Annotated in this window: 45 protein-coding genes (1 of these 45 running past the window's edge); 10 read left to right on the forward strand and 35 right to left on the reverse strand. The window is 63.4% G+C overall.

Annotation, left to right across the window (positions count from 1 at the left end):
- The 8 genes from ACXJKO_RS04675 to ACXJKO_RS04710 all read right to left on the reverse strand — a co-directional run.
- A partial coding sequence (locus ACXJKO_RS04675) for a hydantoinase/carbamoylase family amidase (RefSeq protein ID WP_457089919.1) occupies nucleotides 1–881 on the reverse strand: 881 nt, incomplete at its 3' end.
- A gap of 346 nt (nucleotides 882–1,227) precedes the next feature.
- Nucleotides 1,228–2,271: an NAD(P)/FAD-dependent oxidoreductase gene (locus ACXJKO_RS04680; protein ID WP_457089920.1), complete on the reverse strand. Its 1,044-nt coding sequence runs from the start codon at nucleotides 2,269–2,271 to the stop codon at nucleotides 1,228–1,230.
- 69 nt (nucleotides 2,272–2,340) lie between these two features.
- Nucleotides 2,341–2,655, reverse strand: a complete 315-nt coding sequence (locus ACXJKO_RS04685) for a 2Fe-2S iron-sulfur cluster-binding protein (RefSeq protein WP_457089921.1) — start codon at nucleotides 2,653–2,655, stop codon at nucleotides 2,341–2,343.
- Between the two features lie 130 nt (nucleotides 2,656–2,785).
- Entirely contained in the window at nucleotides 2,786–3,499 is a 714-nt protein-coding gene (locus ACXJKO_RS04690; RefSeq protein WP_457089922.1) for an ABC transporter ATP-binding protein, read from the reverse strand.
- Nucleotides 3,496–4,272: an ABC transporter ATP-binding protein gene (locus ACXJKO_RS04695; protein ID WP_457089923.1), complete on the reverse strand. Its 777-nt coding sequence runs from the start codon at nucleotides 4,270–4,272 to the stop codon at nucleotides 3,496–3,498. The genes ACXJKO_RS04690 and ACXJKO_RS04695 overlap by 4 nt, the downstream gene beginning before the upstream one ends.
- Complete coding sequence (locus tag ACXJKO_RS04700; protein ID WP_457089924.1) at nucleotides 4,269–6,116, reverse strand: ABC transporter permease; 1,848 nt, start codon at nucleotides 6,114–6,116, stop codon at nucleotides 4,269–4,271. The genes ACXJKO_RS04695 and ACXJKO_RS04700 overlap by 4 nt, the downstream gene beginning before the upstream one ends.
- 3 nt (nucleotides 6,117–6,119) lie before the next feature.
- Nucleotides 6,120–6,548 (reverse strand): endonuclease domain-containing protein, encoded by a 429-nt coding sequence (locus ACXJKO_RS04705; RefSeq protein ID WP_457089925.1) that lies wholly within the window; start codon nucleotides 6,546–6,548, stop codon nucleotides 6,120–6,122.
- A gap of 84 nt (nucleotides 6,549–6,632) precedes the next feature.
- Complete coding sequence (locus ACXJKO_RS04710) at nucleotides 6,633–7,835, reverse strand: ABC transporter substrate-binding protein (RefSeq protein ID WP_457089926.1); 1,203 nt, start codon at nucleotides 7,833–7,835, stop codon at nucleotides 6,633–6,635.
- A 160-nt stretch (nucleotides 7,836–7,995) separates the two neighbouring features.
- Here ACXJKO_RS04710 and ACXJKO_RS04715 point away from each other — a divergent pair, with 160 nt between their 5' ends.
- The 3 genes from ACXJKO_RS04715 to ACXJKO_RS04725 are packed head-to-tail and all read left to right on the forward strand — an operon-like array spanning nucleotide 7,996 to nucleotide 11,138.
- On the forward strand, nucleotides 7,996–9,192 hold the full coding sequence (locus ACXJKO_RS04715) for an amidase (protein WP_457089927.1): 1,197 nt from the start codon (nucleotides 7,996–7,998) through the stop codon (nucleotides 9,190–9,192).
- A gap of 51 nt (nucleotides 9,193–9,243) precedes the next feature.
- Nucleotides 9,244–10,125, forward strand: a complete 882-nt coding sequence (locus ACXJKO_RS04720; protein WP_457089928.1) for an SMP-30/gluconolactonase/LRE family protein — start codon at nucleotides 9,244–9,246, stop codon at nucleotides 10,123–10,125.
- Nucleotides 10,126–10,127: 2 nt separating this feature from the next.
- On the forward strand, nucleotides 10,128–11,138 hold the full coding sequence (locus ACXJKO_RS04725; RefSeq protein WP_457089929.1) for an aldose epimerase family protein: 1,011 nt from the start codon (nucleotides 10,128–10,130) through the stop codon (nucleotides 11,136–11,138).
- A gap of 311 nt (nucleotides 11,139–11,449) precedes the next feature.
- On the opposite strand, the gene ACXJKO_RS04730 is transcribed toward ACXJKO_RS04725, so the two are convergent.
- Entirely contained in the window at nucleotides 11,450–13,510 is a 2,061-nt protein-coding gene (locus tag ACXJKO_RS04730; protein ID WP_457089930.1) for a M3 family metallopeptidase, read from the reverse strand.
- A gap of 73 nt (nucleotides 13,511–13,583) precedes the next feature.
- A complete protein-coding gene (locus ACXJKO_RS04735; protein ID WP_457089931.1) occupies nucleotides 13,584–14,336 on the reverse strand; it encodes a dienelactone hydrolase family protein in 753 nt (250 codons plus the stop codon).
- A 192-nt stretch (nucleotides 14,337–14,528) separates the two neighbouring features.
- Between ACXJKO_RS04735 and ACXJKO_RS04740 the strand changes: the two genes are divergently transcribed.
- On the forward strand, nucleotides 14,529–16,547 hold the full coding sequence (locus ACXJKO_RS04740; protein WP_457089932.1) for an AI-2E family transporter: 2,019 nt from the start codon (nucleotides 14,529–14,531) through the stop codon (nucleotides 16,545–16,547).
- Nucleotides 16,548–16,833: 286 nt separating this feature from the next.
- Here the strand turns inward: ACXJKO_RS04740 and ACXJKO_RS04745 are convergent, their stop codons facing one another.
- From ACXJKO_RS04745 to bcsN, 18 genes are all read right to left on the reverse strand, one after another.
- Entirely contained in the window at nucleotides 16,834–17,661 is an 828-nt protein-coding gene (locus ACXJKO_RS04745; protein ID WP_457089933.1) for an ABC transporter ATP-binding protein, read from the reverse strand.
- A complete protein-coding gene (locus tag ACXJKO_RS04750; protein WP_457089934.1) occupies nucleotides 17,658–18,515 on the reverse strand; it encodes an ABC transporter ATP-binding protein in 858 nt (285 codons plus the stop codon). Before ACXJKO_RS04750 ends, ACXJKO_RS04745 begins: the two co-directional genes overlap by 4 nt.
- A 2-nt stretch (nucleotides 18,516–18,517) precedes the next feature.
- A complete protein-coding gene (locus tag ACXJKO_RS04755; protein WP_457089935.1) occupies nucleotides 18,518–19,432 on the reverse strand; it encodes an ABC transporter permease subunit in 915 nt (304 codons plus the stop codon).
- Nucleotides 19,429–20,439: an ABC transporter permease subunit gene (locus tag ACXJKO_RS04760; protein WP_457089936.1), complete on the reverse strand. Its 1,011-nt coding sequence runs from the start codon at nucleotides 20,437–20,439 to the stop codon at nucleotides 19,429–19,431. Before ACXJKO_RS04760 ends, ACXJKO_RS04755 begins: the two co-directional genes overlap by 4 nt.
- Before the next feature lie 64 nt (nucleotides 20,440–20,503).
- Nucleotides 20,504–22,105, reverse strand: coding sequence for an ABC transporter substrate-binding protein (locus tag ACXJKO_RS04765; protein ID WP_457089937.1), 1,602 nt, complete (start codon nucleotides 22,103–22,105; stop codon nucleotides 20,504–20,506).
- A 243-nt stretch (nucleotides 22,106–22,348) separates the two neighbouring features.
- Entirely contained in the window at nucleotides 22,349–24,268 is a 1,920-nt protein-coding gene (locus ACXJKO_RS04770) for a response regulator (protein WP_457089938.1), read from the reverse strand.
- A complete protein-coding gene (locus tag ACXJKO_RS04775) occupies nucleotides 24,268–25,986 on the reverse strand; it encodes a response regulator (protein WP_457089939.1) in 1,719 nt (572 codons plus the stop codon). The genes ACXJKO_RS04770 and ACXJKO_RS04775 overlap by 1 nt, the downstream gene beginning before the upstream one ends.
- A complete protein-coding gene (gene cheB / locus ACXJKO_RS04780; protein WP_457089940.1) occupies nucleotides 25,983–27,056 on the reverse strand; it encodes a chemotaxis-specific protein-glutamate methyltransferase CheB in 1,074 nt (357 codons plus the stop codon). The genes ACXJKO_RS04775 and cheB overlap by 4 nt, the downstream gene beginning before the upstream one ends.
- A complete protein-coding gene (locus tag ACXJKO_RS04785; protein WP_457089941.1) occupies nucleotides 27,053–29,257 on the reverse strand; it encodes a hybrid sensor histidine kinase/response regulator in 2,205 nt (734 codons plus the stop codon). Before ACXJKO_RS04785 ends, cheB begins: the two co-directional genes overlap by 4 nt.
- Nucleotides 29,258–29,289: 32 nt before the next feature.
- Nucleotides 29,290–30,966 (reverse strand): methyl-accepting chemotaxis protein, encoded by a 1,677-nt coding sequence (locus ACXJKO_RS04790; RefSeq protein ID WP_457089942.1) that lies wholly within the window; start codon nucleotides 30,964–30,966, stop codon nucleotides 29,290–29,292.
- A 1-nt stretch (nucleotide 30,967) separates the two neighbouring features.
- Complete coding sequence (locus tag ACXJKO_RS04795; RefSeq protein ID WP_457089943.1) at nucleotides 30,968–31,561, reverse strand: chemotaxis protein CheW; 594 nt, start codon at nucleotides 31,559–31,561, stop codon at nucleotides 30,968–30,970.
- Nucleotides 31,558–32,997 (reverse strand): CheR family methyltransferase, encoded by a 1,440-nt coding sequence (locus ACXJKO_RS04800; RefSeq protein WP_457089944.1) that lies wholly within the window; start codon nucleotides 32,995–32,997, stop codon nucleotides 31,558–31,560. The genes ACXJKO_RS04795 and ACXJKO_RS04800 overlap by 4 nt, the downstream gene beginning before the upstream one ends.
- Nucleotides 32,997–33,503: a chemotaxis protein CheW gene (locus tag ACXJKO_RS04805; RefSeq protein WP_457089945.1), complete on the reverse strand. Its 507-nt coding sequence runs from the start codon at nucleotides 33,501–33,503 to the stop codon at nucleotides 32,997–32,999. Before ACXJKO_RS04805 ends, ACXJKO_RS04800 begins: the two co-directional genes overlap by 1 nt.
- A gap of 94 nt (nucleotides 33,504–33,597) precedes the next feature.
- Nucleotides 33,598–35,718, reverse strand: coding sequence for a tetratricopeptide repeat protein (locus ACXJKO_RS04810; protein WP_457089946.1), 2,121 nt, complete (start codon nucleotides 35,716–35,718; stop codon nucleotides 33,598–33,600).
- Nucleotides 35,709–36,803: a glycosyl hydrolase family 8 gene (locus ACXJKO_RS04815; RefSeq protein ID WP_457089947.1), complete on the reverse strand. Its 1,095-nt coding sequence runs from the start codon at nucleotides 36,801–36,803 to the stop codon at nucleotides 35,709–35,711. Before ACXJKO_RS04815 ends, ACXJKO_RS04810 begins: the two co-directional genes overlap by 10 nt.
- Nucleotides 36,800–39,457, reverse strand: coding sequence for a cellulose biosynthesis cyclic di-GMP-binding regulatory protein BcsB (locus ACXJKO_RS04820; RefSeq protein WP_457089948.1), 2,658 nt, complete (start codon nucleotides 39,455–39,457; stop codon nucleotides 36,800–36,802). The genes ACXJKO_RS04815 and ACXJKO_RS04820 overlap by 4 nt, the downstream gene beginning before the upstream one ends.
- Nucleotides 39,458–39,466: 9 nt before the next feature.
- Nucleotides 39,467–41,662 carry a UDP-forming cellulose synthase catalytic subunit gene (gene bcsA, locus ACXJKO_RS04825; protein ID WP_457089949.1) on the reverse strand — a complete coding sequence of 732 codons (2,196 nt, stop codon included), beginning with the start codon at nucleotides 41,660–41,662 and terminating at the stop codon, nucleotides 39,467–39,469.
- A gap of 174 nt (nucleotides 41,663–41,836) precedes the next feature.
- The gene (bcsN, locus tag ACXJKO_RS04830) at nucleotides 41,837–42,775 is read right to left on the reverse strand and encodes a cellulose biosynthesis protein BcsN (protein ID WP_457089950.1); all 939 of its coding nucleotides are present in this window, start codon (nucleotides 42,773–42,775) and stop codon (nucleotides 41,837–41,839) included.
- 356 nt (nucleotides 42,776–43,131) lie between these two features.
- On the opposite strand from bcsN, the gene ACXJKO_RS04835 reads away from it, so the two are divergent.
- Nucleotides 43,132–44,319 carry a multidrug effflux MFS transporter gene (locus ACXJKO_RS04835; RefSeq protein WP_457089951.1) on the forward strand — a complete coding sequence of 396 codons (1,188 nt, stop codon included), beginning with the start codon at nucleotides 43,132–43,134 and terminating at the stop codon, nucleotides 44,317–44,319.
- Here ACXJKO_RS04835 and ACXJKO_RS04840 read toward each other — a convergent pair.
- Nucleotides 44,310–45,206 (reverse strand): LysR family transcriptional regulator, encoded by an 897-nt coding sequence (locus ACXJKO_RS04840; RefSeq protein ID WP_457089952.1) that lies wholly within the window; start codon nucleotides 45,204–45,206, stop codon nucleotides 44,310–44,312. The genes ACXJKO_RS04835 and ACXJKO_RS04840 overlap by 10 nt on opposite strands.
- Nucleotides 45,207–45,346: 140 nt before the next feature.
- Here ACXJKO_RS04840 and ACXJKO_RS04845 point away from each other — a divergent pair, with 140 nt between their 5' ends.
- The 3 genes from ACXJKO_RS04845 to ACXJKO_RS04855 are packed head-to-tail and all read left to right on the forward strand — an operon-like array spanning nucleotide 45,347 to nucleotide 48,545.
- Nucleotides 45,347–46,546, forward strand: a complete 1,200-nt coding sequence (locus tag ACXJKO_RS04845; RefSeq protein WP_457089953.1) for an acyl-CoA dehydrogenase — start codon at nucleotides 45,347–45,349, stop codon at nucleotides 46,544–46,546.
- A gap of 15 nt (nucleotides 46,547–46,561) precedes the next feature.
- A complete protein-coding gene (gene dapB / locus ACXJKO_RS04850) occupies nucleotides 46,562–47,368 on the forward strand; it encodes a 4-hydroxy-tetrahydrodipicolinate reductase (protein ID WP_457089954.1) in 807 nt (268 codons plus the stop codon).
- A 4-nt stretch (nucleotides 47,369–47,372) separates the two neighbouring features.
- Entirely contained in the window at nucleotides 47,373–48,545 is a 1,173-nt protein-coding gene (locus ACXJKO_RS04855) for a CaiB/BaiF CoA transferase family protein (RefSeq protein WP_457089955.1), read from the forward strand.
- 7 nt (nucleotides 48,546–48,552) lie between these two features.
- On the opposite strand, the gene ACXJKO_RS04860 is transcribed toward ACXJKO_RS04855, so the two are convergent.
- Complete coding sequence (locus ACXJKO_RS04860; RefSeq protein ID WP_457089956.1) at nucleotides 48,553–49,122, reverse strand: TetR/AcrR family transcriptional regulator; 570 nt, start codon at nucleotides 49,120–49,122, stop codon at nucleotides 48,553–48,555.
- Between the two features lie 144 nt (nucleotides 49,123–49,266).
- Between ACXJKO_RS04860 and ACXJKO_RS04865 the strand changes: the two genes are divergently transcribed.
- Together ACXJKO_RS04865 and ACXJKO_RS04870 are read left to right on the forward strand one after the other, a co-directional pair.
- A complete protein-coding gene (locus ACXJKO_RS04865) occupies nucleotides 49,267–50,400 on the forward strand; it encodes an efflux RND transporter periplasmic adaptor subunit (RefSeq protein WP_457089957.1) in 1,134 nt (377 codons plus the stop codon).
- Between the two features lie 11 nt (nucleotides 50,401–50,411).
- Entirely contained in the window at nucleotides 50,412–53,495 is a 3,084-nt protein-coding gene (locus tag ACXJKO_RS04870) for an efflux RND transporter permease subunit (protein ID WP_457089958.1), read from the forward strand.
- Between the two features lie 97 nt (nucleotides 53,496–53,592).
- Here ACXJKO_RS04870 and ACXJKO_RS04875 read toward each other — a convergent pair whose 3' ends face one another.
- The 5 genes from ACXJKO_RS04875 to ACXJKO_RS04895 form a co-directional block, all read right to left on the reverse strand.
- Nucleotides 53,593–54,045, reverse strand: coding sequence for a Fur family transcriptional regulator (locus ACXJKO_RS04875; RefSeq protein ID WP_457089959.1), 453 nt, complete (start codon nucleotides 54,043–54,045; stop codon nucleotides 53,593–53,595).
- Between the two features lie 200 nt (nucleotides 54,046–54,245).
- Nucleotides 54,246–54,656 (reverse strand): Fur family transcriptional regulator, encoded by a 411-nt coding sequence (locus ACXJKO_RS04880; protein WP_457089960.1) that lies wholly within the window; start codon nucleotides 54,654–54,656, stop codon nucleotides 54,246–54,248.
- Nucleotides 54,657–54,742: 86 nt separating this feature from the next.
- Nucleotides 54,743–55,918: a Gfo/Idh/MocA family protein gene (locus ACXJKO_RS04885; protein WP_457089961.1), complete on the reverse strand. Its 1,176-nt coding sequence runs from the start codon at nucleotides 55,916–55,918 to the stop codon at nucleotides 54,743–54,745.
- An 11-nt stretch (nucleotides 55,919–55,929) separates the two neighbouring features.
- A complete protein-coding gene (locus ACXJKO_RS04890) occupies nucleotides 55,930–56,988 on the reverse strand; it encodes a sugar phosphate isomerase/epimerase family protein (RefSeq protein ID WP_457089962.1) in 1,059 nt (352 codons plus the stop codon).
- A gap of 132 nt (nucleotides 56,989–57,120) precedes the next feature.
- On the reverse strand, nucleotides 57,121–57,671 hold the 3' portion of the coding sequence (locus ACXJKO_RS04895; protein WP_457089963.1) for an ABC transporter substrate-binding protein. Its footprint extends 400 nt past the window's final position; the window shows 551 of its 951 coding nt (coding positions 401–951); the start codon falls outside the window, past its right edge — the gene reads right to left on this strand; its stop codon occupies nucleotides 57,121–57,123.

The following is a 57,671-nucleotide window of genomic DNA, read 5'->3' on the forward strand; positions in this document are numbered from 1 at the left end:
TCGGGCGAGCGTGCATCGAGGGTGAAATCCACGCGGGCCGGAATCACGTTGATCGCGCCGGGCTGCACCTGCGCGACGCCGACGGTGGCGACCGTGTCCATGCGCGTCGAGCCCGCGCGCTCCACGATGCCGATCATTTCGGCAACGGCGGCGAGCGCATCGCGGCGCATGGTCATGGGCACGGTTCCCGCATGGCCCGCCTCGCCGATTACGGTGGCGCGGGCACGGGTGATGCCGTTGATGGCGGAGACGATGCCGACGGGCAGATCGCCCGCTTCGAGCTGCGGCCCCTGCTCGATGTGAACTTCGAGATAGCCGCGATAAAGTTTGGGATCGCGCGTGAGCGCCGCGATGCCCCGATGGTCGCCGCCGAATTGGGCGAGGGCTTCGCGCAGCGAAACGCCTTCCGCATCCCGGCCGTCGAGCCAGGCTTCGTCGAAGCGGCCGGCGAGCGCATAGGATGTGGAGAGATTGGTCGGAAAGCGAACGTTCTCCTCATCCCCGAAGGCTACGATTTCGATGGGGCAGGAGGGCACGATGTTCTGCTCGCGCAGAGCCTCAGTAATGGCGATGCCGAGCACCACGCCCAGATTGCCGTCATAGCGCCCCGCATCCACCACCGAGTCGATATGGGAGCCGATGAGGAGCGCCGGCGCTGAGGGATTGCTGCCCTCGATGCGCCCTACCACCGAGCCGAGAGCATCGATATGCGCCTTAAGCCCAGCCTGCCGCATGAGGTCGAGCGTGGCTTCGGCGGCCTTGCGGTGGGCCTTCGAGAGATAGAGGCGCGTGAGGCGCCCGGGCTCGTCGGTATGCCGGGCGAGATCCTCGATCATCGCCATGACCCGGCGGCCGAGGGTGAGGGCGGAAGCGTTCGTCATAGGTTTCACAGTTTCAGGAACCGGAGTGTTCTGCAAGAGGGAGGTAGCATGCTCCGGAGCTCTTTGAACCTGCGCCGCTCTTGTGTCATCCCCGGCAAGCGTCAGCGAGGGAAGGGGATCCATAGCGTAGCGTGCGTGGGTGGATTCCCTTCCCCTCCGCTGCGCTTCGGCCGGGAATGATACCCCGTGGTGACAATCTCCTATGTCATCACCGGCCTTGTGCCGGTGATCCCGATTGTGTGAAGCGCCGCGCTTTTCGGATCGGGATGGCCGGGACAAGCCCGGCCATGACGAAGTGAGGGACTCTCGCGCTCACAGGATCAGCCGAAGCGCTTTGAAGAATCGCTTACGCCGCGACGCCCAGCTTCTTTTGCAGGCTTGAGGAGGAGGTGGTGTATTGGAACAGCAGCTTCTTTTCCGGATACACGTAGCGGTGCACCTTCTGGGCCGCCAGCGCGCCCTCGTGGAAGCCGGAGAGGATGAGCTTCAGCTTGCCCGGATAGGTGTTGATGTCGCCGATGGCGAAGATGCCGGGCACGTTGGTCTCGAACTTCTCGGTATCGACCGGGATCAGGTTCTCGTGCAGGTTCAAGCCCCAATCGGCGATGGGGCCGAGCTTCATGGTGAGCCCGAAGAAGGGCAGCATCACGTCGCAATCCACCGTGAGTTCGGAGCCGTCGTCCTTGCGGATCGTGGCGCCATGCAGCACGTGGTTCTCGCCCTTCAGGTGGCTCACCTGGCCGAGATGCAGGTCCATGTCGCCCGAGGCGACGAGGGAGCGCATCTTCTCTACCGTATGGGGCGCGGCGCGGAAGGCATCGCGGCGATGGAGCAGGGTCAGGCGCTTGGCGATGGGCTGCAGGTTCACGGTCCAGTCGAGGGCCGAATCGCCGCCGCCGACGATCAGTACCTTCTTGTCGCGGAACATCTCCATCTTGCGAACTGCATAGAAGACGCTCGTGCCCTCATAGGCCTCGATGTTCTCGATCGGCGGCTTCTTGGGCAGGAACGAGCCGCCGCCGGCGGCGATGATCACGGCCTTGCAGGTGAAGGTGGTGTCGTTTTCCGACGTCTTGACGCGGAAGAGGGGCGCCTCGGGCGTACCCAGCGTCTCGATGCTTTCCACCATCTCGTTGAAGTGGAAGGTCGGGTGGAAGGGCTCGATCTGGGCCATGAGGTTGTCGACGAGGCCTTGGCCCGTCACCATCGGGAAGCCCGGAATGTCGTAGATCGGCTTTTCCGGATAAAGCTCGGCGCACTGGCCGCCCACCATCGGCAGAATGTCGATGAGGTGACATTTGATGTCGAGGAGCCCCAGTTCGAACACGGCGAACAGACCCACAGGCCCGGCACCGATGATGACGACATCCGTTTCGATATGGTCGGTCATGAACAGGCTCCTTCGAGAGACCGCTTTCGAAAAGCACGGTCTCGATAACTTGGCAATGCGACAGGCTGGTTAGTTACCCGTCGGCGCGAGGGTGACTTCCAGGCCGTCGAGTTCCGGGGACCAGAGGATCTGGCAGGAGAGGCGCGAATTGGACCGCGTCATCACGGTGTCGAGCTGGTCCTCCTCCTCCCCGGTGGGAGGATAGAGCTTGCCCAGCCAGGACTCGTCCACGAAGACGTGGCAGGTGGCGCACTCGCAGGCTCCGCCGCACAGCCCCTCGATGGGCAGGCCCCAATCCCGGATAATCTCCATGACCCGCCATCCCTCGATGGCCTCGAGGGTGTGGCGCTGGCCGTCCCGGTCGGTCACATGGATAACGCCCATGAAAGGCTGATTCCTTCGCGTGGTTTACGGGGTGCAGCGCGGGAGGCGCGCCGGATGGGGTGCATATCGACTTTTCAGCCCGTTCCGTCAATGGATTAGGGCTACGTTTGTTGCCCCTGGGACCGTTTGCCTAAACCCCCAGGGTCTCCGCCCTCAGGCGCTCATCGGCCATCAGCTCGACCATGGAGCCCATGAAGCGCATTTCGCCGCGCTCGATCACAATGGCCCGGTCGCTGATGCCCGCGGCAAAAGCCCAGTTCTGCTCGGAGAGGAGCACCGCCACGCCCTCCGCCTTCATGGCCCGGATGGCTTCCGCCATCATCTGCACGATCACCGGGGCGATGCCCTCGGAGGGCTCATCCAGCAGGATGGCGTCCGGGTTGCCCATGAGAGTGCGGGCGATGGTGAGCATCTGCTGCTCCCCGCCGGACATCTGGTTGCCCCGCCGCCCGCGCATCTCGGCGAGGTTGGGGAAGAGCCGGAAGACCCGCTCGGGCGTCCAGGGGGACCGCCTCCCGCTGCCGGCCTTGCGGCCCGCCTCCAGGTTCTCGTCCACGGTCAGGTCCGTGAAGATGCGCCGGTCCTCGGGCACATAGCCGAGGCCGAGGCGGGCGATCCGGTAGGTGGACAGGCGGGAGAGGGTATGGCCCTTGAAGGTGGCCTTCTCGGCGGTTGCGGGGATCAGGCTCATGATGGCCTTGAGCGTCGTGGTCTTGCCCGCGCCGTTGCGGCCGACGAGGGCCAGCACCTCGCCCGCATAAAGCTGGAACGACAGGCCGAACAGCACCTGCGCCCGGCCGTAGGATGCGTTCATGTTCCAGATTTCGAGAAGCGGYGCGCTCATGCGGGGCTCACTCCTTTAGGCCGTTCGAGAGCATGTTCGTCGCCGAGATAAGCGCGCCGGACTTCCGCATTCTGGCGGATCTCGTCGGGGGCGCCGGTGGCGATGATCTGGCCGCGCACGAGCACGATCACCCGTTCTGCATGGCCAAACACCACATCCATGTCATGCTCGGTGAACAGAACGCCGATGCCCTTCGCATCGGCGATGGACCCCGTGAGCTCCATCAGCTCCGCGCGCTCGCGCGCCGCCATGCCGGCCGTAGGCTCGTCCATGAGCAGGAGCTTCGGCTGTCCCGCGAGCGCGATAGCAAGCTCCACCCGCTTCACGTCGCCATAAGCGAGAACAGAGCAGGGATGATCCGCAGCCTTCTCCATTCCAACCTGCTTCAGCAGGTTCATGGCTTCATCGCGATGGCGGTAGCGCGTGGGCGACCACAACGCACCGGTTTCGCGGCTGTGGCTGAGAAGCGCCATCTGCACGTTCTCGGCCACCGTCATGGAGAGGAAGGTTTGCGCCACCTGGAAGGTGCGGCCGACGCCGAGGCGAAAGCGCTTCTGCGGCGCGGTGTTGGTGATGTCCTGTCCATCGAGCAGAACCGCGCCGCGATCCGGGCGAAGCTGCCCGCCCACCATGTTGAACACGGTCGATTTGCCTGCGCCGTTCGGGCCGATGATGGCTAAAAGCTCGCCACGATCGAGCGAGAAGCTCACATCGCGCGCCGCCGCCACGCTGCCGAATGATTTAGCGAGGTGCTGCACGGAGAGAAGCATCATGCGCGCTCCTCGCGCCAGTATTGAAGGGTGCCGACGAGCCCGCGCGGGAAGAGGAGAACGATGGCGATGATGGTGGCGCCCAGCACCAGCCGCCACAGGGATGTGAGCGGCATGATCTGGTCGCGCAGCACATGCAGAACGCCTGCACCGACAAGCGGGCCGGTGACGGTTTGGATGCCGCCGAGAAGCAGCATGGTCAGCGCATCGACGGATGTCGGAATGCCGAGCAGACTCGGATCGACGGAGCCGCGCGAGAACGCATAGAGACCGCCCGCAAGCCCCGCCGCCGCGCCGGAAATGGCGAAGGCGATCCACCGATGCTGGCGGATTTTCAGGCCGATGGCCTCCGCGCGCGCTTCCGAGTCGCGCGCGGCGCGCAAGGCATAGCCGAACGGCGCATCGATGACGCGCACCAGCAGGAGAACCGTGAGCGATGTGAGGGCGAGCGTGAAGAGATAATAGGTTGCGGGGCTGGACGCCCAAGATGATGGCCATACGCCGACGATGCCGTTGTCACCGCCGGTCACCTCGACCCATTGGAACGCGACCGCGAAGATGATCTGCGCTGCGGCAAGCGTCATCATCGCGAGATAGATGCCGGACAGGCGCACCACGAAGGCGCCGATGATCGCCGCGCCGATGGCAGCGAGAGCCAAGCCCATGGGAAGCGCGCCTTCCATCGGAAGGTTCGCCCATTTCACGGCAAGCGCCGCGCCATAGGCACCGAGGCCGAAGAAGGCCGCGTGGCCGAAGCTCACGATGCCGCCGACGCCGATGAGAAGCTGCAGGCTGAACGCGAAGAGCGCGAAAATGAGGATCTCGGTTCCGACCTTCAGCACATAGTCATCGCCGATCAGCGGAAGGGCTGCGAAAACCATGATGGCGATGAAGGTGAACAGGGCGGTCAGCGGCGAGTGCTTGCGGCTTGCGATGCCTACCGCATGCGTGCCGCCGATCACTTCCGGCCTGCCGAAGAAACCGTTCGGCCTTAACGCCAGCACCACGGCCATGAGCAGGAAGACGACGACGAGCGTGCTTTTCGGAAAGATGAGGATGCCGAAGGCCTGCAATTGCCCGATGATGAGAGCCGCGAGAAACGCCCCGGGCACGCTTCCCATGCCGCCGACGACGGTGACCACGAAGGCTTCCGCGATGATGGAGAGATCCATGCCCGCATGGGCCGACACGCGCGGGATCTGCAGCGCGCCGCCAAGGCCTGCGAGAAACGCGCCGAGGAAGAGCGTGCCGGTGAACAGCAGGCGCTGATTGACGCCGAGCGCCGCGATCATGTCGCGATCCTGCGTCGCCGCACGTACCAGCACGCCGAAGCGCGTCTTGCGCAAGAGGAGCCACACGAGACCGAGCACCACAGGGCCGGCGGCGATCAGCACGAGTTCATAGGATGGAAAGCGCCGCCCGAGAATTTCGACAGGCGCGCGCAGGCCCGGCGCGCGCGGGCCCAGGATGTCTTCGGGTCCGAAAGCGAGGATCACGAGATCCTGCACCACGAGCACGACGCCGAAGGTGGCGAGCAGCTGGAAGAGTTCGGGTGCGCCATAGATCCGGCGCAGCAGCAGCACTTCGATCAGAACGCCGATGATGCCGACGATGAGCGCTGCCGCGAGAATGCCGGCCCAGAAGGTGAGGGGGCCGAAGGAATATTCGAGCAGGCGCGGCACCAATGTGGCGGCGGTGTAGGCGCCGATCATGTAGAGCGAGCCGTGCGCGAAGTTCACGATGCGCGTGACGCCGAACACGAGCGTGAGGCCACAGGCGGTGATGAAAAGGGAAGAGGCGCTGGAGAGCCCGTTGAGGGCCTGAATGACAATGAAGGAGGGGTCCATTTTTCACCCTCCCCTTGAGGGGGAGGGTCGGCCGTCAGGCCGGGGTGGGGTGGGAAGCGCAGAAGCTTCCGAGTTGGGCGAGCCATACAGGCCCGCGTAAATGGTGTCGAGAACGCCGGACATGTTCTCGCTCAGTTCGGCATTCCAGAATCGCATGACGCGATAGCCTTCGTTCTCAAGCCACCGGGTCCGGCGTTCGTCTTTCGCAGCTACATCATCCTGAGAATGATGGCCGCCATCGAGTTCGATGATGAGGCGGGCCTTCAGGCAGGCGAAGTCCGCAACATACGGACCGATCGGCACCTGCCGCCGGAAGTGGCTGCCATAAACGGGAATGGCCTTCAGGGCACGCCAGAGACGCTGCTCAGGCTCGGTGGCGTTCGAGCGAAGCTGTTTGGCATTTTCACGTCTAAAGCGGCTGATTTTCGACATGACTGGTTTTCTGTTGTGGTGCCACCCCACCCCGGCCTAGCGGCCGACCCYCCCCCTCAAGGGGAGGGTAAAGGCGCCCGCCCATCAATCCTTCCGCACCGCCTTCACCTCAGCCTCAGTCGGCATAAAGGAGGTACCGTCCTGGTAGGTCCACTCGCTCATGCCGCCATTCGCGCCCTTGAGCACGAGCTTGCCGACCCAGGCGCCCATGGTGGATTGGTTGTCGATACCGCGCATGGTGACGGGGCCGGCGACCGTATCGAATTTCGCATCTTCCAGCGCCTTGATCATCGCGTCAGTATCGGTCGAGCCGGCGCGCTCGATGGTGTCGCGGATCATGTTGACGACCATGTAGCCGAGCAGCGAGCCGAGACGCGGCGTCTCGTTGAACTTCGCGCGATAGGCGTCGATGAAGGCCTTGTGCTTGGGTTCAGTGATCTCGTCCCAAGGGTATCCCGTGACGGTCCATCCTTCAGGCACTTCGTCCTTCAGAGGCAGCAGCCATTCGGGCTCGCCGGTGAGCAGCGAGAGAACCGTCGCATCCTCGAACAGTCCGCGGGTGTTGCCCTCGCGGACGAATTGCGTGAGGTCGGGGCCGAAGAGCACGTTGAAGATGCCGTCGGGCTTGGCCTGCTCGAGCGCGGAGACGGTGGCGCCCGCCTCGATCTTGCCCAGCGCCGGATACTGCTCCGCGACGATCTCGGCATCGGGAATCTGTTCTTTGAGCAGGCGCTTGAAGGCTCCCGCCGCCGACTGGCCGAATTCATAGTTCGGCGCCACGATGGCCCAGCGCTTGGCGCCGGATGCCTTGGCCTGCTTCATGAGCATGCCGACCTGCATGGAATTGCTGGGCCGGACGCGGAAGGTATAGCGGTTGCCCTGCGCCATGGTGATGGCATCGGTCAGAGGCTCGGCGGCGATGTAGACGATCTTTTTCTGATTGGCGTAGTCCGCCATGGCCACGCCGACATTCGACAGAAACGAGCCGAAGAGCAGAACCGCGCCTTCGCGGCTGACCAGCTCGTCCGCCACGCGGGTGGCATCGCTCGTCGTGCCGCCGTCGTCGCGGGAGACGATCTCGAGCTTGCGGCCGAGAACCCCGCCCTTGGCGTTGATCTCGTCGAGCGCCATCTGCCAGCCGTTGCGGTAGGGCACGGTGAAGGCCGCCTGCCTGGCATAGGAATTGAGCTCGCCGATCTTGATCGGGGGCTGCTGGGCGACAGCGGGGCTGCCGAGGGCCAGCGCCAATCCAAGAGCAAGCCAGCGTGTCATCGATGCCTTCGCCATGACGCTTATCCTATTGATGTGCATGGATTTGCCCTGGATGTAGGGCCAATCGGCCTTGGAAGAAAGTCCAAATTGCCAAGGTTCGAAATTTCCTGCCTTGCTTGAGACCAAGGGGCAATGACCCATTTGATCTGATCGTTCCCTCGTTTCGCGTGGTCCCATGCTCCTCGACAATGATCCCGCCCGGGCCTTCATGCCCTATCCCGCCGTTTCCGTACCTAACGCGGAGCAGGGGCCCCTCGCGGGGCTGACATTTGCCGCAAAAGACCTGTTCGACGTGGCGGGCTACCCGACCGGATGCGGCTCGCCGCAGATGCTCGCGATGTCGGGGATCAAGACCCGCACGGCGCCCATCGTCCAGAAGCTGCTCGAATCGGGCGCCCGGCTGGTCGGCAAGACGATCACGGATGAACTCGCCTTCTCCATGAGCGGCAAGAACGCCCATTTCGGCACCCCGGTGAATGGCGGCGCGCCGAACCGCATTCCCGGCGGCTCCTCGGCAGGCTCGGCTGCAGCCGTCTCCAATGGATTGTGCGATTTCGCGCTCGGCACGGATACGGGCGGCTCGGTGCGTGCGCCGGCGAGCCATTGCGGGCTCTTCGGCATCAGGCCGACCCATGGCCGGGTGAGCCTGGAACTCTGCCACGATCTCGCGCCCTCCTTCGACACCTGCGGCTACTTCACCCGGGATGGCGCAACCTTCGTCCGGGTGGGCGAGGTGATGCTGGGAGAGGACACGAACCCGCTCTCCGAGAACCCGAAGCTGCTTCTGGCCAAGGATGCCTTCAGCCTTATCGCATTAGAGGTGCGGGATGCCCTCGCGCCGGCCCTCAAGCGGGTCGAGGCCGTGCTCGGCGCGCCGGAGGGGACAGAGGTGGCGGTCGAGGGTTTTATCGCCCTCTACTGGGCCATGCGCTATATCCAGAGCCGGGAGGCCTGGATGGTCGATGGGCCGATGATCGAGCGCTATCAACCCCCACTCGGCCCCGGCGTCGCGGACCGGTTCGAGTTCTCGCGGGCGGTCACGGATGCGCAAGTGGCTGAAGCCCAGGTGATCCGCAGCGCCTTCCGGGCGCGCTTCAACGCGCTGCTGGCGCGCGATACGGTGCTCGTCCTGCCGACCATGCCTGATGTCGCGCCGCTGCTCTCGGAGAGCGACGATGCCCTCAACGATTACCGCAACAAGGCGCTGAACCTGCTCTGCCTTTCCGTGCTGTCGGGCCTGCCGCAGGTTTCGATCCCGCTCGCCTCGCGCCTGAGCGCGCCGCTCGGCCTGTCCCTGATGGGGCCTGCGGGATCGGACAGGAGCCTCGTCTCCCTTAGCCAACGCATCGCCGATACCACTTCTGCCGATTGAACCCATCCTGCCCGATATCGTTAGCGGCGGGACCAGCCATAGGGGCACATGATGACCAATCCGACCGTTCACCCGCAGATGCCTCACGTGGCGGTGGCGAGCGCCTGCGTGCTCGGCGAAGGCCCGGTCTGGGACGACCGCTCGAATACGCTTTTCTGGGTGGACATCAAGAGCCCCGGCATCTGGCGCTATCATCCCGAGACGAACGAGCATTCGCGGGTCGATGCGCCCGAGCGCGTCGGCTTCATCGCGCTCACTCCCGATCCCGATGTAGTCATCGCGGGCTTCAAGTCGGGCCTTGCACGGTTCAACCTGAAGACGGCAGAGGCGGAGCCCATCGTCGCGCCGGAAAAGGATCTGCCGGGCAATCGCATCAATGACGGCTATGTGGGGCCTGACGGCGCGATCTATTTCGGCACCATGCACGATGACGAGACCGATGAATCGGGCTCGTTCTGGCGCTGGGACGGCAAGGAACTGAGCCAGTTCCATTCCGGCTTCATCGTCACCAACGGGCCCGCCTTCAGCCACGACGGCCAGACGCTCTATGCCACCGACACGGTGAATGGGGTCATCTATGCGTTCGATGCCGGAGAAGGAAAGGTCGGCGAGCCGCGCCGCTTCGCCCGCTTCGAGGAAGGCTGGGGCCATCCCGACGGCATGGCGGTGGATGCGGAAGGTTATGTGTGGGTCTGCCATTGGGGCGCATCCCGCATCACGCGATTCGCGCCGGACGGATCGGTGGAGCGCATCGTGCCCGTGCCCACCGCTCAGGTGACGAAATGCGCCTTCGGTGGACCGGACCTCGCCACGCTCTACATCACCACTGCATCCATCGGCCACGATCCGCATGTGGACCCCATGGCGGGGCATCTGTTCAGGCTGGATACGGGCGGCATTCGGGGGCTGAAGACCAACATCTTCGAGGGTTGAGCATGGCGATAGAGCGTTTCGGCACCGCGAACGGTGAGGATGTCCTTGAGATCACCCTCACCGGTCCCGATGGGATGCAGATGAAGGTGCTGACCTGGGGCGCGGTGATCCGCGACCTGATCGTGCCTTTCTCGGGCGGTCGGCAGCGGGTGGTGCTGGGCCTCAACTCCATCGAGGATTACATCGCCCACTCGCCCTATTTCGGAGCCATCGTGGGCCGGCATGCCAACCGCATCGGCGGCGCGCGGTTCACGATCAGGAACAAGACATATCGGCTTGATGCCAATGAGGGAGAAAACCAGCTCCACGGCGGCTCCATGGGCTTCGGCACGAGGCACTGGAGCATCGTCGCGCACAGCGAGGACCGGGTGACCTTGAGTCTCGTCTCCGAGGATGGCGACATGGGCTATCCGGGGCGAGTGGTTGCCACCTGCACCTATTATCTGCTGCCCAACGCCACTGTCGGCATCGAGCTGACGGCAACCACCGACCAGCAGACGCCGGTGAACCTCACGTCACACAGTTATTTCAATCTGGACGGCAGCCCGAACATCCTGTCTCACCAGCTCACGATCGCGGGTGATTACATCACGCCGACGCGGCATGACCTTATTCCCACGGGCGAGATCCTGCGGGTGGCGGATTCGGCTTATGACTTCACTGCTGCGCGATCCGTTGGTGCGGAGCTCATCAACGACGATACTCTTTACGATACCAACTACGTGCTGCGTGGCCCTTACGGAGTAATCCGTCATGCGGCCACGCTTTTGTCGCCCGCAAACGGTCTGAACATGGAGCTGTGGACCACAGAGCCCGGCGTTCAATTCTATGCGGGACATATGATCAATATCCCGGTTCCAGGCCTGGACGGTGCGCATTATGGCCGTCACGCAGGCCTTTGCTTGGAGCCGCAGCGTTTTCCCGACAGCCCCAATAATGCCCATTTCCCATCGTCTCTTCTCAAACCGGGGCAGGTTTCCAGGCAGGTCAGCGAACTGAGGTTCTCCGGCTAGCCTGGAACTTTGCCACAACTTGGCCGTTTTTTCTGCAGGCGTTGCGTTCCGAGAAAAACGAATGAGAAGGGAATGCTCTCGATGCCCGTGCTCGATGCGAAAGCCTTGGAGACCGACCCGCAGGGAATGGCTTTCCTCCGAAGCGTCTTGCGTCAAAAGCCCTTAGCCCCACAGATCGCATCCAAGGAGGTATCTCCTCGGAAGGAATTACCGCAGCCTCTGAGGACGCGCCTGCGCCTGGCGCGCAGGGCTAAGGATCTCATTACCCATCAGGTATGATTTGAGTTGCGGCAGGCACGCCTGCCGCCTTATCAGGCTGCTAAACCACGCTTGGTGAGAAGCGCATCCACCGTGGGCAAGCGTCCGCGGAACGACGTATAGGCTTCCGCCGGATCGCGCAGGTTGCCGGCCGAATAGATGAAGCGCTTCAGCCGCTCTGCCATGTCCTTGTTGAAGGCGTCCCCCGTTTCCTCGAACGCGACGAAGGCATCCGCGTCCAGCACCTCCGACCAGAGATAGCTGTAATAGCCTGACGAATAGCCGTCGCCGGAGAACACATGCGCGAAATGCGGCGTGCGATGGCGCATGATGATCTCGCGCGGCATACCGATCTTCTCGAGCGTCTCCTTTTCGAAGGCGGACACGTCGAGATCGCTCACATCCTTGCGGCGGTGAAGTTCGAGATCGACAAAGGCGGAGGCGAGATATTCGACGGTGGCGAAACCCTGGTTGAAGTTGCGCGCCGCCATCAGGCGCTCCAGCAATTCCTCCGGAATCGGCTCGCCCGTCCGGTAATGGGTCGCGTAGCGACGCAGGATGTCGGGTTGCGACAGCCAGTGCTCGTAGAGCTGCGAGGGAAGCTCTACGAAATCCGTCGAGACGGCGGTGCCCGCGAGCAGCGGATAGGTCACGTTGGAAAGGAGGCCGTGCAGGCCGTGGCCGAACTCGTGGAAGAGCGTGCGCGCATCGTCGAAGCTGAGAAGCGAGGGCTCGCCCGCGCCGCCCTTCGCGAAGTTCATCACGTTGACGATGATCGGGCGCACGTCGCCGGTCAGCTTTTCCTGCGAGCGGAAGGCGCTCATCCACGCGCCGCTGCGCTTCGAGCTTCGGGCGAAATAATCCCCAATGAAGGTGCCGATATGTTTGCCGTCCGCATCGAGAACTTCCCAGGCGCGGATATCGGGGTGATAGCGCGGGAAGTCCTTCAGCTCCTTGAAGCTCAAGCCGAACAAACGATGCGCGGTCTCGAAGGATGCCTCGATGATGCGGTCGAGCTGGAAATACGGCTTGATGACAGCCTCATCCAGATTGTGGCGCGCCATGCGCACCTGATCGGCATAGAAGCGCCAGTCCCAGGGCTCGATGACGATGTTGTCGCCCTTCGATTGCGCGAGAGCCTGCAGATCGTCGCGCTCCTCCTGTGCTCGTGCGCGGGCGGGCGTCCACACGTCGTTGAGGAGCTTGAGCACCGCGTCGGGCGTCTTCGCCATCGTGTCGGAGAGCTTGAAGTCGGAGAAGGTCTCATAGCCGAGAAGCTTCGCGCGCTCGACGCGCAGAGCCGCCATTTCGGCGATGATGGCCTTGTTGTCGGTCGCACCACCCGTATCGCCGCGGGACGCCCAGCCCTTGAAGGCCTGCTCGCGCAGGTCGCGCCGCTTCGAGAACTGCAGGAAGGGCTCGATGCTCGAACGCGACAGGGTGATCACGTATTTGCCGCTTAAACCCCGCTCCTCGGCGGCCCGCGCCGCCGCTTCGCGCAGGAAGGACGGCAGGCCTTCGAGATCGGCCTCGCCGTCGAGCACGAGCTGATAGGATTTCTCGTCGGCAAGCACGTTCTGGGCGAATTGCGTGCCCAGGCTCGCGAGCCGTTCGGTGATCGCGGCAAGCCGCTTCTTCTCCTCGCCTTGCAGCTTGGCGCCGGCGCGCACGAAGATGGTGTGATAGCGGTCGAGCACGCGCGCCTGTTCCGGCGTCAGGCCAAGGCTCTCGCGCTTCTCGTAGAGATCAGCGACGCGCTTGTAGAGCGCCTCGTTCATGAAGATGCTGTTGCGGTGCTTGGCGAGAATCGGCGCGAGATCGCGCTCGATGGCCTGGATCGCCTCGTTCGTATGCGAGCCCGAAAGGTTGAAGAATACCCCGCCCACGCGCTTGAGGCTCGCGCCGCTGCGTTCCAGCGCTTCGACGGTGTTGGCGAAGCTCGGTGCCTCCGCGCTCTCGGCAATCGTCTTGATCTCGTCCTGCTGTTCGGCCAGCGCTGAGTCGAAGGCGGGCCGGTAATGCTCCGGCGTGATGCTCTCGAAAGGTGGAAGGCCGAAGGGCGTGCTCCAAGGGCTGAGTAGTGGATTGGCCGAATGTGCGCTTGAAGCCGTCATGAATCGCTCCGCCTTGAATAGTGATGCTGTTTCTCAGTCTTACCCGCCTCGGGCGTCGTTCGGAAGAGGCGGGTCAGCTCTGCGCCAGGTGCCGGTTGAGGAAGGCCAGCGAACGCTGCGTGGCGTCCTCTTCGGCTGTGCCCCGGAAGCCGTGGCCCTGGCCCGGATAGACTTTGATCTCATAGGGCACGTTCTGCTGGCGCAGCAATGCCTCGACCGCATAGGCATTCGCCACCGGCACGATGGGGTCGGCCGAGCCGTGCAGAACCAGGGTCGGCGGCAGGCGCGATGTGGCGGCAATCGCGCCCTGCGGCAGCGGTCCGAAATAATTGACCAGGGTTTTCACGCGCGGGTCCGTGCTGGAGACGGCAAGGCCCAGCGCTGCGCCGAGTGAAATCCCAATGATCCCGATGCGGTTCGGGTCTACGAGCGGTTGCTTTCCGGCGAAGGCGAGGGCGTCCTGCACCGTGTCCATCCATGGCATGAAGTTCTGGAAAAGCGTGGCGAAAGAGGCCCGCTTCTCGCCCGTCCGGTCGAGGTAATGAACGAGATGCACCTGATAGCCGGCGGCAGCCACCGCGCGGGCGCCTTGCCGGTATTGGGTGTTGCGGTTCAGGCCATCGGCTCCATGCAGCATGAGCACCGCCGGGCGCGGGGTCGCACTGCCTGGTTCAAAGGTCTCGACCGTGATGGCTCTGCCGCCGCTGTTGAAGGTGTTGCGCTTGGCGGTCACGGGCATGGGGCTTGGCTTATCCTGTTGGGCGTGGAGACTGCTGGAGGCGGCAAGGGCCGCACCGATGAGAACGCTTCGTCGGGTCAGAGTCATGAGGGTTTTGAGACTGTGAAAGGGAGGTTGGGATACCCATGAGGTGGGGCCCGGATCGATGCCTTGCAGATGGCAAAAAGTCCCAGCGCCGCCCCTCGGTCCCTTTCGCGGTAATGGCCAAGGATCGTTTGCAGGTTCAGCACGTTGTTTGCAGAGCCGCGAGATGTTCTCGCACCACCAGAGATCCACCCGATGCGTCCAGCCCCTGTCCCTGTGCCTCCAGAGAACGAAGTCGAGCCCCCTGGAGTCCCCGGCCTGTCCGGTCTGCTGACCTTGGCTGTCGGCGTCGTCGTCCTGGCAGCACTTTATGTGGGGCAGGATGTCTTCCTGCCCGTCGTCATGGCCATTCTCCTGGCCTTCGTGCTCGCGCCTTTCGTGGATGTGATGCGCCGTTGGCATCTGGGGCGCGTGCCCTCTGTCATCATCGCCGTTCTCGTGGCGCTCGGCATCATCGTCTCCATCGGCGGCCTCATCGGCTTCCAGGTGGCAGGGCTCGCATCGGATCTTCCCCGCTACCAGACCACCATCGAGAGCAAGGTCGGCTCCCTGCGCGAGAGCACCATCGGCAGGCTGTCGCACGCACTGCGCGATTTCGGGCATAGGTTCGACCGCGCGGTTGCCGAGCAGCCGCAGGAGAACGCGCAAGCCTCACCGAATGCCGGCGAGTCGCCCGCTCCCGCAGAGGCGGGGCCGCTGCCGGTCGAAGTTCACCAGCCTGATCCGACCCCGGCCCAGATGGCGCGCGACGTGCTGCTGCCTGTGCTCGAGCCGCTCGCCACCATGGGCATCGTCTTCGTGGTGCTGGTCTTCATTCTCATGCAGCGAGAGGATCTGCGCGACCGCATGATCCGCCTGTTCGGCGCCAGCGACCTGCATCGTACCACAGCCGCCATGGACGACGCCGCCCGCCGCCTGAGCCGCTATTTCCTTACCCAGCTCGCCCTGAACGCGTTGTTCGGTCTTTTGGCCGGTATTGGCCTCTGGGCCATCGGCGTGCCAAGCCCCGCCTTGTGGGGCGTTTTCGCGGCCCTCATGCGCTTCGTGCCCTATATCGGCTCCTTCGTCGCGGCGGTCCCGCCGATCGTGCTGGCGGCTGCCGTCGATCCCGGCTGGTCGATGGCGTTGATGACCCTGGCGTTGTTCCTCATCGGCGAGCCTTTGATGGGCCATGTGGTCGAGCCAATCGTCTATGGACAGAGCACCGGCCTGTCGCCCTTCGCCGTTGTCATTTCGGCGATCTTCTGGACCTGGCTGTGGGGACCCATCGGCCTGCTCATCGCAACGCCGCTCACCCTCTGCCTTGTGGTTCTGGGGCGGCACGTGGAACGCCTTGAATTTCTCGATGTGCTGCTCGGCGACAGGCCCGCCTTGTCGCCGGCGGAAAACCTCTATCAGCGTATGCTGGCCGGCGATCCGGACGAGGCTCTGGAATCGGCGGAGGTTCTGCTGAAGGAGCGTTCCCTGACCTCCTATTACGACGAGGTTGCGCTCAAAGGCTTGCAGCTTGCCGCCAACGATGCAACGCGCGGCGTGCTCACCCATCGCCAGCTCGATCAGGTAAGGGGTGTGATCGCATCGCTCGTGCAGGATCTCGGCGGCCACGACGACATCGAGCCGCCGGTGCAGAAAACCAAGGATGAGCCGGTCGCGTCGCCGCAGAGCGAGAAGCCCGCGATCAAGGAACCTGCCATCGTCGGTGAGATGCCCCACGAGGACAAGATCACTGAGAGCTGGAAAGCGGATGGCGCCGTCATGTGCATCGCGGGCCGCGGACCTCTGGATGAAGCAGCGTCCGAGATGCTGGCGCAGCTTCTTCATAAGCACGGGCTCGGCAGCCGTCTCGTGCCGCACGAGGCCGTCTCACGCTCCACCATCTTCAATCTCGATATGACCGGCGTGCAGATGATCTGCATCAGCTATCTCGAGATCAGCGGCACGCCCGCGCATCTGCGGTATCTGCTGCGCCGCCTGCGCAAGCAGGCGCCGAAAGCGCCCATTCTCGTAGGTCTGTGGCCGGCCGAGGATGCGGTGCTGAAAAGCGAGGCGATGCGCGCCACTCTTGGCGCGGATTACTACGTGTCGTCCATGCGCGACGCAGTAGTGTGCTGCCTGAAGGTCGCCACCGGCGAGGAGCAGATTCCGCAAGCCGTGACGACGGAGAGGGCTGCAAACGAAGCGTCGGCGGGAAAGCGGTTGCCGCTGCCGGCGTAGTCTTTCCTTTTACAAACACACTGTCATCCCGGACGGCGTAGCCGATCCAGGATCGCTATCCGAGCTGAGCGTCTGAACCACCACGCCGTCATTCCCGCGAAGGCGGGAACCCATAACCACCGAAGGGGCAGAATAAAGCTCGCGGGTTTCGTTGCGCTTTTCCTCAAACCGTAGTGGTTCCGGGCTCGGCTCTGACGAGCCGCCCCGGAATGACAAAGGGCTCTATCTGTAAAACGATCCCGGATCGGCTGACGCCGTCCGGGATGACGTTTGTGAGTGAGGCCCGTCAGGCAACTTTCTTCCGCGCAAGCCGCGCTTTGATGCTTTCGGGGTCCGCACGCGGCGTCGCTGCGAACAATGTCTTGGTGTATTCGTGCCTCGGGTCGGAGAACACCTCGTCGCGGGTGCCGTATTCCACCGCTTCGCCGAAATACATCACCATCACCTCATCGGCGATGTAGCGCACCACCGACAGGTCGTGGCTGATGAAGACGTAGGTGAGGTTGAACTCGTCCTGGAGATCGGCCAGCAGGTTCAGCACCTGCGCCTGAACCGAAAGGTCGAGGGCTGAAACCGGCTCGTCGAGAACCAGCAGGCTCGGATTGAGCATCAGGGCGCGGGCGATCGCGATGCGCTGGCGCTGGCCGCCCGAGAACATGTGCGGATAGCGGTTGTAATGCTCTTCGCTGAGGCCGACCTTCTTCAGCATGGCCATGGCGCGAGCTTTGCGCTCGTCCGCCGGAACGCCGCCCTGAATCACCAGCGGAGTAGTGAGCGTGTCGCCGATCTTCTTGCGTGGGTTGAGCGAGCCATAGGGGTTCTGAAAGACGATCTGCACTTCGCGGCGCAGATCCTTCGTGAGATCTCCTTTCGCGATGTCGACCTTCTTCCCCTGGATGAAGAGTTCACCGGAGGTCGCGGGGTCGATCAGCGTGAGAATGCGCGCGAGCGTGGACTTGCCGCAGCCGCTCTCGCCGACGATGGCGAGGGTCTTGCCCTTCTCGACCTCGAAGCTCACGCCCTTGACGGCGTGAACGGTGTTTCCCTTGGTGAAGAGGCTGCCGGGCAGGTGGTAGTCGCGGACGATGTTTCGGGCTTCGAGAACAACACTCATGATACGGCCGCTCCGGAGATTTCGGTTCCGTCCTTGAAATAATCGGCGATGGTGGGCAGGCGGTCACCCGTCGCGTTGTCGGGCAATGCAGACAAAAGTGCCTTCGTGTAGTTGCTGCGCGGGTTCTCGAACAGTGACAGCACGTCCGCCTCTTCCATCTTGCGGCCCTTGTACTGCACGACCACTCGGTCGGCAGTCTCAGCGACCACGCCCATATTGTGGGTAATCATGATCATGCCCATTCCGTGATCGTCCTGAAGCTTCACGAGAAGATCGAGGATCTGCTTCTGGATCGTGACGTCGAGAGCCGTCGTCGGCTCGTCGGCGATCAGCAGCTTCGGATTGCAGGCGATCGCCATGGCGATCATCACGCGCTGGCACTGACCGCCGGACATCTGGTGCGGGAATGAATCCAGGCGCTCGGCCGGATTGGGAATGCCGACCGCGGTCAGGAGCTCGATGGCGCGTGCGCGCCGCTCCTTCCGTCCGAGGCCAAGGTGGAAGCGCAGCACTTCCTCGATCTGGAAGCCGACGGTGTAGCATGGATTGAGGCTTGCCATCGGCTCCTGGAAGATCATCGCGATGTCCTTGCCGACGATCTTGCGGCGCTCGGCATCGGTCAGGCTCAGAAGGTCGCGGCCGTTGAAAGTCATCTTGTCGGCCGTCACCTTCGCGGTCCACGGCAGAAGGCCCATCACGGCAAGCATCGACACGGACTTGCCCGAGCCGGATTCGCCCACGATGGCCAGGACCTCGCGCTCGTGCACTTTAAGCGACACGCCGTCGACCGCCCGGAACAGGCCGGTGGAGGTCTGGAACTCGACGACGAGGTTCTCGATTTCAAGAAGCGCCATGGTCAGGACCTCTTCAGTTTGGGGTCGAGCGCGTCGCGAAGACCATCGCCCAGAAGGTTGAAGGCCAGAACCGTGATGAGGATCGCGAGACCGGGGAAGGTCACGACCCACCACGCACGGAGCACGAACTCGCGGGCATCGGCCAGCATGGTGCCCCATTCAGGCGACGGCGGCTGCGCGCCGAGGCCGAGGAAGCCGAGCGCTGCGGCGTCGAGAATCGCGGTCGAGATGCCGAGCGAAGCCTGCACGATCAGCGGCGCGGTGCAGTTCGGCAGCACTTCCTTGAACATCAGGCGCATGGTGCGGGCGCCGCTCACGCGGGCTGCCATCACGTAGTCCTTGGTGGTCTCGGTGATCACCGCGGCGCGCGCAAGGCGCACATAATGCGGCAGGATGACCAGCGCCACCGCGAGCATCGCGTTCATCAGGCCGGGGCCCAGCACCGCCACGATCACGATGGCGAGCAGCAGGCTCGGCAGCGTGAGGATGATGTCCATCAGTCGCATGATGAAGATCTCGGTGATGCCGCGGAAGAATCCGGCGACAAGGCCAAGCACCGTGCCGACGGCGATGGAGATCGCCACCACGAAGATTCCAATGAGTAGCGACAGGCGCGCGCCGAAGATCAGGCGCGAGAGGATGTCACGGCCGATCGGGTCCGTTCCGAGCGGATAGGCGATCGAGCCGCCCTCCTGCCAGAACGGCGGCTTCAGGGCGATGGCGGTGTTCGTGATGTTCGGGTCGTGCGGTGCGATCACAGGCGCCAGAAGCGCGACCAGCACGACGGTGACGATGATCACGAGACCTGCGACGGCGCCGTGATTGGCGCTGAAATAGCTCCAGAACTCGCGAAGCGGATGGGGCGGGGTGGCCGTTGGAACGGCAACGGCCGGAGTTTCCATGGTTTCAGTGGTCATCGCGTATGCCTGATACGAGGATTGATGAGGCCGTAGGCAAGGTCGACGAGAAGGTTCACGCCCATCACCACGACGCCGAGCAGCAATGCGCCACCTTGCAATACCGGATAATCGCGGCGGAAGATGGCATCGATGAGCCATTTGCCGACGCCCGGCCAGGAGAAGATGGTCTCGGTCAGGATCGCGCCGGTGAACAGAACACCCACCTGCAGGCCGATCACCGTCACGACGGGGATCAGTGCGTTGCGTAGGGCATGAATCGCGACGGTGCGGAAGCGGGACAATCCCTTGGCCTTGGCCGTGCGGATGTAGTCCTCGCCCAGAACCTCCAGCATGGCGGAGCGCGTCATGCGGGCAATCACGGCAAGGGGCACGGTGCCGAGCACGATCGTGGGCAGGATCAGGTGCTCGACCGCAGACCAGAACGCCTCCGGCTCATCGGACAGAAGCGTGTCGATCAGCAGGAAGCCCGTGATCGGCTCGATATAATAGAGAACGTCGATGCGCCCCGAGACCGGCGTGAGGTCGAGCTGCACCGAGAACAGCAGGATGAGGATGAGGCCCCACCAGAAAATCGGCATGGAATAACCGGTGAGCGATATGCCCATCACGCCATGATCGAAGATCGAGTTTCGTCTGACCGCCGCGATGATTCCCGCTGGCAGCCCGAGGATGAGGGCGAACAGGATCGCGCAGGTGGCGAGCTCGATGGTGGCGGGAAACAGGGCGGAGAACTCGTTGAGCACCGGCTCCTGCGTGATCATCGACTTGCCGAGATCGCCCTGAAGAACGCGGGCGAGGTAGATCCCGTACTGGACGATGATCGGCTTGTCGAAGCCATACTCCTTGCGCAGCTGCTCGTGCCGCGCGGGGTCGATGCCGCGCTCGCCCGCAAGGGTTTCAATCGGATCGCCCGGAACGAGGCGGATCAGGAAAAAGGCGAGCAGCGTGATTCCGATGAAGGTCGGGATGATCAGGCTGACGCGTGTCAGGATGAATCTAAGCATGGCCAAAACGGAAAAAGGCGGAGCGGCCATAGAGGCCGCCCCGCCAGGTTAACGGGAAGAAGGCTTACTTGCCCTTGAGGTCCACGCCGTAGAAGGTGTGGCGACCAAACGGCGACAGCTTGAAGTCGACGACTTCCTTACGGACGGGCTTTAGCTGCACGGCGTGAGCCACCGTGAACCACGGAGCCTGCTCCTTGAAGATCACCTGAGCCTGCTGGTAGAGCTTCGTGCGCTCGGCCATATCGGTCACGACCTTTGCCTTCGTCACGAGATCGTCGAACGGCTTGTAGCACCACTTGGCGATGTTCGAGCCCGAAGCGCTCTGCGCCGAGGCGCAGCCCAGAAGGGTGTGCAGGAAGTTGTCCGGATCGCCGTTGTCGCCCGTCCAGCCCAGCTGAGCCATCTGGTGCTCGCCGGCCTGGGCGCGCTTGCGGTACTCGCCCCACTCGAAGCTCTTGATCTCAGCCTTCACGCCGATCTTGGCGAGGTCGGCCTGCATCAGCTCGGCGATGCGGCGGGCATTCGGGTTGTAGGGACGCTGCACCGGCATGGCCCATAGATCGGTCTCGAGGCCGTTCGGGTAGCCAGCTTCCGCCAGGAGCTTCTTGGCGGCTTCCGGATCGTACGGATCTTCCTTCACGGCGTCGTTGTAAGACCACATGGACGGCGGGATCGGGTTCTTGGCGGGAACGCCCGAGCCGAGGAACACGGCGTCGACGATGGCCTTCTTGTTCATGGCCATGTTGAAGGCCTTGCGGACGCGCACGTCGTCGAAGGGCTTCTTCGTGGTCTGGTAGGCGAGGTAGCCGATGTTCAGGCCAGCCTGCTCCATGAGCGTAACGTTCGGGTCCTTCTTGATGGCCTCGAGGTCAGCCGGGTTCGGATACGGCATCACGTGGCACTCGCCCTTCTGGAGCTTGGCCCAGCGGACGGAAGCGTCGGGGGTGATCGAGAACACGAGATCGTCGATCTTTGCCTTGCCGCCCCAGTACTCAGGGAAGGCCTTGAAGCGGACGATGGCGTCCTTCTGGTACTGCACCAGCGAGAACGGGCCGGAGCCGATCGGATCTTGGTCGATCTTCTCGGGGGTGCCGGCCTTCAGCATGGCGTCGGCATATTCCTTCGACTGCACGCCAGCCCACTGCATGGCGAGGTTCGACAGGAAGGGAGCCTCAGGCTGGTTGAGGGTGATCTTGACGGTGTAGTCGTCAACCTTCTCGACCGACTTCAGCAGCTTGGGCATGCCCATGTCGTTGAAGTAGGAGTGGTTGGGGCTCGTCACCTTGAAGAAAGGATTCTCTTCCTTCCACTGACGCTCGATCATGAACACGATGTCGTCGGCGTTCAGGTTGCGGGTCGGCTTGAAGGACTTGTTGGAATGGAACTTCGCGTTCTTGCGGATGTGGAAGGTGTAGACCGTGCCGTCAGCGGAGATGTCCCACTTCTCGGCGAGACCGGGGACAACCTTGGTGCCGCCGCGCTCGAAGTCCACGATGTTGTCGTAGATGTGCTCGTTCACGTCGAACGAGGTGCCGGTCGTGTTGATGCCGGGGTAGAAGTTTTCCGGGCTACCCTCGGAGCAGTACACGAGGGTTTTGGCTGCCAACGGAGCGGCGGCCAGGAAAGCCGGAACGCAGATAGCTGCGAAAAGGGCTGATTTCTTCATTATGTTGGTCCTCTGAGACGGCACTACTCATGGCCGTTCTGTGACGAAGTTAAGGTGCGAAGCCCCAATAATGTCAATCTATCCGCGCGACCTTGGATAATTTTTAGACGAATTTTACCATTTCGTGCACTTCGGGCGCGATTTTTGAAATCTTCGCAATGTCAATTTTTCGCGATTCTGCGGGGTTTCCGGCGCGGGACCGGAATTTTCATCCACAGCCCGGTGCGAAATTGGTAAATGCCGTCAGGCCGGGGTCGACGCTTCGCTCTGTTCCGCCGGGGCAGCCTCGATGACCTTGGCCGCGAGATCGCCACGGCTGAAGGGCTTGTTCAGGAGCAGGTAGTTGTCCGGCATCCTGGCCGGGTCGGCATAACCCGTCACCAGAAGGACGCCGACGCCGGGGCGGATGGCACGTGCCTTATCGGCGAGTTCCGTCCCGGTCATCCCGGGCATGGCGAAGTCGGCGATCAGCAGGTCGAGCTGGTCGTCCGCGCGCAGAATGTCGATGGCGGTCGCGCCGTCGGCGGCTTCCACCACCCGGTGCCCCATCTCGGCGAGATAGGCGGAGGTGACGGTGCGCACTTCCGCGTCGTCATCGACCAAGAGGACACGCACCTTGCGGGAGTTGAACTCGGCTTCTTCCTGCCGGTTGGGCCCCTGCCGGTGCTCCGTGCTCGTGCGCGAGAGGTAGAGCTCGACGACGGTGCCCGAACCCACGGTGCTGTTGATGACGACCGTGCCGCCCGATTGCTGCGCGAGGCCGTAGACCATGGGCAGACCGAGGCCCGTTCCCTTGCCTACCTCCTTGGTGGTGAAGAACGGCTCCAGCACGCGTGATAGAACTTCGGGCGGAATGCCGCTGCCGGTATCCGTCACCGAGATGACCACGTAATCGCCCTGGCCTAGATCCGCGATGCGGCCTTCCTCGACGCTCTCGTTGCGCGTGGAGAGGGTCAGGGTGCCGTTCTCCGGCATCGCGTCGCGGGCGTTGATGCAGAGGTTGAGGATCGCGAGTTCGAGCTGGTCCGGATCGACCATCGCCGTCCACAGACTGTCGGCGAGCTGCTTCTCGATGCGGATCATGCCGCCCAGCGTGCGCATGAGCAGATCGTTCATCTCGCCGATCACCTGATTGACGTCGACGGCCTGGAGCCGCAGGTCGCGCTGGCGGCTGAAGCTGAGAAGGCGCTGCGTCAGCGATGCGCCGCGCTCGGCCGCATAAGTTGCGTTCTGCAAGAGACGCGTGAGGCGCGGATCGTCCGGCGCGCGGCGCGAGGCCAGATCGAGGCTGCCAAGCACGGCCATGAGAAGATTGTTGAAGTCATGCGCCACGCCGCCGGCGAGTGTGCCGAGCGCCTGCATCTTGTCCGCCTGACGCAGGCGCATTTCCATCAGCTTGCGTTCGGTGATGTTGCGCTCGATCGTAGCGAGCTTCGTGACCGAACCTGCTTCATCGAGAATCGGAATGTGGTTGATGAGGAACCACCGCGCATCGCCGTCCTTGCCTAAGCGCTCTTCGACGATTTCATCGGGCGCTTTCGCAGCAATGGCGCGGCGTTCCGCCTCTTCGATCATGCGGGCGCGCTCCGGCGAAACGAAATCGCGCTCGCGATGGCCGAGGCAGGAATCCGGCTGGCATGCGAGGCTTTTCGCCTTGGCAGCGTTGAGGCGCACGAAGCGACCGTCGCGATCCTTGAAGGAGATCAGGTCGTCGGAGCTTTCCATCAGGCCGCGCAGCAGCGCACGCTCTGTGTCGAGTTCCTGCGCGAGACGCCGACGCTGATAGGCGACGGCTACCATGTTGGAGAGTGCGTCCGGATCCCAGGGCTTGGGCATATAGGCCATAATGCGGCCTTTGTTGACCGCGCCGATGACCGCTTTGAGATCCGCATAGCCCGTCAGAAGAATTGCTTCCGCATCCGTGGAGATGCGCGCCTTGGCAAGAAATTCGTCGCCCGGCATTTCCGGCATGCGCTGATCGGAGATGATGATCGCGATGTCGGGTTCATGCTTGATGATGTCGAGCGCCTTGATCGGGGAGGATGCGGTCAGCACGCGATAATCGCCCTCGAAGAGATCCTCGAGCGCAATAAGAATGTCCGGCTCGTCATCGACGACCAGAATCGTGCCATTCTCCGCGTTCATCCCACTCGCTAACGTCATCAACCAATTCGCCTCGGGATCGTAATGGTGAAAGCGGCGCCGCCCATGGGCCCCTCATCCACCGTAATCGACCCTTTGTGGGCCTGAACGACGCTATAGGCAATCGCAAGGCCAAGCCCGGTTCCAGACCCCACGGATTTTGTCGTAAAGAACGGTTCGAAAATCCGCTCCCTCAGCTCCGCTGGGATGCCCGGACCCGTATCGCTGATCCTGATGGTATAGGTTGTCTCGTTGCTCTCGGTTTCAATATCGATGGCCCCGGTACTTTTGATCGCATCGGCCGCATTGCCGACGATGTTCATGACCACCTGGTTGAGCAGGGCAGGAGAACAATAGAGGTCCGGCACCGCTCCGTATCGGCGGCGGACGTCGATTCGCGCGCCGAGCTTGTGGCCCAGGAGCGCCAGCACGGTTTCGATGGATTCCGGCACGTTGACAGTCTGGAAATCGCCCTCGTCGAGGCGCGAGAAGCGCCTGAGATTGAGAACGAGTTCCTGAATGCGGCCAAGACCCAGTTTCATGGCGCCGACGCGATCCTGAGACTTAGATACCTGCCGGTCCAGCCCTGTCTCGGGCGGTAGCCTGGAGGCGATCTCGCCCAGCAATCTCTCCACCGTTCCCTGATGGGCCTGGACGAAGGCGAGGGGATTGTTGATCTCGTGGGCGATGCCGGCCACTAATTCGCCGAGGGAGGCCATCTTGGCCGCCTGCACGAGCTGGGCCTGCGTTCCCTTCAGGCGCTGATTCGCATCCTCCAGCTCCCGATTCGCCTTGGCGAGCGCCTCGGCGGAGGCTGCCTCCGCTCGGGCGCGGGCCAGCGCCAGTTCGCGCCCGCGCAACTCGGCCTCGATACGCCAGTTCTCGTCCTGCATCAGCTTGCGGCGCACGAGCGCCCGGATGCGCACCCGCATCACGTCGGGCTCCACGGTCGTGGGCACGATGTCGTCCACGCCGGCCGCAAAGGCGCGGGCGAGGGTGTCGCCGCCCTCCTCGTTGCCGAGGCCGACGATGGCGAAGCTCGGAACCTCCATGCCTGGCATGGGAGCAAGGCCCCGATAGGTGTTCAGCTGCCGGCACAGCTCGATGCCATCGAAGCCGGGGCTCAGCAGATTGACGAGCACGCAGTCCCAGGTAGAGCCGGGGCTGCGGATTTCCTGGAGCGCCGCGATGGCGTCCGACGCCTGGGTCACCGCATAGCCCTCGCGGGCGAGAAGATCCTGCATGGCGGTGCGTCGGGTCAGGCTATCGTCGACGACGAGGACGCAGGCGCGGCGGAAGGTGCCGAAGCTCGGGGCCTCGCGCTCCTCCTTCGCCTCGGGCGGCGGAGCCCGGCGACGCAGGAGAGCCTTGATGCGCAGGATGATCAGCTCCTGCTCGGCGGATTTGGAGATATAGGCGTCGGCCCCGCTCTCCAGCCCCTGACGCTCCACGCCCCGCTCGCGGGCTTCGGTGAGCATGATCACGGGCGTGGCGCGGGTGCGCACGTTCAGGCGCATCTGACGGGTCAGCTCGTCGCCGTTCATGCCGGGCAGGTGATAATCGGCGATCACGAGATCCGGCAACTTCTCGTTGAGGCCGTCCAACGCTGCCTCTGCGGTGGCGTGCCAGGATACGCTGAAGCCGTTCATCTCCAGCATGTAGCGGAGCTGCAGGGCCTGCGTTTCGGAATCCTCCACGAGCAGAATGTGGGCGGCCTGAGCCACGGAGCCTGCGCTCATTCAGCCTCTCCCCGCACCAGCCTTAAGATTCGGGGCGCGATCAGGTCGAGGGGCAGGCTGATGCGGACGCCGCCCATGCGCTGGGCCGCCGCCGGCATGCCATAGACCACGGCGGTGCTCTCGTCCTCGGCCATGGTGTAGCCGCCGGCCTGGCGCAGTTCGACGAGGCCCCTGGCTCCGTCCTCGCCCATGCCGGTGAGAATGACCCCGAGCCCGCGCCGGCCGACCGTCTTTGCCATGGATTGAAACAGGCTGGTGGCGGAGGGGCGCTGGTTGCCCACGGGCGGCTCCCCGCTCACGCGCAGGGTGCCCGCGGGCGAGAGCAGGAGGTGCCGGTCGCCCGGCGCCACATAGACCCTGCCGCCGACAGGAATCTCCTGGTCCTGGGCAAGGCGCACATCAAGGGGCATCAGCCCGTTCAGCCAGGAGGCGAAGCCCTCCATGAAGGGCGCGCCCATATGCTGGACGAGAAGGATCGGCAGGGGGAAATCGGCGGGCAGGCTGCCGAGGATCTTGGCGAGAGCCGGAGGGCCACCTGTGGAGGCGGCGATGCCCATGATGTTGGGGCGCGAGAGGTCCGTCTCCGATTCGCGGTTGAATACCGGTGTCGGGGCTGCCGGCCTCCAAGCGAAGGAACGCTGCCGGACGACCGGCACCTGGCTCATGATGTAGAGCTGCGTGCAGATGGTCTCGGCGATGGCCGCATAGCCGGCGCTCGACACGCCCACAGGCTTCTCCACGACGGAGAGAGCGCCTGCGCGCAAGGCGTTCATGGAGATCTTGAGGGACGAGTCCTCAATGCTGTCGGCGATCACCACGATGGGGGTCGGGCGCTCCGTCATGATGCGGCGGGTGGCTTCCAGCCCGTCCATGCCGGGAAGGCGGATATCCATCGAGATCACGTCCGGCTGGACGCGGCCGATTTCATGAAGCGCCTCTTCCGCCGATTCCACCGCTGCGGCGACGGTTAGGCGCGGATCGCGGGCAATAATGTGGACGAGCAGCTGCCGGACGACGAGGGAATCCTCGACGACCATCACTCTGACCCGCGATTGAGACGAGCCGCTCATAATACCTGTCCGATCGTCGCCAGCAGCTCGCGCTGGTCGAACTTCTGCTTGGTAATATAGGCGCTCGCTCCAAGATCGAGACCCTTGCGCACATCTTCCGGGTCAGCACGCGAGGTCATGAGGATGACCGGCAGAGCGGACAGGCGCGGATCTGTCTTGATCGCCTGGAGCAGTCTGAAGCCGTCCATGCGCGGCATTTCCACATCCGCGATGACGAGGTCGATCATCGCCTCGCCGGATCGCAGCACGTTGAGCGCGTCGATGCCATCGACGCTGAGCAGAACCTGATAGCCCTGCGCTTCCAGGATACTCTTCTCGAGCGTCCGTGTGGTGATCGAATCGTCCACCACCAAGATCGTTCGGGACTGCTGCTCCGCTTCGGCTGCAAGGCCAAGCCCGGTGGCGGCGAGCCTGCTTTCGTTGCGCACCCAATGGTCGATCAGGCGCTCGGGGCTGAGCACAAGCGCGGGCATCTCGTTTTCGAGGAGGATGGTTCCCGACACCATCTCGCTCAGGCCGATAGCCTGCACGTCGCTGACGAGCATGGTGCGCACGTCATGGAACGCGTTGACGGCGAGCGCGCAGGTGCGTGAGCCATGGCGGATGAGCACGGCCTTCACGTTTCCGGCCTCGGTGGGGATGGGGGCATTGGCGGATCCTGTGAGGGCTGCAAGTGCGATCACAGGAGTCACAACGTCTTGCCCCTCGATCTCGATCCGTGCGGCAGGTCGTCCCTCCACATGTTCAAGGGCATTCGAGCTCAGCCGCAGAAGGCGCACTACCGCGTGCGCGGGCAATCCGAACATGCGTCCTTCGGCTTCGAGCAGCAGCAGCGGCTGGCGCGCGGCGGTGAAGGGCACGTTCAACAGCACCTCGGTGCCGGAGGGAAAGCGCGGCCGCAGCAGAACCGAGCCCTGCATCTTGCGCACCGCCTCCGCCACCACGGAGAGGCCCATGCCACGGCCAGAAAGACGATCGACCTCGCCGGCCGTCGAGAAGCCCGGCGCGAAGACCAGCGAGAGAAGCTGATCGATCATGGGCGGGGGACTGCCCTCCAAGCGCGGCGGGATAAGGCCGCGCTCGATGGCCACCTGCTCGATACGCTTGAGGTCCGGGCCGCGCCCGTCGTCGCGGATGCTGATGGTGAGGCGTCCGTTGCGCGAGGCAAGCTCGAGCGTCACTTCCGTCCGCTCCGACTTGCCCTTGGCGATGCGCTCGGCGGCGGGTTCCGCGCCATGGCTCACGGCATTGCGCAGAAGGTGCATCACCGGGTCCTTCAGAGCCTGAAGAACTTGGCGGTCGGCCTGGATGTCAAGGCCGATGCTGCGCACCTGCACGTCGCGGCCCTCAACGCGTGCGATCTCGCGCACCATGTGGCCGAAGCCGCCGAACACTGTCTCCGCCGATACGAGCGAAATACGGTCGATGTTCTCGCGCACCTGCCGCGCCGCCTGATCGATGGACCAAGCGGATTGCCGCTGCTCGCGGGAGAGATTCGAGAGGCGGCGCAGCAGCGTCTTCAGGTTCTGGTCGAAATCGCGAAGACGCGGCGTGAAGGATGCGCCTGTCCGCACGGGCACATCGGCTCCCGTCTCGGCGGACGATGCCATGATGGTTGCCTGGGCATAGAGCTGCTCCCAGCCGCGTCTGAGACTGCGCGCCTCAAACTCGATCTCCCGAAGCGTGTCGTTGATGGCCTCATCCGCCTGCAGCTCCGCGAGGAGCTGGTGCATGGAACCGGACAGATCCTCCATCTGATCGGCCGACACGCGAAGAAAGGTTCCTGCGCTCTCTGCGGGCACGGCAGGTTCGGGCTTTGCCGGCGCGGGCGCTTTCTCTGCAGGTTGCGGTGGCGCAGGCTTGGGCGCGGCCACAGGCTCCGCCGATGGGCGCAGAACGACCGCAACGAGGTCCTCGATGGTGTCGAGATCGCGGCGCACGGTGACGATGGTGGGATCATCGAGGGAGCGCTTGCCATCGAGCACCTGCGAGAACAACGCTTCGAGCTGATGCGCGACTTCCTCCACCGCAGGCAGATCGACGGCGCGGGCGGCGCCTTTCAGGCTATGCGCACGGCGAAAGACATCCGTCAGGTCGATCTGACCCTGCCCCGCATTGTCGAGGGCAGAACGGATCGCATGGAGATGCTCCCGGTGCTCCACGTCGAAGGCGGCCAGCAATTGCTTGCGGATATCCGTCACTTTACGCTCGTCCTCACCTCAACCGTGCCGGGCTACACGCGGTAGCGCTCGGCGAGGCCGAGAAGCTGCTGCGAGAGTTCGGAGAGGTTCGCTGCCGCCATGTCGAGCTGGCGCGTGCCCGCCGCCGTCTGCTGGCTCGCTTGACGGATGTTCTGGAGCGCACCCATCACCTGCTCGATTCCGAGCTGCTGCTGGTTGGTGGAGGCGACGATCTGCTGGAAGGTCTGCACGCTTTCCTGAATCTGTCCCGATATGCCGGTGATGGTCTGCTGCGTGATGTCTGTGCGCTCCTTGCCGGCGGCCACGCGCTTCACCGCTTCTTCCGTCAGCATCACCGATGAATTGATGCCGCGCTGGATGTCGCCGAGAATCGAGCGCACCTGCATCGTCGCATCCTTCGCCTGATCGGCAAGCGACTTCATCTCGGATGCCACGACCGCGAAGCTGCGGCCGTTCTCGCCTGCGGCAGCAGCTTCGATGGCGGCGTTGAGCGCCAGAAGATGCGTGCGCTCGGAGATGTCGTTGACGGATGCGATGATCTCGCCGACGGCCTGCGTCTTCTCGCTGAGTGCCACGATGTTTTCGGCAACCGCTTCGGCCTGTTCGCGAATGGCGTCCATGGCGCGGGCGGTTTCGTCCACCGCCTGCAGACCGGACATGCTGGTCTGTGCCGCAGCCTGCGCGGAGGCGATCACCTCCTGCGCTCGCTTGCCGATCTGCGTGCCGGAATGGGTGATCTCATCGACGGTGGCCGCCGTTTCCTGCACGGCTGCGAGCTGCTCTTCCACGGATGCCGCCTGCTCCTGTGTGGAAGCGCGGATTTCGGCGGCGGCGGCATTGAGGTTTTCGGTAGCCTCGCGGCTTTGCCGAGCCAGTTGAGCCAAGCCTTCGACCATGGAGTTGAGCGTGGCGCCAAGATGTCCGATCTCGTCCTTGCCGGTGAGCGCCTTATCGCCGCCGAGCTCGCCGCGTCCCACGCGCTCGACGAAGGCCATGAAGGTGCTCAAGGGGCCGAGGATCGAAGAGCGCAGGGCATAGGAAATGATGAGGCCGAGAAGAGCGGAGCCCGCGATGGCGAGAATGATCGACATCCGGCTCTGATCGTAGACCTCGCTCACCCGCTGCTGTCCAAGCGTGATGGCTTCATTGAGAAGGCTTCTCGCTTGGTCCAGTGTCCGGTTCCAGCTCTCGCGGGTGGTGTTGAGAGCATCGCGCGTCGCGATGACGCTGGCATGGTCATTGGCCTGAAGCGCTGCGAATTGCCGCTCGCTCGTCGTGCGCAACTGGCGAAGATCGCCGTTCGCACGATTGAGCATTTCCCCGATCCGCCGCCATGCATCGCCTCTTTGCGCGCTCAACGAGCGTGCGGCGAAGTCGTTGGCCATGGCGGTCGCCTGGGCGAGGGTAGCTTCTGTCGCTGCCGCTTCCTGCTGCCAAGCGCGTGCCACGTCCTCGGCGGAGGCTTGCTGCTGGCCGAGCGAGCGCAGAAGATAGCGGGAGAGGATTTCCTCTCTCAGACCACGCATGGTGTTCTGCTGGTCGCCGACGCGCTCGATCTGGCGCATAAGCGTGAGGTCGCGCGTCACGATCGTCTCGGTCGATTGCCGCACGTCGTCGAGCTGGTTGATGGCATAGAAGCCGAGCCCGACCATCAGCGCGAGGATGACGGCGAAGCCGAGAAGGATGCGGTTGGCGATCGAGATCGTCACGTCAAACTCCAGGAACAGGGGTAGAGAGCAGGAAAGGACGAAGGAGGCGGGTGGTATCGAGGAGAGATAGGACTCTTTCCTCGTCGGCAAAGCCGGACAGGGCTTTCGCGTAGCCGGTCACAGCCTCGTTGCGGACGGTGCCAGCCTCGGTCTCGGCCAGCGGCATGATCTCTGACACGGCATAGGCCCGGTCGACTTTCAGGGCGACCTGCGGCTGGGCCTGACGCAGCATCACGAGATGCCATTCGCCGTCCTCGTTGGCGGCGGGCTGCAGCCCCAAGGCCACGGCGAGATCGAGCACGCTGACCAGTTGTCCGTTGCGTCCGAAGACACCGATCATGGCCGGCGGCGCATCGGGAACCGGCACGCATTCGCGAAAGGGCAGGATCTCGGCGATGGCGTCGAGGGAAATGCCGAAGCGCTCGCCGCCGGCGGCGCAGATCAGGGCGCGGTCGGGCTCGACGACGGGCTCGAGGCCGCTGCGTTCGGCCAGCCGCGCCGTGCGTTCATCCAGGATATGGCGCGCCCGCTCCTCTGCGGAGAAAGCCCTCGTCCGTTCGACACGGATCAGCTTGCGCTGCAAGGCTCGTTTCATCGGCGCGCCTTCCGTTCGGCTCGCGTGGCGGCCTCAAGATGGATGCGGACGAGATTGCGCAGGTCCCGGGCCGTCAGGCCGTCCCCTTCCTCGATCTGCTGGTCGTCCGGCAGCCCGGCAGCGATGCGGGCCGCATTGGTGAGGGAGCGCCGCCCAGGGCTGGGCCGCCCCTCAGTCATCAGCAGAAGTCCGAGATGGTAGTGCGCCATGGCAAAGCTTTTATCGAGATAGATGCCTTTAAGGAAGCTTTTCTCCGCTTCCTCCGGTCGATTCAGGGCCTGTGCGATCAGTCCCTGATAGAGATGAAGGATCGGGTTGAGGGGATGCGCACCGAGCGCACGGGCGCAGAGCGTCTGAGCGGTCCTGAAGTCTCCCAGATTGGCGAGGTCCCTGACCTGATCGAGCAGGGAATCCGGCTCTGGCGCTGTGGGGTCCGGCTGCGTGGGAACTGGCGGCGGCACAATCGACGGGCGAGGAACGGCATGCTTCTGCTTTGCCGCAGTTTTCTCCGGCAGGGGGATAAGTGGTGCCCAGGGCTCTGCGGGTTTGGCTTTCGCGACCGAAGGCTTCTCGCCAACACCTTGCCTGTAGGCAACAGTTCCCGGCAGGCTCAGTGTCTGCATCATGCTGGCGAAGAGAGGGCTCGGTTCCGCGTGACCGAGCAGCATCCATGCCTTCTCCGAGAGGCAATCGTGCAGGGCTTGGACAACCTGTGCGACCGTGTCGGGGTGAAAATAGATCAGGACGTTGCGGCACAGAATGAGATCGAAATCGCTGAACTCAAGCGGCGAGGTTCCGTCGAGAAGGCTGAGAAGATTGTGCCGTTCGAACCGCACAAGCGAACGGAATTCCGGCCGCAGCTGCCATTGCTCGCCTTTGCCGGGGAGGAAATAGCGGTCGCGTTCCGTCTGTTGCATCGAGCGCAAGGCCCATTTGCCGAAACGCGCCTGCCGTGCAACCTCCAGAAAGCTTTCGTTGATGTCCGTGCCGACGATGGTCGTGCGCCAGTGTTCAATCTGCGGGCCAAGCAACTCGCTGACCAGGATGGCGAGTGAATAAGGCTCCGCGCCCGTGGCGCAGCCCGCGCTCCAGATGCGCAGGCGCTTGTCGCCTTGCTTGCGCTCGATAATCTCGGGGAGAATCGTGTCGCGAAGCGCTGTGAACTGCTCCGCGTAGCGAAAGAAAAACGTCTCGCCGATGGTGATTTCGGCTTCGAGCTTCGTCCATTCCGTGGGTCCGGAATTCTTGTCGTCGAGCAGGGCAAGGTATTGCGTGGAATCGCTTGCGGCCGTCGCGCGCATGCGCTTGCGCACGCGCTCCCAGAGAAGGTCGTCCTTGTCCTGATAATAGAAATGGCCCGTGCGCTCGATGATGCGGCTTTTCAGGTTGGGAAAGCCGGCATCGAGCAGGGGATTGGAAAAGGATTTGGCGGCCATCAGGCCGGGACCGTCCATTCACCGAGGCGGCTTTGCGCATGGCGGCCCAACTCAGCCAGGGCCTGCTGCTCTTCCGCGAAGAGAAGGCGCTCCAGCGACAAAAGATGCACGAGGCGGGAGCCAAGCGTGATCTCGGCCTCCACGCATCCGTTCAGGCTGCTGCCCTCGCGAACCGGCGAGAGCTGCGCGCCCGCGATGCTCACCACATCGAGCACCCGATCGGCAAGGAGCGCCAAGGGCTCCTTCTGGCTGGGAGGCTGGACGAGGAGCAGGTGACGATAGAGAGCTGCCTCGCCGGTATCCTGCTCACCTTCCAGGCCGAAGAGAACGTCGAGCCGAATGACCGGAACCGCTTTGCCGCCGAGATTGAAGAACCCGGCGACAGGACGTGGCAGGGCAGGCGGGCGCCAGAGGCGCGGCAGCGGCAGCAATTCGCGCACCTGCTCCCGGCGCAGGGCGCAGGCGGTGCCGTTGACGTCGAAGGTGATGATTTGCAGGCCTGCCATCGCTCACGTCGTGGTGGGGTCATCGGGTCGGGACGCGAGCGCCCGCATGGCGATAATATGGGCGCTCGTCGAAGCCGGGCAACCGGGCGGAGTGTTATTGGCGCACGTTCGAGGTGGCTTCGAGGATGGCGTTGAGGCCGGCGCCGGCTTCCTCCGAGAAGCCGGTTCTCTGAACGGCCTGGAAGATCTTCCTGGCGTCGTTGTAGCGTCCGAGCTTGAAGTAGGACCAGCCACGGATCAGCATGAGATCGTTCTGCTCGGGCACAAGCCGTGCCCGCTCGCTGAGCGCCAGGAGCGTTTCCACATAGCGCCCATCGCGATAGGCGGCGAGCGCGCGCTGTGTGAGAATGGAAGCGCCCAGCTCCACGCGGCGCTCGCCGGTCTGGGGCGCCTCAGCGGCGGAAACGGCCGCCTCGGAGGTGAGGTTCTTGCGCAGATAGGCCAACGACTTGCCGTAGGCGGCTTCCTCGCGGGTGCGGCCGCTGCCGCGGCGCACGGCCTGATCGAAGGCGTTGACGGCTTCGAGCGGGCGATTGGCTTCCATCAGGCACCAGCCGAGCCCGAGGGCTGCATCCGGCGAGAGGCCTTCCGCATTGCGGGTCATGATGCAGTTGCGCCGCCCCCCTGAGCCTCCCTGGGCCGTGCGGGTCTCGACGGTCGTCGTGCGGATGGGCACGGGCTCGGCTTCGTAGGTGTCGCGCTGCATGGCTATGCGGGGCGCCGCCACGGGAGCAGGGATGGCGCGGGGCTGTAGCGCCATATCGACGGTCCGGGGTGCTTGCGTGACGGGAAGGGCGGGCTGTGTCGTCTGTCCGGAAACGGTGCCGTCGGCAAGGTCCGCGATGCGCTCCGAGCGATTGCGCCATTGCGAGACGGTGGCGTTGAAGCCGGTGCGGTCGTTCAGGCGCAGGGTCGAGAGCGCCTGGCCATAGGCCGAGGGCTCATCGTCGGGTTTCCAGGAGAGCGCTTGGCGGAACCAATCGCGGGCCGTCTGGAATTGGCTCGTGTTGTAGGAATACCAGCCGAGCGCCTGCGCGCCGTCGGGGAAGCGCTGGCCCGTGACGACGGGCACGACGCGGGCCACCACACTCGCATCAAGGCGCGGCGGCGGGTCCTGGCTCAGGAGGGCCGTCGCGATGTCCAGATACACCTTCATGTTCTCCGGAGCCCGCTCGCGCCATTCATAGGCGAAGGCCTCGGCCTCCACGAGCCGTTCCAGCTCGCGCAGGGACATGGCATAGCCCTCAGCTGCCTTCGGGCCTCCGTTACGGTCCAGGGCGGTCTTGAAGAGTTCCAGCGCACGGGCCGGATTGCCGTGATGGTAATTGTACCAGCCGAGCACGAGCACGGCACCGGCCTCATCCGTGTTGCGGGTCATGCGCTCGACGACGGCGAGGTCTTCGGCGGTGGCAGTCGTTTTGCTATCATTCGAGGCGCGCTCGACGCGCCGGCGCGCAAGCTCTTCGCGAATGGAGTCGAAATTATCGACCTCGTTGCCCGTCTTGCGCTCGAACTGGAGAAGATCCGTGACCTGGTTGTCAGGCAGAAGCGCCAGCGCCTTCTGCAAGGTCGCCAAGCGTTCGCCCGGGTTCGCACAGTTGGTCAGCAGATAGGTATAGACGTCGCGCGAGCGGGTGGGCTGGTCCGTCTTGGCGAAGGCCTCGGCCACGCGCCACATCACGTCCACGTTCGTGCAGGTCAGGAGAGCAGGCGTCTCGGTTGCAACCGACAGCACAGTGCGCCACTGGCCGGCATCGGAAGCATTGGTCAGGCGGCGTCGCGCTTCGACCGATTCGAGCGCGGTCAGCAGTTCTTCCGGCGGCTTCCAATTGGGGTCGGAGGATTGCCGCTCGGCAATGGCCGCGCGCACTTCCGCGATCCGGTCTTCCCGGTAGAGGTTCCACAAGCGGTCAATGATCGGATCGACGGGAACCTGCGCTCCGCCCGAGGAAAGTTGCGAGAGGTCGCTCGGCGGATTCCAGTTGGGATAGAGTGCGCGAAGGCGCGCGATTTCCGCATTCACGCGCCGCGTGTCGCCCTGGGACGCGAAGTAGCGCAGAGCAGATTCGTCGACCTGCGGAAGCCCGCCCGGTGCCGGTGGCGTCGTAGGCGCAGTTGCAGGGGCCTGACCGCTATTGGGGCCGACCTGCTGCGCGATGGCCGCGAAGCCCAGGATCAGGACCGCAACCGTTATGGCGCTACTTGCTAGACGCATTGCGGATGTTTTTCACCAAGCCACGACTTCGTCATCAGATACAGGGTCGACGGATAATAGAGCTGCGGCTCAAAGGTTTTCAGCGGTGGCGGGATGGGAGTGCCATCCAGCACGCAGGCGAGAGCGGCCGAAAGTATGGCGTAGCCCTGATCGTTCAACCGTTCCCGGACCTGTCCGGTGACCACGTTGACGACGGCAACCCCTTCATTCTCCGCAGACCAGCGCTGCTTCAACGCTCTAAGCCACTCCAAATCCGTCATTCCTGCCCGGAGAAGGTAAAGAGGTATCCTTAAGGAGTTGTAACCAAATTCAGGGGGAAAGCCGTCGGCGGGCTTCGTCTGCATACGGCTCTGGATGGACAGCCAGTCGGCGGGCAGCCGGATTCTGCCGGATGTCGCCTGCTGCAGCAGGATCACGCCTTCCTGCCAGACCCGGTTCCACTGGTATTCAGGTGCGAGGCCCGCGAGGACGGGGAAGGCCTCGAAGACCCAATAGGAGATGTTGACCACCGGCCCGTCCGGTCGATCCTCCGCCCGGAAACCTTCCGCGCCGGGAAGCAGGAAGACCGTACTGCCCTCGCGCCCGAAGGTGCTCTTGCCGATGGCGCGGGCGAGCTTCTGCGCCGCTGTCGTGTAGCGCGAATCCTGCCAGGCGGCCCCGGCCTTCGCGAGCGCATAGGCGATGAGGATGTCGCCGTCGGTCGCGTTGTTCTTGTCGGAGACGCGGGGCTTGGCGGCGGGATCCCACTTCCAGGAGGCAAGGCCATCGTCGCGGATGAGCAATTCCGTGAAGGTGAAGTTCCAGATCTTCTCGAAGGTCACGCGGTCATTGGCGGCCAGGGCCAGGAGCAGACCATAGCCCTGTCCTTCGCTGTGGCTGATATTGCCGTTGGCATTGTCCACGACGCGCCCGTTATCCTCGACGAAACGGGAGCGATAGGCCTGCCATTCGTCGGGCGTGAGCGTGCCCACGACGTTCAGCGGCTGCACGGTGAGGGCCTCGGCAGGTTGCGCGGCTCCGACAAGGAATGCCGCGAGAGCAAGAGCGCAGGTCAGATGCTGGAACCGGCCGATCCAAGATCTCATGAGGGGCGGCCCAGTCTCTTGAGAAGGAAATAGGTCGAGATGCCAAGAAGCGTGCAGCAGACCAGCATGAGCAGCGCATATTGCAGGATGTTGGCCGACATCCAGTTCGCCGCGACGAGACGCAGGTTCAGGAGCGAGAAGGCCTGCGTCTGGACGAAGGCGTAGTCGCGGATCGGCTCGACCTGGAGCTTGGCTTCCGCCGGATCGAGGGCGACGGCGCGGCCGGCGACCTTGGACCAGAGAATCGGGTCCGCAAGCCGCGCGACTTCCTGAGCCAGCGCCTTGTCGGAACGGGCCGTCACGAGGGTCCAGGTGCCAGCATTCTGAGTCCTGTTCTGCGCAACAAGAAGCGTCGAGCGCTGCGGCGGTTCATAAGGCGCATCGGCGCGGCTGTTCAGCGACAGGGACGATAGGGACAGGCTGAAGGTGGACTCGATCCAATCCTGAACGGAACCGAAGGTCCGTTGCAGAATGCCCCGCCGTTCGAAGGATTCGGCCCAGCGCTTGCGCACCTCGTCCGTGGACGACAAGGGAGCCTTGTCGATGGAAGCGGGTTTTGCAGGCATCGTGAATTCCGCATTCGCGACCTGCTGGCCGTTGCGATCTCCTTGCATGGGCGTTGAAGGCCAGACCATCCGCAGATGTTCCGACACGCGCACATTGCTCAGAAGGCCCTGCGGAATCTGCTCGACGGCGCCCACGAAGAGCACGGATTCGTCTTCCGCCGATGCGGCGTTCGAGAACTGCGCCCGCACCGGCGTTCCGGCGCTGCGCGCCATGCGGGTGAGGAAGGTTCCGGCGGCCGACACATTCAGGGGATCGGGACGCGCGAGCACGACGGTGGTCGCAATCTCGTCGTCATCGGGGAAATGCCCCACGCTCAGAACGCCGAGATCGGGCTGAAGGCCGATGCGTCCGAATTCGGGGAACTCGAAGGTGCTGGTGTCGAACAGCACGAAGCGTTTCGCCTCCGACAAGGTCTCGCCCGGTGCGCAGCGATTGTCCGCATCGGTGAGGAGGCCGACCTCGAGATTGACGAAGTTGATGCCCGACTTGAAGTTCTTCAGCGGCAGCCTGATCGTGTGCCGCTTTACGACGTCGCCCTGCGATGTGATCGTCATCTGCGTGCTGATCTTGCCGTTCACGTAGATGTCGATATGGCTGCCCGGCCGCACGGCGGAGGTGTAGGCCGCATCCACGTAGAGAAGTGCTTCGCCATATTCGGTGGCGTAGAAATCGGACGGAAGGTTGAGAGCGAACTGCGTCTTGAGCCGGCGGCCGGAGAATTCCTGCGTCGGCACGCCGAGATCGGAGAAGCGAAACGACTGACGCCCGAACGCGGTCGCAACATCGGGCCAGTGCCACGCCGCGGTGTCGATCACGCCGCGCTGCACATTGGCCGTGTTGACGGCCTGGGATCCGATCACCGCAATCGCCGAATCAAGCTCGGCCCAACTCGGCCCCGACACCAGCAGCGTCGCGCCCATGGAGCCGGCTTCCTGCATCATCATGGTCAGGGGCTGCTGCATGGCCACATCCGGTACGCCGGGAACCAGGCCGCGCAACTCGCCCGCAAGGCCCATCACGACCTTGATCGTGCCGACAGGGGAGGGGCCGGGATCGGTCTCGACCACCTGAATGACGGGCCGCGCATAGCGTCCGCGAAGTGCAATCAATTGCACGAGGCGCAGAAGGCGGTCGCGGATCTCGGGACGGTAGACCTTCGGCGCGACCACGCGGATCGTCGTCACGCCCGTGGCATCCACGCCGATGGCGGGAAGATCCTCCAGGCTGCGCAGCGTCTTGGTGGTGCCTTCGGCGAAAGTGAGCTTGGTGGATTGGGAATCCACATCGGTCCAGAGCTCGTAGGTCGAGCTGATCGTGCAATCGGTCCGGTGGCGCTGGACCGCTTCCATGCGGATGAAGTTCTGGCCGGCCCGCAGGAGCCCGGGGCGAACGTTGGCGGTCACGCGCTTGATATCGTCCGACGAGGCGATCGGCGTATCGATCACGTTCTCGCCGTTGACGGAGATGCGCAGCCGCGATGCTTCCGGCATCACGACCACGGCGTTCTGATAGCCGACGGAGAGGTTCGCGCCGCTGGCCGCCTCATCCTGCGTCAGATGGAAGGTCCAGGCCCGCGCATCCGTTTCACCTTCGAGCCTTATGGTCTCGAAGGGCAGAACCGGCCGTTCGATGCGCGCGGCGTTACGCGCCAGAGCCGCGCCCGTCACCACGGGTCTTGCCGGAGAAGTAGCGGGAGCAGGTGTCGCCGCGCTGGCCGGCGGACGGCCCTGCGGGGTCATCTGGAATGGAGAGGCGGGGGGAGACGTGCCTTGAGCCGGTGATTGGGTAGCCTGCACGCTCTGCTGTGCCGAGGCCGGCGGCACAGGTGAACCGCTGCGCATGTCGAACGCTTGGGACGGAGCAGGACTGGCTCCCGGTTGCGGCGCCGGTGCCTGGGATGCCGGGGCTGCGCCGCGCATGTCGAAGGAACCTGCCGGTGCCGGGTTCGCTGCGGGAGGCTGCGACGGAAGTGGCTGCGATTGCGGCGCGGACTGGCCGGGCGACATGGTGAACGGAGCCGTCTGTGCGGCGGCGATCTGCGTTCCCAGGAGCAGGACGGCAAGGGCGGGGATCGGAAGCGAACGCATGTCGAGCCCCTATTTCGTCGCCGGCGCGATGGATGGAACCGGCGGCTTGGAGACGCCGATCTTCTGCAGGCCGAAGAGATAGGAAAGGCCGCGTCCGGTCTGATAGAGCGAGACCATGAAGAACCAGATCGTGCCGCGAAGAATGCCGATATCCTGATGACGCCGCTTCTGGAAGGCGCTCCATTGATCCGCATTGGCGAAGACGAGATCGGCCACAAGCTTGTGATGCTCCGGCTGGTCGATGTGGAACTGGCAGCCCAGCAGAAGGCCTTTTTCGTCCATGCCTACTTTGCGGATCTCGATCGGCATCTTCTGCATGGGCAGGCCGGAATAAGGGAGGAACTCCAGCGTTCCGTAAGTGCCCTTCTTCAGGTTCGGGCCGGCCGAAGGCGCCACGTGAAGCCGTGCGCCGCCGACCGAGACATCCCGCACGGCGGCGTCGATGATCTCATCGTTGACCACGATGCGGCAGGGACGGTCGATGTGCACGCGGTGACTTTGGCGGCGTGAAGCCCGCTCGGACACGACGCCGAGCGCGCAGCCCGCGATGATGAGGTTGAGCACGTTCCACGCACCCGTCACCAGCGTCAGGTCGGCCTTGTAGGGCTCCAGCCACACGCGCACCGCCGTCGCGACGACGCCGAGCAGCAGGATGCCGAAGATGATGAAATAGGGCGTGCCGAGTTCCGACACGCGGCTCTGGTCCATGGTCTCGCTCTTTGCCGTCACCTTGAAGGTGGGCTTGCGCGGATTGGCTATGACAGAGAGAACCGCCGGAAGCAGGTAGATCGTCTGGATGTACTCGTAGAGATCCGAGATCCACGGCCAGCGATAGCGGCCATAGAGGTAGTTCTGCATCATGAAGTTCACCATCATGTAGGTGAACGTGTAGGCGAAGAACTCGCCGCCCGATGCGGTGAAGATCTCGAGCGAGAAGAAGAGGTAGCAGAGCGGCGAAAGCAGGAATGCGAAGCGCGAGAAGGGAAACAGCCAGAACAGGGTGCTCGACATGTAGCAGAGCCGCTGCGGAAACTTCAGCCCGCGCTTGAGCGGCGGAAAGCGGAAGCGCAGGATCTGCATCATCCCTTGCGCCCAGCGCGAGCGCTGGCCGATGAAGCTGGCGAAGCTTTCCGGCTGCAGGCCCGCGATCAGCGGCTTGTCCACGTAGACGCTGGTCCAGCCGCGGGAGTGAAGTTCGAGCGCGGTTTCGCAATCCTCGGTGATGCTCAGGCCGCTGAAGCCGTTCGTTTCCTGCAAGGCCTCGCGCCGCAGCAGGGCGGCCGAGCCGCAGAAGAACGCAGCGTCCCACTTGTCGAGGCCGCGCTGGATGACGCCGTAAAACATCTCGTTTTCCGACGGCATGGTCTGGAAGGTGCCGAGATTGCGCTCGAGCGGATCGGGATTGATGAAGAAGTGCGGTGTCTGGACGAGAAACAGGTTCTTGTCCTTGGAGAAGTATCCGACAGTTTCTTCCAGGAAGTTGCGGGCGGGCGCGTGGTCCGCGTCGAAGACCGCCACCAGTTCGCCGGTGGAATTCGCCATTCCGTTATTAAGGTTGCCTGCCTTGGCGTGCAGGTTGCGGGCGCGGGTGAGATAGATGCAGTCGAGTGCATCGCAAAGGGCCTGCAGTTCCGTGCGCCGGTCCCGTGCGGCCTGGGCGGCGGCGGGATTGGTGGAATTGCATTTCTCGTCCGTGCCGCCGTCATCGAGAAGCCAGACCGTGAACTTGTCGGCGGGGTAGTTCATCGCTTTCGCCGCAGCGAGGGTCGTCGCGAGCAGGCTCGCATCCTCGTTGTAGGTCGGCACATATACGTCGACGGTCGGCAGGTTGTTGAGATCCACCTTCGGCGGCTTGCGCGACGGCATCGGACTCGACACCACGAACAAGCTCAAGAACAGCATCATGACGCTGTACATCTCGGCTATGTAGAGCAGGATGGCCGGGATGAAGCTTGCGATTTCGGTGACGGGCGGGATCGTGCTCGTGGTRCGCCAGAAGACGTAGCGCAGGACGATGGCCGTGCCGAGCGCCAAGGCGATGATGCGCCAGATGCCCTGGGCCCGGAAGAATTTGAGCACGATCATGCAGGCCACGACGACGAGACCTGCTACAAGGTGGGCCTGAAGACTGATGGGAAGGGCGACGAGGAGGACGATGACCATCGCCGCCACCGCCCAGAAGGCTACGATTACACCCCGTCGCATCGTTTCTCGGTCTCGTTCACGGTTATTATGCGTTGAATATCACGCATAGGATAAGAACTTACGAAGGTCTATCGCTGCGCATATAATACTATAACAGTTTACCGAGGCTTTTTTGTCGCGCTAGTAAATATAACTTTTCGATACGTTATTAAGTTTAGGTTGCGGAGCCTTCTTTTACTGTCCGGATGCTGGCGGCGGAACCACAGGATAACCGCTCGGAGGGCCCTCCGGCACCTCGGGTGCCGCCGGCGCGCGCTCTGGTAAAACCGTATCCTTGTCGATCCGGCGCTCGACCCGGACCCGCTGTCTCACGACGGCGGGTGGGGTGGATCCGACACCCATGCCGAGCGGGTAGATCGGCGCATCGATCTGTCCCAGCTGAGCCGGAACCGGTGGCGGCGAGCCATAGGGGTTCCAAGAGTCGGACATGTAATAGGCCGAGATCGTGAAGGCGTACATGGACCGCAGGAGCTGCTCCTGGGTCGCTGCGGCGTCGCACAGCCTCAGGCGCACGGAGATGACCCCACCGGGCACGAAAACGGCGGCCTCGTCGGGCTCGATCCGCTGCCACGCATACAGGCAGGTATCGCCGCTGGCGGAGCGCCCCGTGGCGAAGCCGAAAGGACCGTATTTGTTCTGCACGTAGACGAGGGACGTCTGCATCTCGATGCCGGGCAGGCGCTCCTCCATCTCCCCGGCGATCCGGTCCTGGGTGATGGATGTGGGCAGGCTGAGAACGTCGTCGATCTCGGAGAGCCCCCTGCGCCCCGTCGCGAGGCTGACATAGAAAGCGTTCTGGCCCGGCGTCAGGGAGGCGGTGGAAAGGGCGATCTCCTGGGAGATGCCGTTCTGGTAGCTGCGCTGGAGCACGGCCACGATGGAGGGGCCGCCCGGCGGAGGTACGATGATCGCCCGGGTCGCCGGAACCTCGTTCATGAGGGTGGCGAAGCCAAGCTCGGACCGAGTGGTGCAGGCTCCCACGGCGATAACAGGCAGGATCATGAGCGCCCGCAGGGCATTGCTCAGCGATGTCCCCCGATGTCCATACCGAACGCGCACTTCGGGCATCGTGCCATCGAAGTTCGTCTGGAAGGATCGCAGGGCAGGGGTCATGAGCAACTTTACGATGGGCGCCAACGGTCCTGGTGGATCTGCCCTTAGGGAAGGCGATAGGGGGGTCATTCCCTTGGGGCAGACGAACCAGAAAGAATCTTTAACCAGACATGGCCAAACATAGTTAATGAAGGGTAAGCATCCGGGCGTTGGCGGATTATTGTCCCCCGAAAGGCGACGTCTTTGCTTGACCTGAGCCGGGGGGAGCATAAAAGCGAGGCTCATGCGCGCTTGAGCCCACGGCGTTCCGCCGCCGGCTCCCACGCACTTTTCCGTTTTCCGCTCGTCCGACCCCCCATGCCGGGCCGTTTTCTCAATCCCGCTTCATGAAAGCCGGGGCCACGAAAGCCTTTTCGATGCAATCCGCCTTCCTGCGCAATGCCCTCGTCCTTGGGATGCTCTCCGCCATAGGACCCTTCGCCATCGACATGTACCTGCCGGCTTTCCCGGCCATCGCCCGCGAATTGCAGGTCGATGTCAGCGCCGTGCAAATGAGCCTGATGAGCTTTTTCCTGGCGGTCGCCGTCTGCCAGATCGTTTATGGGCCGCTCGCCGACCGATTCGGCCGCAAGCCGCCGCTCTATTTCGGCCTGAGCCTGTTCGTCCTCGGCAGCATCGGATGCAGCTTCGCCCCGAATGTGGAAACCCTGATCGCCTTCCGTTTCCTCCAGGGCGTCGGGTCCTGCGCTGCGATGGTTATCCCTAGGGCAATCATTCGCGATCTGCATACTGGCCATGAGGCGGCTCGCCTGATGGCGACCACTATGCTGGTGTTCAGCGTCTCCCCGATCCTCGCGCCGCTCGCCGGCAGCACGCTGACCGAGTTCTTCAGCTGGCGCGTCATCTTCTGGGCCATCGCCGCCATCGGCATCGGCGGCTTGGCCGTGATCTTTTTCCTGTTGCCGGAAACCCGCACGGTGGGTGCCGAAAAGCGCGGCATCGGCCACGCCTTCACCACCTATCGGCGCCTTCTGAAGGATCGCCATTTTCTCGGCGTCACCTTCATCGGCGGCTTCAGCCAGGCGAGCTTCTTTGCTTACCTCGCGGGTTCCTCCGTGGTGTTCATCCAGCATTTCGGGCTCACGCCTTCCGCGTACAGCATGGTGTTCGCCTCGAACGCCATCGCCTTCATCGGCAGCGCGCAGTTCAACAGCACACTCATGCGCCGCTTCGGCGCGGAACGGATGGTGCGTACGGCACTCATCGTCTTCGCATCACTGGTGACCGTGCTGTTCGTGCTCACGCTCGCCGGGTTCGACAACGCCTATCTGCTGTGGGGATTGCTCTTCACGTCTTTCGCCTGCCTCGGCTTCGTCATTCCCTCGACGGCGGTGCTGGCGCTCGACAAGCACGGGCCCATCGCCGGCACGGCCTCGGCGCTGATGGGGACGCTGCAGCTGAGCACCGGCGCGGTCATGATCGTGCTCGTCAGCGCGCTATACAATGGCACGTCGTTGTCCATGGTGGGCGCCATTGCCCTGTGCTCGTGGATCGCGCTGGCCTTGAGCCGGCTCGCACTGAAGCCCAAACGCATTTATCCCTGACGGGTCTGGTTGATCAGCCAATCGCGAAATGAGCGCACCAGCGGCGCCTGTGCCTTGTGTTCGGGATAGACGAGGTAATAGGCGCCGCTGCTCAAAACCGAGTGCGGAAACAGCACTTCGAGACGCCCCGAGGCCAGTTCGTCGTCGATGAGGAACTGGGGAATCATCCCGACCCCAAGGCCTGCGGCTGCGGCCTGCGCCACCATGGCAAACTGCTCGAAGCGTGGGCCGCGCATCGGATTGCCGATGGTAACGTCGACGCTTGCAAACCATTCCGCCCAGGCTGTTGGCCGCGTGCTCTGCTGGAGCAGCGTCGCCCGCGCCAGATCCTGCGGCGCATGGACGGCCTCGCGCTTCCGATAGGCCGGGCTGCACACGGGCACGGCCTCTTCCTTTCTCAACAATTCGCAGATCGCACCGGGCCAATGCGGCTCGCCGAAATGGATGGCGGCATCGAACGGCTCGTCCGCAAAATCGAAAGGCACAAGGCGCACGCCGAAATTGACGGTGGCATCCGGATGGCGCGCGAAGAAATCGGGAATGCGCGGCATGAGCCAGCGAGTTCCGAAGGTCGGCAGCGTTGCAAGGTTCAGCACGCCGCTGGTACCGGAGAGCGCAATAGCCTGATGGGTGGCGTCGGACAGTTCGGTCAGGGTGCCGCGCACCTGGGAGGCATAAAGCCGCCCCACATCGGTCAGCACCACGCGCTGGCGGGCGCGGCTGAACAGGGACACACCGAGCGATTCCTCGAGCTGCTGGATCTGGCGCGAGACGGCGCTTTGCGTGAGATTCAGCTCCTCCGCTGCGCGGGACACGCTGCCATGGCGGGCTGTGGCCTCGAAGGCGAGAAGGTTGCCCACGTTGGGCAGGAAACCGCGGCGGAACACACGTTTATTCCAATTGAGAATGACCTGCTGCGAAGATGTCGCTTTACTTCTGCGCTGTCCAGCGCGATTTTCCCCCTGAAATTCAACAAGTTTGGCATTTCCGGCTCAAGCGCCGGAAATGCAGGAGAGGAAGGCTCGTCATGGCTGGCGCTCAACAGGAATATGCGAAGTTCACGTGGGAAGACCCGCTTCTCCTCGACGAGATGCTCACCGATGACGAGCGCATGATCCGCGATACGGCCCGCGCCTATGCCCAGGAAAAGCTCCTGCCGCGCGTGATCGACGCCTATCGCGAGGAGCGCACGGACCGCGAGATCTTCAACGAGATGGGCGCGCTCGGCCTTCTGGGCGTCACTCTCCCTGAGGATTATGGCTGCGCCGGTGCATCCTACGTGGCCTATGGCCTCGTGGCGCGCGAGGTGGAGCGGGTCGATTCCGGCTACCGCTCCATGATGAGCGTGCAATCCTCCCTCGTTATGTATCCGATCTATGCCTACGGCTCCGAGGAGCAGCGCCGGAAGTACCTGCCCAAGCTCGCCTCGGGCGAGTTCGTGGGCTGCTTCGGCCTGACCGAGCCGGATGCCGGTTCCGATCCCGGCGGCATGAAGACGCGCGCGCAGAAGATCGACGGCGGCTATCGCCTGATCGGTTCCAAGATGTGGATTTCCAACTCGCCCATCGCGGATGTGTTCGTGGTGTGGGCGAAGTCGGAAGCCCACGACAACCAGATTCGTGGCTTCGTGCTGGACAAGGGCATGAAGGGCCTTTCCGCGCCGAAGATCGGCGGCAAGCTTTCGCTTCGCGCTTCCATCACCGGCGAGATCGTCATGGATGGCGTCGAGGTTGGCGAGGATGCGCTGCTGCCGAACGTGTCGGGCCTGAAGGGTCCCTTCGGCTGCCTCAACCGCGCGCGCTACGGCATCTCCTGGGGCTCCATGGGTGCGGCGGAGGATTGCTGGCACCGGGCGCGCCAGTACACGCTCGACCGCAAGCAGTTCAACCGCCCGCTCGCGGCAACGCAGCTCGTGCAGAAGAAGCTTGCCGACATGATGACCGAGATCACGCTCGGCCTTCACGCCTCGCTTCGCGTCGGCCGCCTTTTCGATGAAGGCCGTGTGGCGCCCGAGATGATCTCTCTCGTCAAGCGTAACAATTGCGGCAAGGCGCTCGATATCGCACGCATCGCCCGCGACATGCACGGCGGCAACGGCATCCAGGAAGAATACCACGTGATGCGCCACGCGCAGAACCTGGAGACGGTGAACACCTATGAAGGCACGCACGACGTGCACGCGCTAATCCTGGGTCGCGCGCAGACGGGCCTGCAGGCGTTCTTTTAATCAGGGGTGAGTCTCATGGCCGTTCGCATCACATTGGCCGGCGCGACCGGCTGGGTCGGCAAGGCGCTGGTGGCGGCGATTGCCGCCGCCGACGATCTGGAACTCGCAGGCGCCGTCAGCCGCAGCGCGGCGGGACAGGATGCGGGCGAGGCCGCCTGTTTGCAGCGCCTCGGCGTGACGATCAGCGCGACATTGGAGGAGGCGTTGCAGCAGCCTTCCGATGTGGTGATCGACTACACGAAGCCCAATGCCGTCAAGACGCATGCGCTGACCGCATTGGCGCAAGGCCGCCACGTGGTCGTCGGCACATCGGGCTTGTCGGCAGAGGATTACGCCGAGATCGACCGTCACGCTCAAGGAGCCGGCAAAGGCGTGCTGGCGGCAGGCAATTTCTCGATCACGGCAACCTTGCTGCGCCGCTTCGCGCTTGAAGCCGCGCGCTACGTGCCGGATGTGGAAGTCATCGATTACGCATCCGCAAAGAAGCCCGATACGCCGTCAGGCACCGCGCGCGAACTCGCCGAGCTTCTCAGCGATGTGCGCCAGGCCGCAACCTCCAAGGCAGTGAGCGAACTCACCGGCGTAAAAGAAACGCGCGGTGGTGCGCTCGGCGCCAAGGAGCCGGTTCAGGTTCACTCGCTTCGCCTGCCATCCTTCGTGCTGTCATGTGAAGCCGTGTTCGGCGCCGACAACGAACGCCTCGTGATCCGTCACGACGCCGGATCGTCGGCTGCTCCCTATGTCGCCGGCACGCTGCTCGCGGCACGTCGCGTCTCGTCCTTCGCTGGCCTGAAGCGCGGTCTCGATGCGGTGATGGATTGATCATATGAAGCCGCTTCAAGGTCTCAAAGTTCTCGAACTCGCCCGCATTCTTGCCGGTCCCTGGGTCGGGCAGCTGCTTGCCGATCTCGGCGCGGATGTGGTGAAGGTGGAGCGGCCCGGTGCGGGCGATGATACGCGCGGCTGGGGACCTCCTTTCATCGAGGGTGCCGAGGGCGAGGATCTTTCGGCGGCGTATTTTCATTCCTGCAATCGCGGCAAGCGCTCGATTGCGGTGGATTTCGAAACGGCTGAGGGCCAAGCGCTCGTGCGCCAGCTCGCGGCTCATGCCGATGTGGTCATCGAGAACTTCAAGGTCGGCGGCTTGAAGAAATACGGGCTCGATTACGAGAGCCTCAAAAACGTCAATCCGCGCCTCGTCTATTGTTCCATCACGGGCTTCGGCCAGAACGGGCCGTATGCGGCGCGCGCGGGCTATGACTTCATGATCCAGGGCCTCGGCGGCATCATGGATCTGACGGGCGATCCCGATGGCGAGCCGCAGAAGATCGGCGTGGCCTATGTCGATATTTTTACCGGCGTCTATTCCGTCGTCGGCATTCTCGCGGCTCTCCGCCAGCGCGATGAATCGGGCGAGGGTGCGCATCTCGACATGGCGCTGCTCGACGTGCAGACGAGCGTGCTCGCAAACCAGGCCATGAATTATTTGGCTTCGGCCAAGTCGCCGCGCCGCATGGGCAATGCCCATCCCAACATCGTGCCCTATCAGGTGTTTCCGGTCTCCGACGGCCATGTGATCGTGGCCGTGGGCAATGACGGCCAGTTCGCGCGCTTCGCCGCCGTGTTGGGCCAGCCGGAACTGGCGCAGGACGAGCGCTTCAAGACCAATGCGGGCCGTGTCGGGAACCGCCTCGACCTCGTGCCGCTGCTCACGGCGCTCACGCTTCGCAAGACGCGCGATGCTCTTCTGGCGGAACTTGAGAAACAGGGTGTGCCCGCAGGTCCCATCAACACGGTGGCTGATGTGTTCGACGATCCTCAGGTGATCGCGCGCGGCATGAAGATCGATCTGGCCTCACCCGCCGCGCAGGGCGGCAGCATTCCGTCCGTTCGCTCGCCGATTGTCATGAACGGCGAGCCGATGGCGGCAACCCGTCCTTCGCCGCGCCTGGGCGAACATACGGACGAGGTGCTGAGCGATCCATCCTGGATGGCGTGATGCGCTTTTAGGAAGCGATGCCCTTCTCGAGCAGCCGGCCGATCGCCTTGACGATCCGGTCGCGGTCCTGATCCGAGAAGGGGCTGAAATTATGCATTTCCATATTGCTCAACCCCTCGGCCGCAAGCCAGCCGAGGAGGGCGGTATCAAGATCGTCCGAATTGTCCTTGAGACGTTTCAATGTTTCGGAAATGATCTCTCGGACGGGATCGAGGAGACGCGGGTTCTCGGCGGTCGCGACCATCATGCCGGTGGCGATCTCCTGCATCCTGCCACCGCAGCACATGTTCAGGATGGTGGTCGCGACAAGGCGCGCCTCCAGGTTCGGTCCGGGCTTGGCCTGCTCGCGCAGGGCTTCCTTGGACTCGGTCACCTGATCGATCATGCGCTTGATCATGGCCTGGAGCAGCGCATCCTTGGTGGGAAAGTTGTAGAGAAGGCCGCCCTTGCTGAGCCCGGCACGCTCTGCCACCGCATCGAGGGTCAGACGGCCTGCCCCGATTTCGGCCACGAGTTCAGCCGCCGCGTCGAGAATTTTCTCGCGGGAACTCTTGCGGCCTCGGGTATTTTCCAACATTGGCAACTCTTGCAACTAAACCGTCCAGTCGGTATATAAATGGTGCCACGGCATTGGCGTCAAGGGTAAGTTGGGCTATTGCCGCACCCCACTTTAGCTAAGTCTGTTGCCCGCCCGGCGGGCTGTAACTTCTGGAAGAAGCCCATGAAACGGCGCATCGTAGTCAGTCTTGTTTTCCTTTTCGCGATCTTGCTCTGTGCCGGGCTGGTTGGGTTCAACTTCTTCCGGGATAAGATGATCGGCGACTTCTTCGCCAACATGCAGCAGCCACCCCAGACGGTGACGGCCGCCAAGGTCGAGGCGAAGACCTGGACGCCGAGCATCAGCGCCATCGGCACCGCCCGGGCTGCGAACGGCGTGGAACTCGCCTTCGAAACCCCCGGCATCGTCAAGGAAATCAAGTTCAAGGCCAACCAGAGCATCCGTCAGGGCGACGTGCTCGTTCAGCTCGACGATACGGTGGAGCGGGCGGACATTCAGGATGTCCAGGCTAACGTGAAGACGGCCGAGAGCAACTTCGAGCGCGCACGGTCGCTCTCGTCGCGCGGCTACGGCACCGAAGCCAATCTCGATCAGGCCAGCGCCCTGCTGGCGGCGGCGCGTTCGCGCCTCGCACGCCTTGAGGCGACGATCGAGCAGAAGGCCCTGAAGGCTCCCTTCTCGGGCGTAATCGGCATTCCGCGCGTCGATGTAGGACAATATCTTCAGCCCGGCTCGGTCATCGCGAGCTTCCAGGACCTCGATTCGATGAAGGTCGATTTCACGGTGCCTGAGCAGATGGCCCAGAACGTCAAGCTCGGCCAGGAAGTGCGCCTGGGCGTGAGCGACACCCAGCTTCCCTTCAAGGGGCGCATCACGGGTAAAGACCCACGCGTCGATCCCAAGACCCGCCTCGTCTCCGTGCAGGCCCTCATTGAGGACAACAAGGAAAGGGCGCTTCTTCCGGGCCAGTTCCTCCACGTGGAGGTGATCCTGCCGCAGGAGCCCAACGTCATTACCGTGCCACAGACGGCGGTTATCACCAGCCTCTACGGTGACTACGTCTACACGATCGAACAGGAAGAGAAGGCGGGTAACCAGGTGCAGGTTGCACGTCAGGTCTTCGTGAAGACCGGCCGCCGCCGCGGGGGAACGCTTGAAGTTCTCTCCGGCATTCAAGCCGGGCAGCAGGTCGTGGCCTCGGGGCAGAACAAGCTGCAGGCCGGTGCGACCGTCAAGATCGACAACACCATTGATGTGACCAAGCTCGACGCGTCCAAACTCGCGAATGGGCAATAGGCAAAAACGCCATGAGTTTCACCGAACTATTCATCCGCCGCCCCGTCCTGTCGATGGTGGTGAGCCTTCTGATCCTGTTGCTTGGTGCGCAGGGCCTGATGAGCCTTCAAGTGCGCCAGTATCCTGAGGTCAAGGAAACCACGATCACGGTGACCACAGCCTATGTGGGCGCCAGCGCGGACCTGATTCAGGGCTTCATCAGCACGCCCATCGCGAAATCCGTGTCGAGTGCGGAAGGCGTCGACTACGTGACGACGCAGAGCCGCCAGGGCGTCAGCACGGTCTCCGTGCGCATGCGCCTGAACACGGACCCGAACGCCGCGCTCACCGAGGTCACCGCCAAGGTGCAGCAGATCCGCGCGCAGCTTCCGCAGGAGGCCGAAGATCCGGTCATCATGAAGGGCACGGGCCAGAGCTTCGCCCTCATGTACATCACCTTCGGCAGCACGGAGATGAACTCGGAGCAGGTCAGCGAATTCCTGACCCGCGTCGTGCAGCCGCGTTTCGCGACGCTCGAAGGCGTCGGCAACGCCGAAATCCTCGGCGGGCGCGACTTCGCCATGCGCGTTTGGATCGATCCGGTGCGGCTTGCAGCGCGCGGCGTGACGGCGGGCGATCTGGTGCAGGCAATCAACTCCAATAACTTCCTCGCCGCTCCTGGCAAGACGAAGAACGAATACGTCGCCTACACCCTCGACATGCAGACCACGCTGCAGACGCCCGAGACCTTCGGCGCGCTGCCGATCCGCTCGGAGGGCGATCAGGTCGTGCGCCTGCGCGACGTGGCGGATGTGGAGCTCGGCCCCAAGAGCACGGATACCATCGTCGCCTTCAACGGCAGCGAGGGCACCTTCATCGGCATCACGCCGACACCTTCGGCCAATCCGCTGACCGTTGCCGACGAGGTGACGAAGGCCATCGATTCGATCCGACCGACGCTGCCCAAGGGCATGACCGTCGAGATCGTTTACGACGCCTCGAACTTCATCTCGGCTTCCATCGAAGAGGTGTTCAAGACCATCGCCGAGGCGGCTCTTATCGTCGTCGTCGTGATCCTGCTGTTCCTGGGCTCCTTCCGCTCGGTGCTGATCCCGGTCGTCACGATTCCGCTTTCGCTGATCGGCGTGTGCTTCTTCCTCTACGCGCTGGGCTATTCGATCAACCTGCTCACCCTGCTCGCCATGGTGCTGGCCATCGGTCTCGTGGTCGATGACGCCATCGTGGTGCTGGAGAACATCCATCGACACATCGAAGAAGGGCTCAAACCCGTCGATGCGGCCATCGTGGGCATGAAGGAGATCTTCCTTCCTATCGTCTCCATGACGATTACGCTTGCGGCGGTTTATGCGCCCATCGGCTTTACGCAAGGCCTGACGGGCTCATTGTTCCGCGAATTCGCGTTCACGCTGGCTGGCGCGGTGATCATCTCGGGCATCGTCGCCGTGACCCTGTCGCCGATGATGTCCTCGAAGCTCCTGAAGCCTCACGGTTCGCAGAGCCGCTTCGCCGCCTTCGTCGACCGCACCTTCACGCGGTTGGAGAACTGGTATGCGCGTCGTCTCAAAGGCTCGCTCGATTATCGCGGCGTGACGCTCGTGATCGTCGCCGTTCTGCTCGGCACGACGGCCTTCCTCTTCATGAAGACCGGCTCCGAACTGGCGCCGGAAGAGGATCAGGGTGCGTATCTCGGCATCGTCAACGTGCCGAAATACGCGACGGCCGAGTACACCCAGGCCTTCTCCAAGCAATTCACGAACGCAGCCGAAAAGATCCCTGAGATCGATGACAGCTTCCTGATCATCGGTATCGATGGCGGCGGTGGCGGGTTCTTCGGCTTCAAGCTCAAGGAATGGAGCGAGCGCGAGAAGAAGGGCGCGGCCACCAAGCAGGAGATTCAGAATCTTCTGAATGAGAATGCCGGCGTCCAGGCCTTCACTTTCGCGCCTCCATCGCTCCCTGGCGGCGGCGACGGCCTGCCGATCCAGTTCGTGCTGCGGACCATTGGCGATTCGTCTCAGGCCTATGAGGTCGCAGAGGAAATCCGCAAGGAGGCGATGAAGTCCGGCAAGTTCATCGTGGTGCAGAACTCGATCTCCTACGAGACGCCCCGTGCGCGTATCATCATCGACCGTGATCGCGCGGCCGCGCTCGGGGTTCAGGTCTCCGAGATCGGCAACACGCTGGGTGCCCTCGTCGGCGGTGCGTCGATCTCGAAATTCGACCGGGACAGCCGCAGCTACGACGTGGTCAGCCAGGTGCGCCAGCAGGATCGTCTGAATCCTGAGCGTCTGGCCGAGTACTACGTGCGTGCCTCCGACGGATCGATGGTTCCGCTCTCCGCGCTCGTCAGCATCAAGACGGATGCGGCGCCTGCGGTCATCGAGCAGTTCAACCAGCTGAACTCGGCGACGGTCGGGGCGCTGCCTTTGCCTGGAGTGACCACCTCGGAAGGCTTGGCGACCCTGCGCGAGATTGCGCAAAGGGTCATGCCTCAGGGCTTCTATGAGGATTACGCCGGTCAGTCGCGCCTCGAAATTCAGGAAGGCAACTCGATCTTCCTGGCCTTCGGCCTCGCCATCATCGTGATTTATCTGGTGCTGGCGGCGCAGTTCGAGAGCTTCCGCGATCCGTTCATCATCATGATGTCGGTCCCGCTCTCCATGTTCGGCGCGATGATCTTCCTCAACCTCGGGCTCGCGACGCTCAACATCTATACGCAGGTGGGCTTGATCACCCTTGTGGGCCTGATCACGAAGCACGGCATTCTGATGGTGGAGTTCGCCAACGATCTGAAGGAGAAGCACGGCACCAACAAGCGTGAAGCGATCGAGGAGGCCGCCCGCGTGCGTCTTCGCCCGATCCTCATGACCACGGCGGCCATGGTGCTCGGCGTCGCGCCGCTGCTCTATGCCTCCGGCGCAGGTGCCGCGGCCCGCTTCTCCATGGGTCTCGTGATCGCCTCGGGCATGTCCATCGGCACGATCTTCACGCTCTTCGTGGTGCCGATGTTCTACACCTTCATCTCGAAGGAAACCGTCCGCAGCGGCAAGGCCGAAGACCGGCAGGCCCATCACAGGGCTCTCGCGGCCGAGTAACCAGGGGCCGGCGTCACGCCGGTCTCTCTTCAAGACAAACGAAAAGGGCCGGAGCGAAACGCTCCGGCCCTTTTTCATTGAAGCTTGGCCGTGAGGCTTAGCGGGTCATCTCGCCTTCGACTTCCATGAAGGGCGACACGGACTTGAAGCCCGCCTGCTCGGCAGCCTTGCGAACCGCCTCGGCCACTTCCGTCGAGTGAACCTCGATGGTCTCGCCCGTCTTCGAGTCCACGAACATGATCTTCATGGCGTTCACTTCCGGCTGGCCGTGGGACACCACATAGGAGTTCTGGGTGGCCAGACGGTGCACGAGGCCTGCATCCCGCAGGAAGTCGAGCGCACGATAGATCGTGACCGGGGCCAGGCGCTTCTTGTCGCTGCTCAGGCGGTCGACCAGATCGTAGGCGCCCACGGGGCCGCCGCTCTGCACGAGTTCGCGGTAAACGCGCTCGCGGATCGGCGTCAGCCGAAGATTATTCTGGCGGCACAGATCGTCCGCACGGCGGAGGAGGTTGTCCTCCTCTTCTTTCCTGAGGGCTCGGGTGCTCATAGGCCTCGCTCCTGTTATTTCAAAACCTACATATTCATATAGGTAAAGTTGGAACCGAACAATGTGCTATCGTTGCAATAACCACTTGCAATTCTGCACATTACGAAACGGAAGCTGGCAATTAGGCAGACAAGTCCTGGAAAACCGCCGTTACGTTCTATAGTAACGTTAGAACTCAGGCTAAGTTACAGGATATAACATCACTCGGCGCAAGTGTCGCAGAGACCTCGAATCTCTACGGTAACCTTCTTGGGGTGGAAGGCGTGACCATCGCTCCACTGGGCGAGTCGGTCATTGATCTGCTCATCGCAGAATTCCGTCACCAGACCGCAATTCTCGCAGATGGCGAAGGCGGCCATGTCATGATGGTGGGGGTGTTTGCAGGCCACATAGGCGTTGAGGCTCTCCAGCCGGTGCGCCAGTCCCTTCTCGATCAGCTTGTCGAGGGAGCGATAGACCGTGGGGGGCGTCACGGCGCCCTTGCCGCGCATCTTGTCGAGCACCTCATAGGCCGAGAGCGGGTTCTGGGCGGCCGTCAGGATACGGTGAACCCGTTTCTGCGTCTCGTTCAGTTCATCGAGGGCATGATGATGGTGGTGCGTCGGCGCCATAAGTGAAATCGCGTTCCCGGCTGGATAGTATGTCGCCTATACGTCATGATTGCCGGGGTGATTTCAAGAGATTCCGACAAAAAGCCTCAGAGATCCACCCATGCCGCCTTGCGCTGAGAAGACCGCACGGCCGCTTCGATGAAGCGCACGCCGCGCACGCCGTGGTCCACAGTAGGAACCTGAAGCGCGAAGGGATTGGGCTCCCGTTTCTCGATGCGCGCCGCGACCAGCTCCGCCACATCCGTATAAAGCTGCGCGAAACCTTCCAGATAGCCTTCCGGATGCCCGCCCGGAATACGTGAGGCGGCGCGGGACACGTCATCGGCTCCGTAGCCGTTGCGGCGGATGAGGCGCGGCGGCTCGCCCAGCGGCGAGAACAGCAGGACGTTCGGATTCTCCTGATGCCATTCGAGTCCGGCCTTGTCGCCATAGACGCGGATGCGCAAACCGTTCTCCAGGCCCGACGCGATCTGGCTGCACCAGAGCATGCCGCGCGCGCCAGAGTTGAAGCGCAGCATCATGTGAGCATTGTCGTCGAGGCGGCGACCTTCCACGAAGGTGTGCAATTCGGCCGAGAGCGCGGCGATCTCGTCGCCTGCGATGAACTCGGCAAGGTTGAAGGCATGCGTGCCGATATCGCCCACCGAGCCCGCTGGGCCCGAACGCGCGGGATCGGTGCGCCATTCGGCCTGCTTGCTGCCGGTCTCTTCCACACGGGTGGCAAGCCAGTCCTGCGCGTATTCCACCTGCACGACGCGAATGCGTCCGAGTTCGCCCGCCTGAATCATGGCGCGGGCCTGCCGCACCAGGGGGTAGCCCGTGTAGTTGTGCGTGACCGCGAAGATGAGGCCGGAATCCTTCGCGAGCTTGGCAAGCTGATCCGCCTCGCGCCGTGTCGTGGTGAGAGGCTTGTCGCAAATGACGTGAATGCCGGCTTTCAAGAAGGCGCGCGCCGCCGCCGCATGGGCGTGGTTGGGCGTCACGATGGCGACCGCATCGATGCCGTCCTTCAGCCGCCGCTCCCGGCGCGCCATCTCGTTGAAATCGCCATAGACCCGGTCGGGCTTTAGAAGCAGGTCTTCGCCGGACAACCGTGCGCGTTCCGGATCGGACGAGAGGGCGCCCGCCACAAGCTCCCATCGGTCGTCGAGCCGCGCCGCGATGCGGTGCACCGCGCCGATGAACGCGCCGCGTCCGCCGCCCACCATGCCGAGGCGCAGGCGGCGATTGAGCTTCTGATCCGGCGATCCGGTGATGGCCATGGCGTTTCCCCTTACGCGTCGATGCCGAGCATGCGCCGGTTGGCGGCTTCATCCGTTCCGCCGGCCGCGAAATCGTCGAAGGCCTTCTCGGTTACGCGGATGATGTGAGCCTTGATGAAGTCGGCGCCTTCGCGTGCGCCGTCTTCAGGATGTTTGAGGGCGCATTCCCATTCCAGCACGGCCCATGAATCGTAATCGTACTGCGCGAGCTTCGAGAAGATGGCGTTGAAATCCACCTGCCCGTCGCCCAGCGAGCGGAACCGGCCCGCTCGATTGATCCAGCTCTCGTAGCCGCCATAGACGCCGATGCGTCCTGACGGATTGAACTCCGCGTCCTTGGCGTGAAACGCCTTGATGCGCTCGTGATAGAGATCGATGAAGGCGATGTAGTCGAGCTGCTGCAGCAGGAAGTGGCTGGGATCGTAGTTGATGCAGGCGCGGGCGTGACCGCCGACGGCATCCACGAAACGCTCGAAGGTTGCGCCGTCGTGAATGTCCTCGCCCGGATGGATCTCATAAGCGACGTCGCAGCCCGCATCCTCATAAGTATCGAGAATGGGACGCCAGCGGCGACCGAGTTCCTCGAAGGCAGTCTCCACGAGACCGGCTGGGCGCTGCGGCCAGGGATAGATAAAGGGCCAGGCCAACGCGCCGGAGAAGGTGACGCTCGCCTTCAGGCCGAGGCGCTTGGAGGCTTTTGCTCCCGCGATCATCTGATCCACGGCCCATTCCTGCCGGGCCTTCGGGTTGCCGCGCACTTCGGGGGGCGCAAATCCGTCGAAGCCTTCATCAAAGGCCGGATGCACGGCCACGAGCTGGCCTTGCAGGTGCGTGGAGAGTTCCGTGATTTCGAGACCGTGAGAGCGTACGAGGCCCTGGACCTCATCGCAGTAAGCGGCGGAATCCGCAGCTTTCTTCAGGTCGAACAGGCGCGCATCCCAGGTGGGAATCTGCACACCCTTGTAGCCGATGGACGCCGCCCACCGGCAGATGGAGTCGAGCGAATTGAACGGCGCTTCATCACCCGCAAATTGCGCGAGAAAGAGGCCGGGACCCTTCATGGTCTTCATGGATGAACTCCCAAGGTGCGGGGTGCGGGAAAGGCGCCAGTACAKGCAAGAGGAAGCCGCCCGCGAATCCGGTCGAGCAGCTTGCCGTTGCCTCGCCCCTGATGATCAGGGGCGAGGTTTTGGTTCTGTCGGTTAGAACGGCGAGTTCGGGAAATAGTGGTCCTTCGCGTTGTCCTTCGTGATGAGCTGAGCGTTCAGCACGAAGGTGCCACGCATCGGGGCATTCGTGTAGAAGTTCGCAGCCGTTACGTGCATCGCGGTGGCGACCAGGGCCGGCGGATAGGTCACGTCGACGGGGATCATCTTGTCGCCGTCCATGACGCGCTTGACCATCTCCTTCATGCCGGCACCGCCGACCACGAACTTGATGTCTTCACGCTTCGCCTGACGAATGGCTTCGAGAACGCCGAGAGCCATGTCGTCGTCGGCAGCCCAGACCGCGTCGATCTTCGGATGCTTGGACAGGAAGTCCTGCATCACCTTGAACGCGTCGTCGCGGTTCCAGTTGGCGTATTGCTTGTCGATGACCTTGACGCCCGAGCCTTCGATGGCCTTCTCGAAGTTGGACACGCGCTCTTCATCGAGCACGGTCGGGATGCCGCGCAGGACAACGATATTGCCCTGCTTCAAGGTGTCGGCGAAGTACTTGCCGGCAATGCGTCCGAAGCCCGGATTGTCACCCG

The sequence above is a fragment of the Microvirga sp. P5_D2 genome, assembly GCF_054049475.1.

Excerpts from the sequence above, each read along its gene's own strand:
- ACXJKO_RS04845 (WP_457089953.1), top strand. The coding sequence starts at position 45,347 with ATGGCTGGCGCTCAACAGGAATATGCGAAGTTCACGTGGGAAGACCCG.
- ACXJKO_RS04800 (WP_457089944.1), bottom strand. The coding sequence starts at position 32,997 with ATGGCCGCCAAATCCTTTTCCAATCCCCTGCTCGATGCCGGCTTTCCC.
- ACXJKO_RS04770 (WP_457089938.1), bottom strand. The coding sequence starts at position 24,268 with ATGACGTTAGCGAGTGGGATGAACGCGGAGAATGGCACGATTCTGGTC.
- ACXJKO_RS04815 (WP_457089947.1), bottom strand. The coding sequence starts at position 36,803 with ATGAGATCTTGGATCGGCCGGTTCCAGCATCTGACCTGCGCTCTTGCT.
- ACXJKO_RS04720 (WP_457089928.1), top strand. The coding sequence starts at position 9,244 with ATGACCAATCCGACCGTTCACCCGCAGATGCCTCACGTGGCGGTGGCG.
- ACXJKO_RS04875 (WP_457089959.1), bottom strand. The coding sequence starts at position 54,045 with ATGAGCACCCGAGCCCTCAGGAAAGAAGAGGAGGACAACCTCCTCCGC.
- ACXJKO_RS04685 (WP_457089921.1), bottom strand. The coding sequence starts at position 2,655 with ATGGGCGTTATCCATGTGACCGACCGGGACGGCCAGCGCCACACCCTC.
- ACXJKO_RS04760 (WP_457089936.1), bottom strand. The coding sequence starts at position 20,439 with ATGCTTAGATTCATCCTGACACGCGTCAGCCTGATCATCCCGACCTTC.
- ACXJKO_RS04710 (WP_457089926.1), bottom strand. The coding sequence starts at position 7,835 with ATGGCGAAGGCATCGATGACACGCTGGCTTGCTCTTGGATTGGCGCTG.
- ACXJKO_RS04740 (WP_457089932.1), top strand. The coding sequence starts at position 14,529 with ATGCGTCCAGCCCCTGTCCCTGTGCCTCCAGAGAACGAAGTCGAGCCC.
- ACXJKO_RS04730 (WP_457089930.1), bottom strand. The coding sequence starts at position 13,510 with ATGACGGCTTCAAGCGCACATTCGGCCAATCCACTACTCAGCCCTTGG.
- ACXJKO_RS04820 (WP_457089948.1), bottom strand. The coding sequence starts at position 39,457 with ATGCGTTCGCTTCCGATCCCCGCCCTTGCCGTCCTGCTCCTGGGAACG.
- ACXJKO_RS04805 (WP_457089945.1), bottom strand. The coding sequence starts at position 33,503 with ATGGCAGGCCTGCAAATCATCACCTTCGACGTCAACGGCACCGCCTGC.
- ACXJKO_RS04765 (WP_457089937.1), bottom strand. The coding sequence starts at position 22,105 with ATGAAGAAATCAGCCCTTTTCGCAGCTATCTGCGTTCCGGCTTTCCTG.
- dapB (WP_457089954.1), top strand. The coding sequence starts at position 46,562 with ATGGCCGTTCGCATCACATTGGCCGGCGCGACCGGCTGGGTCGGCAAG.
- ACXJKO_RS04705 (WP_457089925.1), bottom strand. The coding sequence starts at position 6,548 with ATGTCGAAAATCAGCCGCTTTAGACGTGAAAATGCCAAACAGCTTCGC.
- ACXJKO_RS04680 (WP_457089920.1), bottom strand. The coding sequence starts at position 2,271 with ATGACCGACCATATCGAAACGGATGTCGTCATCATCGGTGCCGGGCCT.
- ACXJKO_RS04715 (WP_457089927.1), top strand. The coding sequence starts at position 7,996 with ATGCTCCTCGACAATGATCCCGCCCGGGCCTTCATGCCCTATCCCGCC.
- cheB (WP_457089940.1), bottom strand. The coding sequence starts at position 27,056 with ATGAGCGGCTCGTCTCAATCGCGGGTCAGAGTGATGGTCGTCGAGGAT.
- ACXJKO_RS04750 (WP_457089934.1), bottom strand. The coding sequence starts at position 18,515 with ATGGCGCTTCTTGAAATCGAGAACCTCGTCGTCGAGTTCCAGACCTCC.
- ACXJKO_RS04865 (WP_457089957.1), top strand. The coding sequence starts at position 49,267 with ATGAAACGGCGCATCGTAGTCAGTCTTGTTTTCCTTTTCGCGATCTTG.
- ACXJKO_RS04725 (WP_457089929.1), top strand. The coding sequence starts at position 10,128 with ATGGCGATAGAGCGTTTCGGCACCGCGAACGGTGAGGATGTCCTTGAG.
- ACXJKO_RS04885 (WP_457089961.1), bottom strand. The coding sequence starts at position 55,918 with ATGGCCATCACCGGATCGCCGGATCAGAAGCTCAATCGCCGCCTGCGC.
- ACXJKO_RS04860 (WP_457089956.1), bottom strand. The coding sequence starts at position 49,122 with ATGTTGGAAAATACCCGAGGCCGCAAGAGTTCCCGCGAGAAAATTCTC.
- ACXJKO_RS04855 (WP_457089955.1), top strand. The coding sequence starts at position 47,373 with ATGAAGCCGCTTCAAGGTCTCAAAGTTCTCGAACTCGCCCGCATTCTT.
- ACXJKO_RS04870 (WP_457089958.1), top strand. The coding sequence starts at position 50,412 with ATGAGTTTCACCGAACTATTCATCCGCCGCCCCGTCCTGTCGATGGTG.
- ACXJKO_RS04810 (WP_457089946.1), bottom strand. The coding sequence starts at position 35,718 with ATGCGTCTAGCAAGTAGCGCCATAACGGTTGCGGTCCTGATCCTGGGC.
- ACXJKO_RS04735 (WP_457089931.1), bottom strand. The coding sequence starts at position 14,336 with ATGACTCTGACCCGACGAAGCGTTCTCATCGGTGCGGCCCTTGCCGCC.
- ACXJKO_RS04795 (WP_457089943.1), bottom strand. The coding sequence starts at position 31,561 with ATGAAACGAGCCTTGCAGCGCAAGCTGATCCGTGTCGAACGGACGAGG.
- ACXJKO_RS04775 (WP_457089939.1), bottom strand. The coding sequence starts at position 25,986 with ATGAGCGCAGGCTCCGTGGCTCAGGCCGCCCACATTCTGCTCGTGGAG.
- ACXJKO_RS04695 (WP_457089923.1), bottom strand. The coding sequence starts at position 4,272 with ATGATGCTTCTCTCCGTGCAGCACCTCGCTAAATCATTCGGCAGCGTG.
- ACXJKO_RS04890 (WP_457089962.1), bottom strand. The coding sequence starts at position 56,988 with ATGAAGACCATGAAGGGTCCCGGCCTCTTTCTCGCGCAATTTGCGGGT.
- ACXJKO_RS04755 (WP_457089935.1), bottom strand. The coding sequence starts at position 19,432 with ATGACCACTGAAACCATGGAAACTCCGGCCGTTGCCGTTCCAACGGCC.
- ACXJKO_RS04700 (WP_457089924.1), bottom strand. The coding sequence starts at position 6,116 with ATGGACCCCTCCTTCATTGTCATTCAGGCCCTCAACGGGCTCTCCAGC.
- bcsN (WP_457089950.1), bottom strand. The coding sequence starts at position 42,775 with ATGACCCCTGCCCTGCGATCCTTCCAGACGAACTTCGATGGCACGATG.
- ACXJKO_RS04835 (WP_457089951.1), top strand. The coding sequence starts at position 43,132 with ATGCAATCCGCCTTCCTGCGCAATGCCCTCGTCCTTGGGATGCTCTCC.
- ACXJKO_RS04745 (WP_457089933.1), bottom strand. The coding sequence starts at position 17,661 with ATGAGTGTTGTTCTCGAAGCCCGAAACATCGTCCGCGACTACCACCTG.
- ACXJKO_RS04880 (WP_457089960.1), bottom strand. The coding sequence starts at position 54,656 with ATGGCGCCGACGCACCACCATCATCATGCCCTCGATGAACTGAACGAG.